Annotated in this window: 45 protein-coding genes, 1 pseudogene and 1 riboswitch; of the genes and pseudogenes, 24 read left to right on the forward strand and 22 right to left on the reverse strand. The window is 55.4% G+C overall.

The window, feature by feature from the left end; translation table 11 throughout:
• Nucleotides 1-237, forward strand: a 237-nt coding sequence (locus KO1_RS28625) for a hypothetical protein (RefSeq protein WP_218017405.1), incomplete at its 5' end; no start/stop codon positions are given.
• A 203-nt stretch (nucleotides 238-440) separates the two neighbouring features.
• Here KO1_RS28625 and KO1_RS25225 read toward each other — a convergent pair.
• The 5 genes from KO1_RS25225 to treZ form a co-directional block, all read right to left on the reverse strand.
• On the reverse strand, nucleotides 441-713 hold the full coding sequence (locus KO1_RS25225; RefSeq protein WP_004113093.1) for a YdgH/BhsA/McbA family protein: 273 nt from the start codon (nucleotides 711-713) through the stop codon (nucleotides 441-443).
• A 760-nt stretch (nucleotides 714-1,473) separates the two neighbouring features.
• Nucleotides 1,474-1,908 carry a nuclear transport factor 2 family protein gene (locus KO1_RS25230; RefSeq protein WP_024274173.1) on the reverse strand — a complete coding sequence of 145 codons (435 nt, stop codon included), beginning with the start codon at nucleotides 1,906-1,908 and terminating at the stop codon, nucleotides 1,474-1,476.
• 59 nt (nucleotides 1,909-1,967) lie between these two features.
• Nucleotides 1,968-4,043, reverse strand: a complete 2,076-nt coding sequence (gene glgX, locus KO1_RS25235; protein WP_017145885.1) for a glycogen debranching protein GlgX — start codon at nucleotides 4,041-4,043, stop codon at nucleotides 1,968-1,970.
• Between the two features lie 2 nt (nucleotides 4,044-4,045).
• Complete coding sequence (gene treY / locus KO1_RS25240) at nucleotides 4,046-6,586, reverse strand: malto-oligosyltrehalose synthase (RefSeq protein WP_024274172.1); 2,541 nt, start codon at nucleotides 6,584-6,586, stop codon at nucleotides 4,046-4,048.
• Nucleotides 6,583-8,370 (reverse strand): malto-oligosyltrehalose trehalohydrolase, encoded by a 1,788-nt coding sequence (gene treZ / locus KO1_RS25245; RefSeq protein WP_024274171.1) that lies wholly within the window; start codon nucleotides 8,368-8,370, stop codon nucleotides 6,583-6,585. The genes treY and treZ overlap by 4 nt, the downstream gene beginning before the upstream one ends.
• 144 nt (nucleotides 8,371-8,514) lie before the next feature.
• On the opposite strand from treZ, the gene KO1_RS25250 reads away from it, so the two are divergent.
• Together KO1_RS25250 and KO1_RS25255 are read left to right on the forward strand one after the other, a co-directional pair.
• On the forward strand, nucleotides 8,515-9,042 hold the full coding sequence (locus KO1_RS25250; RefSeq protein ID WP_004112983.1) for a GNAT family N-acetyltransferase: 528 nt from the start codon (nucleotides 8,515-8,517) through the stop codon (nucleotides 9,040-9,042).
• A gap of 114 nt (nucleotides 9,043-9,156) precedes the next feature.
• Nucleotides 9,157-10,041, forward strand: coding sequence for an SDR family oxidoreductase (locus KO1_RS25255; protein WP_004102064.1), 885 nt, complete (start codon nucleotides 9,157-9,159; stop codon nucleotides 10,039-10,041).
• An 82-nt stretch (nucleotides 10,042-10,123) separates the two neighbouring features.
• On the opposite strand, the gene KO1_RS25260 is transcribed toward KO1_RS25255, so the two are convergent.
• Nucleotides 10,124-10,351, reverse strand: coding sequence for a hypothetical protein (locus KO1_RS25260; RefSeq protein ID WP_016809020.1), 228 nt, complete (start codon nucleotides 10,349-10,351; stop codon nucleotides 10,124-10,126).
• Nucleotides 10,352-10,669: 318 nt separating this feature from the next.
• Here KO1_RS25260 and KO1_RS27755 point away from each other — a divergent pair, with 318 nt between their 5' ends.
• Nucleotides 10,670-10,831, forward strand: a complete 162-nt coding sequence (locus KO1_RS27755; protein WP_004102047.1) for a YqaE/Pmp3 family membrane protein — start codon at nucleotides 10,670-10,672, stop codon at nucleotides 10,829-10,831.
• A 75-nt stretch (nucleotides 10,832-10,906) separates the two neighbouring features.
• On the opposite strand, the gene KO1_RS25265 is transcribed toward KO1_RS27755, so the two are convergent.
• Complete coding sequence (locus KO1_RS25265) at nucleotides 10,907-11,452, reverse strand: YfaZ family outer membrane protein (protein ID WP_016809021.1); 546 nt, start codon at nucleotides 11,450-11,452, stop codon at nucleotides 10,907-10,909.
• 443 nt (nucleotides 11,453-11,895) lie between these two features.
• Between KO1_RS25265 and ivy the strand changes: the two genes are divergently transcribed.
• The gene (gene ivy / locus KO1_RS25270; RefSeq protein ID WP_004102042.1) at nucleotides 11,896-12,336 is read left to right on the forward strand and encodes an Ivy family C-type lysozyme inhibitor; all 441 of its coding nucleotides are present in this window, start codon (nucleotides 11,896-11,898) and stop codon (nucleotides 12,334-12,336) included.
• 152 nt (nucleotides 12,337-12,488) lie between these two features.
• Here the strand turns inward: ivy and nqrE are convergent, their stop codons facing one another.
• The gene (nqrE, locus tag KO1_RS25275; RefSeq protein ID WP_004102040.1) at nucleotides 12,489-13,088 is read right to left on the reverse strand and encodes an NADH:ubiquinone reductase (Na(+)-transporting) subunit E; all 600 of its coding nucleotides are present in this window, start codon (nucleotides 13,086-13,088) and stop codon (nucleotides 12,489-12,491) included.
• Nucleotides 13,089-13,224: 136 nt separating this feature from the next.
• A complete protein-coding gene (locus tag KO1_RS25280) occupies nucleotides 13,225-14,745 on the reverse strand; it encodes an EAL domain-containing protein (protein WP_024274169.1) in 1,521 nt (506 codons plus the stop codon).
• Nucleotides 14,746-15,013: 268 nt separating this feature from the next.
• Here KO1_RS25280 and KO1_RS25285 point away from each other — a divergent pair, with 268 nt between their 5' ends.
• From KO1_RS25285 to KO1_RS25305, 5 genes are all read left to right on the forward strand, one after another.
• Nucleotides 15,014-16,339 (forward strand): glycoside hydrolase family 10-like protein, encoded by a 1,326-nt coding sequence (locus KO1_RS25285; RefSeq protein WP_024274168.1) that lies wholly within the window; start codon nucleotides 15,014-15,016, stop codon nucleotides 16,337-16,339.
• A 51-nt stretch (nucleotides 16,340-16,390) separates the two neighbouring features.
• Complete coding sequence (locus KO1_RS25290) at nucleotides 16,391-16,843, forward strand: nuclear transport factor 2 family protein (RefSeq protein WP_004102035.1); 453 nt, start codon at nucleotides 16,391-16,393, stop codon at nucleotides 16,841-16,843.
• 127 nt (nucleotides 16,844-16,970) lie between these two features.
• A complete protein-coding gene (locus tag KO1_RS25295; protein ID WP_004112969.1) occupies nucleotides 16,971-17,393 on the forward strand; it encodes a hypothetical protein in 423 nt (140 codons plus the stop codon).
• A gap of 16 nt (nucleotides 17,394-17,409) precedes the next feature.
• On the forward strand, nucleotides 17,410-20,517 hold the full coding sequence (locus KO1_RS25300; RefSeq protein WP_024274167.1) for a multidrug efflux RND transporter permease subunit: 3,108 nt from the start codon (nucleotides 17,410-17,412) through the stop codon (nucleotides 20,515-20,517).
• 11 nt (nucleotides 20,518-20,528) lie between these two features.
• Nucleotides 20,529-21,146, forward strand: coding sequence for a TetR/AcrR family transcriptional regulator (locus KO1_RS25305; RefSeq protein ID WP_023329693.1), 618 nt, complete (start codon nucleotides 20,529-20,531; stop codon nucleotides 21,144-21,146).
• Between the two features lie 99 nt (nucleotides 21,147-21,245).
• On the opposite strand, the gene KO1_RS25310 is transcribed toward KO1_RS25305, so the two are convergent.
• Nucleotides 21,246-21,806, reverse strand: coding sequence for an RNA polymerase sigma factor (locus KO1_RS25310; RefSeq protein ID WP_004102026.1), 561 nt, complete (start codon nucleotides 21,804-21,806; stop codon nucleotides 21,246-21,248).
• Between the two features lie 5 nt (nucleotides 21,807-21,811).
• Nucleotides 21,812-22,237 carry a hypothetical protein gene (locus KO1_RS25315; RefSeq protein ID WP_004112965.1) on the reverse strand — a complete coding sequence of 142 codons (426 nt, stop codon included), beginning with the start codon at nucleotides 22,235-22,237 and terminating at the stop codon, nucleotides 21,812-21,814.
• Nucleotides 22,238-22,435: 198 nt separating this feature from the next.
• Between KO1_RS25315 and ykgR the strand changes: the two genes are divergently transcribed.
• Nucleotides 22,436-22,537 carry a small membrane protein YkgR gene (gene ykgR, locus KO1_RS28870; RefSeq protein WP_004102022.1) on the forward strand — a complete coding sequence of 34 codons (102 nt, stop codon included), beginning with the start codon at nucleotides 22,436-22,438 and terminating at the stop codon, nucleotides 22,535-22,537.
• 60 nt (nucleotides 22,538-22,597) lie between these two features.
• On the opposite strand, the gene KO1_RS25320 is transcribed toward ykgR, so the two are convergent.
• Nucleotides 22,598-23,740 carry an alpha/beta hydrolase gene (locus KO1_RS25320; protein ID WP_024274165.1) on the reverse strand — a complete coding sequence of 381 codons (1,143 nt, stop codon included), beginning with the start codon at nucleotides 23,738-23,740 and terminating at the stop codon, nucleotides 22,598-22,600.
• A 167-nt stretch (nucleotides 23,741-23,907) separates the two neighbouring features.
• Between KO1_RS25320 and KO1_RS25325 the strand changes: the two genes are divergently transcribed.
• From KO1_RS25325 to KO1_RS25365, 9 genes are all read left to right on the forward strand, one after another.
• Complete coding sequence (locus KO1_RS25325) at nucleotides 23,908-24,942, forward strand: LacI family DNA-binding transcriptional regulator (protein WP_024274164.1); 1,035 nt, start codon at nucleotides 23,908-23,910, stop codon at nucleotides 24,940-24,942.
• A gap of 184 nt (nucleotides 24,943-25,126) precedes the next feature.
• On the forward strand, nucleotides 25,127-26,050 hold the full coding sequence (locus KO1_RS25330) for a TIM barrel protein (protein ID WP_024274163.1): 924 nt from the start codon (nucleotides 25,127-25,129) through the stop codon (nucleotides 26,048-26,050).
• Nucleotides 26,051-26,064: 14 nt separating this feature from the next.
• The gene (locus KO1_RS25335) at nucleotides 26,065-27,237 is read left to right on the forward strand and encodes a Gfo/Idh/MocA family protein (RefSeq protein ID WP_016809030.1); all 1,173 of its coding nucleotides are present in this window, start codon (nucleotides 26,065-26,067) and stop codon (nucleotides 27,235-27,237) included.
• Between the two features lie 205 nt (nucleotides 27,238-27,442).
• Nucleotides 27,443-27,544, forward strand: a riboswitch (TPP riboswitch).
• Between the two features lie 69 nt (nucleotides 27,545-27,613).
• Complete coding sequence (locus KO1_RS25340) at nucleotides 27,614-28,309, forward strand: TenA family protein (protein ID WP_024274162.1); 696 nt, start codon at nucleotides 27,614-27,616, stop codon at nucleotides 28,307-28,309.
• Nucleotides 28,306-29,034 carry an ABC transporter ATP-binding protein gene (locus tag KO1_RS25345; RefSeq protein WP_024274161.1) on the forward strand — a complete coding sequence of 243 codons (729 nt, stop codon included), beginning with the start codon at nucleotides 28,306-28,308 and terminating at the stop codon, nucleotides 29,032-29,034. Before KO1_RS25340 ends, KO1_RS25345 begins: the two co-directional genes overlap by 4 nt.
• Entirely contained in the window at nucleotides 29,031-29,771 is a 741-nt protein-coding gene (locus KO1_RS25350; RefSeq protein WP_024274160.1) for an ABC transporter permease, read from the forward strand. The genes KO1_RS25345 and KO1_RS25350 overlap by 4 nt, the downstream gene beginning before the upstream one ends.
• 24 nt (nucleotides 29,772-29,795) lie before the next feature.
• A complete protein-coding gene (locus tag KO1_RS25355) occupies nucleotides 29,796-30,731 on the forward strand; it encodes an ABC transporter substrate-binding protein (RefSeq protein ID WP_024274159.1) in 936 nt (311 codons plus the stop codon).
• A 307-nt stretch (nucleotides 30,732-31,038) separates the two neighbouring features.
• Entirely contained in the window at nucleotides 31,039-32,424 is a 1,386-nt protein-coding gene (locus KO1_RS25360; protein ID WP_017145898.1) for a diaminobutyrate--2-oxoglutarate transaminase, read from the forward strand.
• Nucleotides 32,425-32,433: 9 nt separating this feature from the next.
• Nucleotides 32,434-33,915: a pyridoxal phosphate-dependent decarboxylase family protein gene (locus KO1_RS25365; protein WP_160886463.1), complete on the forward strand. Its 1,482-nt coding sequence runs from the start codon at nucleotides 32,434-32,436 to the stop codon at nucleotides 33,913-33,915.
• A gap of 305 nt (nucleotides 33,916-34,220) precedes the next feature.
• Here KO1_RS25365 and KO1_RS25370 read toward each other — a convergent pair whose 3' ends face one another.
• Nucleotides 34,221-35,003, reverse strand: coding sequence for an SDR family NAD(P)-dependent oxidoreductase (locus tag KO1_RS25370; RefSeq protein WP_004102005.1), 783 nt, complete (start codon nucleotides 35,001-35,003; stop codon nucleotides 34,221-34,223).
• 114 nt (nucleotides 35,004-35,117) lie between these two features.
• On the opposite strand from KO1_RS25370, the gene KO1_RS25375 reads away from it, so the two are divergent.
• Entirely contained in the window at nucleotides 35,118-35,666 is a 549-nt protein-coding gene (locus KO1_RS25375; protein WP_004102003.1) for a TetR/AcrR family transcriptional regulator, read from the forward strand.
• A gap of 2 nt (nucleotides 35,667-35,668) precedes the next feature.
• On the opposite strand, the gene KO1_RS25380 is transcribed toward KO1_RS25375, so the two are convergent.
• From KO1_RS25380 to KO1_RS25390, 3 genes are all read right to left on the reverse strand, one after another.
• Nucleotides 35,669-36,412, reverse strand: coding sequence for a glutamine amidotransferase (locus KO1_RS25380; protein ID WP_004102001.1), 744 nt, complete (start codon nucleotides 36,410-36,412; stop codon nucleotides 35,669-35,671).
• Nucleotides 36,413-36,516: 104 nt separating this feature from the next.
• A complete protein-coding gene (gene mrdA / locus KO1_RS25385) occupies nucleotides 36,517-38,436 on the reverse strand; it encodes a penicillin-binding protein 2 (protein WP_024274158.1) in 1,920 nt (639 codons plus the stop codon).
• A 186-nt stretch (nucleotides 38,437-38,622) separates the two neighbouring features.
• Nucleotides 38,623-39,225 (reverse strand): helix-turn-helix domain-containing protein, encoded by a 603-nt coding sequence (locus tag KO1_RS25390; RefSeq protein ID WP_004101997.1) that lies wholly within the window; start codon nucleotides 39,223-39,225, stop codon nucleotides 38,623-38,625.
• A gap of 43 nt (nucleotides 39,226-39,268) precedes the next feature.
• Here KO1_RS25390 and KO1_RS25395 point away from each other — a divergent pair, with 43 nt between their 5' ends.
• Complete coding sequence (locus KO1_RS25395; protein WP_004101996.1) at nucleotides 39,269-39,982, forward strand: B3/B4 domain-containing protein; 714 nt, start codon at nucleotides 39,269-39,271, stop codon at nucleotides 39,980-39,982.
• Nucleotides 39,983-40,013: 31 nt separating this feature from the next.
• Here KO1_RS25395 and KO1_RS25400 read toward each other — a convergent pair whose 3' ends face one another.
• Together KO1_RS25400 and KO1_RS25405 are read right to left on the reverse strand one after the other, a co-directional pair.
• On the reverse strand, nucleotides 40,014-40,478 hold the full coding sequence (locus tag KO1_RS25400; RefSeq protein ID WP_004101994.1) for a DMT family transporter: 465 nt from the start codon (nucleotides 40,476-40,478) through the stop codon (nucleotides 40,014-40,016).
• Between the two features lie 9 nt (nucleotides 40,479-40,487).
• Nucleotides 40,488-40,922, reverse strand: a complete 435-nt coding sequence (locus tag KO1_RS25405) for a DMT family transporter (protein WP_016809042.1) — start codon at nucleotides 40,920-40,922, stop codon at nucleotides 40,488-40,490.
• Between the two features lie 99 nt (nucleotides 40,923-41,021).
• On the opposite strand from KO1_RS25405, the gene KO1_RS25410 reads away from it, so the two are divergent.
• On the forward strand, nucleotides 41,022-41,954 hold the full coding sequence (locus tag KO1_RS25410; RefSeq protein ID WP_024274157.1) for a LysR family transcriptional regulator: 933 nt from the start codon (nucleotides 41,022-41,024) through the stop codon (nucleotides 41,952-41,954).
• Nucleotides 41,955-42,219: 265 nt separating this feature from the next.
• Nucleotides 42,220-44,403: a catalase/peroxidase HPI gene (gene katG, locus KO1_RS25415; RefSeq protein ID WP_024274156.1), complete on the forward strand. Its 2,184-nt coding sequence runs from the start codon at nucleotides 42,220-42,222 to the stop codon at nucleotides 44,401-44,403.
• 50 nt (nucleotides 44,404-44,453) lie between these two features.
• Here the strand turns inward: katG and mgtU are convergent, their stop codons facing one another.
• The 4 genes and pseudogenes from mgtU to KO1_RS25425 all read right to left on the reverse strand — a co-directional run.
• Nucleotides 44,454-44,540, reverse strand: coding sequence for a magnesium transporter protection protein MgtU (gene mgtU, locus KO1_RS28855; RefSeq protein ID WP_251009858.1), 87 nt, complete (start codon nucleotides 44,538-44,540; stop codon nucleotides 44,454-44,456).
• Nucleotides 44,541-44,551: 11 nt separating this feature from the next.
• Nucleotides 44,552-44,644: a protein MgtR gene (gene mgtR, locus KO1_RS28370; protein WP_004101989.1), complete on the reverse strand. Its 93-nt coding sequence runs from the start codon at nucleotides 44,642-44,644 to the stop codon at nucleotides 44,552-44,554.
• Nucleotides 44,645-44,662: 18 nt separating this feature from the next.
• The gene (mgtA, locus tag KO1_RS25420; RefSeq protein WP_004101988.1) at nucleotides 44,663-47,395 is read right to left on the reverse strand and encodes a magnesium-translocating P-type ATPase; all 2,733 of its coding nucleotides are present in this window, start codon (nucleotides 47,393-47,395) and stop codon (nucleotides 44,663-44,665) included.
• A gap of 155 nt (nucleotides 47,396-47,550) precedes the next feature.
• Nucleotides 47,551-47,968: pseudogene (locus tag KO1_RS25425) on the reverse strand (MgtC/SapB family protein); the annotation flags it as partial.

Raw genomic sequence — 47,968 nt, forward strand, 5'->3', positions numbered from 1 at the left:
GAGTACCCGGGAAAACATTCCCTGGCTATTTATGTGATTTCAGTCATCGCTTTTGATGTTCTGCTTTACTGTCATGTCTGGCACTCTTTATTTGTTGCAGTCTACACCTGGCTAATTCCGCGCAGTATTCCTCTCCAGGGAGCAACGTTGTTTTTTTCTGTGCTGTTTTCATCTGTTATATGTTTTACACCGTATCTGATACAAAAAACGATGTTTTTCGTTAAAAGAGCGATCTAAGCCGACTGACAACCCGGCCACACAACCTGATGTCTGCCTCTGTAATGGCGGAAACCCGGGAGCAGGGTGGTTACCCGATAAACTGATGAAAATGGGATTTACCGTAGCTGATAGAAAAATAAGCAAACAGCCTGTGCGAGGAGAAACAGGCTGTTAAATATAACAGATGCTATATTAAGCTCTGATGAAATTTATCAGGATCGTTATTTATAAACTTCAGCAGTTGCTTCAAAGTTTGGACCATGCTCACGAGCCGCGGTAATCACATAGAACTTGCCACCTTTTTCATCAGCTAATTTTGAAAGCTGATCGTGCAAGTCAGAGGGAGAAGAGAATTGACCGCCGGAAGGTCCTACAGAGATACTGCCTACATGGGTCAGTTTAAAATGGTCAACTTCTTGTTTCGTAATCAACTGAGAGGCTGAGGCGCCAAATGCAAACGCGGATAACGCTAATGCAGCTAATACCTTTTTCATTATCTAATCTCCTTTAAATAAAGCTCATCGAAAGCTTTTTCATTTTAAGTATAGTAGCCATTTTCAGTACCGCCAAAAAATGACGGTGAACACCGTGGCAATCCCAGGATTAATCCAGCGTTATCCTGATGGCAGGAATCAAGATAGCAAGACTTGCGGTGAAGCCAGGTGGTCATGTCTAAGAAATTCAGAAAGGATGTTGGCATGAGAGCACGGCAATATGCAGACGATACGTTTTCGTCTTTGTTGTCAGACGTTGGCTGAGAATATCCTGAGTGGTTCTGGTTCTTGAGCCGGTAAAAGAACAACACCGCTGCATATACCATCCGGGAGGCAGTAAGCGATAACATGTCGCAAGATCCCGGCAGCGGGAATGGAAACGCCGGGAGCATTAGCAGAATCCCTGGCGGGTTAACCTGAGTTCTGGTCACAACCGCATAATCTGGCTGACACCATATTTGTCAAAGCTAAGTTCAGAAGTCCAGGGCCGCGGTCGATGACATCATGAAGGATTTTTAGGCGGTTGATTTCTTTCACTGTGAACATCCCGGCGTCATGTATAGCCACAGAAAACTCCTCATCAGGAAAAGTGAAGTGAGTTGTTGACCAGCCATACAGGTCTGAGAACTATAGCCTGGACATTCCTGATTGATGATGGGCCACAAATAGGCATTAGCATTGAGCCGTTACATCATTGGTGCGCATAATGTATATTATGTTAAATGGACTTTTCGAAGCTTAACGCCTGTACACCTGGTTCTTAATTCGCCGTCTTGCTCGCCTGCTCTTCTTCCTGAACTTCTTTCACTGGCGTCCCCTGGTGAAATCTGAGCTGCCAGCATTCCTGATGATTTGCACAAATATGGCTCCTCTGCCAGATTGACGAACGAAGCGTTTTTTTAGCAGCGCGTCCGTCTGAATCGATAACCTCGCTGCGGTACGTAAGCAACGCGCAATCTTTGGTTAGTAAAGCCAACTGAAAGCTGTAAGCAGTGATGGCCTCCACGTCCTCGTTAATTAATGCTGCTACGGTCTGCGTTTTATCGTAACGTTCTCCGCTACGGCCTATCTCCAGAAATTCGTCATGCAACAACTGCTGCAAAAGCTGCGCGCTGCGGCGTGTTGATGCCTGATGCAGGCTAACTTCCAGGTGGCAAATTAACTCAAACAATTGCAGGTTTACGGGATCGAACATTATTACCTCTTTTTCAACATGACAAAAACCCGGCCATCTGCGCCGGGTTGTCTTGTAGGCTAAGGCCGTCTGAATAGCGCAATACTGCGCCCGGCGAGAACAAAATCAATCGTCTCGGTAATAATCGCGCCGTCTGTTTTTTCCTCTGCGGTCGACAGCTCGAGAACCCAGCCGCCTTCGCCAAACTGCGGGATCTGGAACGGAACATCGCCTTCAAAGGGATTGAACAGCATCAGCACGTCATGCCAGATGCCCTCCTCCTTCTCAAGATCGGGCCGACTGATGGCAAGGCCTAAGGTCGAACCCTCATCCCATTGCTCTGATTGCTGCAAACCGCCGCCGGCGTTAAACCAGCGTATTTCGAGCCCGTCGCGCCAGCTTTCACGACGTAAAAGCGGTTGCTCCGCGCGCAGTGCAATCAGATGCTGGGTGAAGTCTCGTAATGCACGATCCCGCTCAGACTGCGCTTCCCAGTTGAACCATGAAATCTCGCTGTCCTGGCAGTAGCCGTTATTATTGCCCTGCTGCGAACGACCAAACTCATCGCCGGCCAACAGCATCGGCGTACCGTGGGAGAAAAATAACGTTGCCAGAAAATTACGCTTCTGGCGTTCACGGACGGCAATAATATCCTGATTTTCCGTTGGGCCTTCTTCGCCATAGTTGCAGGAACGATTATCGTTGTGCCCGTCGTTATTGTCCTCACCGTTGGCTTCATTATGCTTCTCGTTATATGAAACCAGATCGTTCAACGTAAAGCCGTCATGGGCGGTAATAAAATTGACGCTGGACCACGGACGACGACCGCGTAAATCGTACAGATCGCCCGAGCCCAGTAAGCGGGCGGCAAAGTCGTTGGAGACGTTATCTCCCTTCCAGTATTCCCGCACCGTATCACGATATTTGTCGTTCCACTCGCCCCAGCCAGGCGGGAAACCGCCGACCTGATAGCCGCCGGGGCCAATATCCCACGGCTCACCAATCAGTTTAAGCTTCGATAAAACCGGATCCTGGGTTACCGCATCGAAAAAACCGCCTCGCGGATCGAAGCCTTCTGGCTCGCGTCCAAGAATAGTCCCGAGGTCGAAACGAAAGCCGTCAACGTGCATCGATTGCGCCCAGTACCGTAGCGAATCCATAACCATCTGCAGCACCCGGGGATGCGATGTATTCACCGTATTCCCGGTCCCGGTATCATTAATGTAATAACGATGCTGATCCGGCATCGTCCGGTAATAAGAGAAATTATCGATACCTTTAAATGAGAGCGTCGGGCCCAGCTCATTGCCTTCCGCGGTGTGGTTATACACCACGTCAAGGATCACTTCGATGCCGGCATCATGAAAAGCGCGCACCATGTTGCGAAAGCCCGCTATACCTTCAGGGCCATAATAGCGGGAAGCGGGAGCAAAGAAGCCTAGCGTATTGTAACCCCAGAAGTTTTTCAGCCCCCGATCGAGCAGATGCTGGTCATCGGGAAACCAGTGTATGGGGAGCAGTTCGACGGAAGTAATGCCCAGACTTTTAATATAATCGACGGAAGCCTGATGCCCAAGCCCCTCAAATGTGCCGCGCAGCTCCTGAGGAAGCGCCGGATTAAGCCGGGTAAAACCTTTGACATGGGTTTCGTAGATAACCGTCTTCGGCCAGGGTACATTGGGACGGTTTTCCCCCTGCCAGTCGAAGGCATCCGGGTCGATAACCTTACATTTTGGCGTATATGGCGCGCTATCGCGACTATCAAAGCTCAGGTCGCTCTCCTCATGGCCCAACTCGTAGCCGAAATGCGCATCGTTCCACTCAACATCGCCTTCCAGCTCCCGCGCGTAGGGATCGATAAGCAATTTATTGGGATTAAAGCGATGACCGTTTTCCGGATCGTAAGGTCCGTAAACCCGATAACCGTACAATGCGCCGGGCTGCAGATCGGGTACATAGCCGTGCCAGATCTCATCTGTATATTCAGGCAGTTCAAGCCGGGCTATTTCGGTTTTACCGGAAGGATCGAATAAGCACAGCTCAACGCGTTCAGCATGCGCTGAAAACAGTGCGAAGTTCACCCCCTTCCCGTCGAAATTAGCCCCCAACTGCTGGCCGTGGCCTGGCCGTATGATAAAAGCATTTTCCTTTGACATTGTTATTCCCCACGTTCCTTTTCACTAATAAGTGTCAATAACCACCCGGTTGCTGACGCCAGATCGAGCGTCTCTTCTACCAGACGGCTTTCACCGGTTAATGCATCGCAATAACGCCTTCCGGCCAGATCTTCCGGGAGCGATACTGCCGTCTCGCCCCACAGTTGCGCCGATGACTCGACCAACCCGTGCGCCGCCACGTCAAACACCAGCCGAGGAACCACCACGATGAGGGCTTCCTCGTCTTTGATACGCGCGTAGGCGATAAAATTATCTGCTCTTTCACCCGCGACTTTTAATGGTACCCAGTCACCATAATGAAAGAGCGCGGAATGCTGCTGCCTTAATCTGAGAAACGAAGCGGTGACGTATTGCTTCAACCGTCCGTCTCGCCATGCGCTTTCATGATGAAACAGTTCCGCGCTTCCGCTATCAAGATGTTGTGCCAGGGCGGCGAAGTCAGGTTCACGGCGGTTATCCGGATCGACGAGGCTAAAGTTCAGCGCCTCGCTCCCCTGATAAATATCCGGTACCCCGGGCGCAGTCAGTTTGATGACCGTCTGGCTAAGGCTGTTCACCAGACCGGCACGGACAAAAGGCTGCAGGGAGGTGTAAAAATCATTGAGAAACAGCGCGTTATCAGCAGAAAACAGCTGTTGAACATAGTTCAGTACGACGCTTTCATAGCTTTCATTGCTGTCGATCCAATCGGTTCTTTGCTTAGCCTCGCGCAGCGCTTTTTCCATAAAAGCGAGAAAACGTTCTTCGAGGGCTTTCAGCCCTGCGCTATCGTCAGGCAGCAACGTTGCAGGCCACACGCCGGCGAGCGCCTGATAGATCATCCACGTATCTGCCGCGTTCGGCGCCGTACCGTCGTTCAAAAAACGCACCTGGGTTTGATTCATCTGACGCCAGCGCGCAAGATTGGTCGCCCACAGTTGCGGAGCTTCCGTTAAGGTATACAGACGGGCGCGCGCATCCTCCCCGCGTTTAGTGTCGTGCGTCGAAGTGCCCAGCAGCGCGTCGGGCTGGCGAGCAAGGCGAATACGCATCTCCTGATGGAAACGAGAAAGCGAGAAAGCGCGCGGCGTGGGATCCGCGCCGACTTCATTCAGCGCCAGATCGAGGTTATGGCGGAAGAACAGCGTATCCTCGACCGATTTAGCCATTAACGGCCCTGTCAGCTGTTGAAAACGGGTCCTGAAAAGCGAGGCGGCATCGAGGCTACTTGTTTGTAAATTGCCGGTCAGGATAGCGATAATGACCTCAAGGGCCCTGGGATCGGGGCGGTTTTCCCGAGCGTTAACCCGATCGACGACCCGGTTTAATAGCGTAATATCCTCGGCGCTCATCCCCTCAGCGGTACCGTAGGTGCGATATACCGGAAAGGCCAGCAGCAGTTCACGTAATGCGTGGCGCAGCGCTTCGCTTTCAACCTCCATGCTATTACGCTGCGCCAGTTCGATGGCCAGCCTCAACAAAGTGGTAAATTCGCCCTCAAAGTTGCGATCCGCCATCAGCCCTTTCGCCTCACGCAGCGCCTGGTGACGATCTACCGCGCCGCCGAGCGCTTCGTCATGCACCTGCTGCAGCTGGTCGAGATTATTGTCATCCACCAGCACTTCAGCCAACGAAGCGATAAACTCATATCCGGTGGTGCCGGAGACGGGCCAATCAGCGGGAAGCTGCTCGCCTTTCGCAAGAATTTTTTCCACCGTAATGTAGCATTCTGGCCCGGCGGCCTGGCGCAGACGCTGCAAATACCCTAATGGGTCGGCAAGCCCATCGATATGATCGATGCGCAGACCATCGACGATACCGGCATGTACCAGTTCAAGGATAAGACGGTGGGTATCGTCGAATACCGCCTGTTCTTCGACCCTGACGCCAATCAGGCCCGTAATTTCGAAAAAGCGCCGCCAGGAGAGCTGTCTGGGCGCTTCCCGCCACGACATCAGCCGCCAGCTTTGCGCCTCGTGCAGCGCCACAATCGCGTCGCGATCCGGCGAGGTTAGTAGTTGCTCACCTGTTGCCAGACTTTCAGGATTCAGCGGCCAGGCCTGGTCGTAATAGACGAACGCCGGTTTCCCCGTTTCAGGATCGCGCTTAAGCTCAAGCGCCCCGCTCTCCAGTTCTGCCTCAAAGGTATCCCCCAGAAACGGCAGCGTAACGGGACGCGTCCAGTCAATATCGAAATAATTGGCCCAGGCGCTGTGCTTACCCTGTTCAATGACGTCTCGCCACCAGCGATTCTCCAGAGAGGTCGCCATATGGTTGGGGACAATATCCAGAATCAGGCCAATTTGTGCGCTCCGCAGCGCCTTTACCAGCCGGTCAAACCCTTCGCGCCCGCCAATAGCCGGGTCGATTTCGTTTGGATCGGTAATATCATAGCCATGGGTGGAGCCGGTGGTCGCCGTAAATATCGGCGACGCGTAAAGATGGCTAATACCCAGCGCTTTCAGATACGGGGCCAGCGCCGCCGCGCGATCGAAGGTCATACCATTACGGAATTGAATACGGTAGGTTGCGGAAGGGATCATGATGAAGCTTCTCCATGTGCAAAACGGACAACAATGCTGTTTGGCGTTAACGCTTCCTGCCGCTCCGGCCAGCTAAAAATGACCTCTCCCGGTATCTCCGGCATCGTCACGGGGTCCGCGCCGATATTCAGCGCCACGGAGAGCGTCCCGTCGGGGAAGCGCCAGCTCACCGCCAGCGCATGCGCCGCCGCGTGCAGGATCCTGCCTTCCACGGTGCCCCCTGCCGCGAGCAGCGGGACGATATAGCGATGGCGCAGTAAGATAAGGTTGCGGGTAAAGCGCAGCCAGGATTTCCCCTCCTCGCTTGCCGCCTTCTGCCAGTCGAGCTTAGAGCGGATAAAGGTTTGAGGATCGTTCGGATCCGGAACGGAGGCATCATGCCCTGCGTGTCCGGCAAACTCTTTTGCCCGCCCTTCTCTTACCGCTTTGGCGAGAGCACCCTGAAAATCGGTAAAAAATAGAAAAGGATGGGTTTCACCATACTCTTCGCCCATAAACAGTAAGGGAATGTGGGGAGAGAGAAGCAATGCGGCAAGCAGCACGCGCGTTTTCTCAGCGCCGGCCAGGGAAATAAGCCTTTCGCCATGGGCTCGGTTCCCGGTCTGATCGTGATTCTGAATAAAGTCGACAAAGAACTGCGGTGGCTGAACGGCGCAGGAGACGCCGCGAGGTTGCCCGGTTTGTGGAGAGACCTCCCCCTGATAGACAAATCCTTCCGCCAGCGCCCGAGCGACATTCTTTGCCGGCTGATGCGCAAAATCCTGATAATACGCATGGGTTTCACCGGTCGCGAAAACGTGCGCGGCATTATGGAAGTCATCATTCCATTCAGCGGTAAACAGCGGTGTGTGCCCGTTTTCATCGCGCGGGTGAAGGAAAATCACGTTACGGCTATCTTCCGTCGTCAGGTGAATATGGCGGTCGGGTATAGCCGCGCGGATATTCTCGGCTATTTCTATCAGCACGTGCCGGGCGGAGCGATCTTCAATCTGGTCAATAGCATCAAAGCGCAGCCCATCAAGTTGATACTCGGTAAGCCAGAACAGCGGCGCATCGGTAATATACTGACGCACGGCCTCGTTTTCATAGGCAATGGCATTACCCCAGGGGGTCATTCGGTCCTGATGAAAAAAGCCCGGCGACAGCAAAGAGAGATAGTTGCCTTCCGGACCAAAATGGTTCAGCACGATATCGAGAACCACCGAAAGCCCTAACCCGTGAGCGGCATCAATGAAGGCGTGAAAATCCGCCGGGGTACCATAAGCTGAGTGCGGGGCATAAAGTAGTACCCCGTCGTAGCCCCAGCCGCGCGAACCACCAAACTGAGACACCGGCATAACCTCTATCTGGGTGATCCCCAACTCTGCCAGCCAGGGAAGCTTTTCGATAGCGGCGACAAAGGTGCCTTCTGGCGTAAAGGTGCCCGGATGAAGTTCATATATCACGGTTTCTTCCCAGGGACGCCCTTTCCAGTCACGGTTAACCGGTTGATAGCGTCGGGGATCGATCACTACTGAGGGGCCATTGACATCATCGCGCTGCGCGCGGGTAGCCGGGTCGGGAATGAGGCGGCCGTCGGCTAAACGAAGCTGATATTCATCCCCGTGCTTAACGCCAGGGACATCGATCTGGAACCAGCCATTTCCCACGGCTTCCATCGCAATATCCCGGTGTCTCAGGCTAAGCGTCATCGACTTTTGACCTTCGGCCCAGACGCGAAAGCGGACAATATCCGCGGAAATGAATTCCGCCCCCCAATGCTTTTTAAACGATATGGATTCCATTCAATGTCCTCAAACGACCTGCAGGAAATGCAGCATGAAATATAAGATTAGCCCAGGTTTGGACGAATGCGCTGTTGATGACCTGACTGTTATTTTTAACGACGTTGTCTATCATTAATAAATCGCTAAAAAATAAGGAATGCTATGCAGATTCGTAAAGGATTAAATTCTGACCTTGCTCGCCTCGAATATTGTGATTTTTCCTTCACGGTCAGCCAGGTTGCCAGAGGCCCTTTCATCAATAATGATCTGAAAATTGAGACACTTCCCTGCGCTTATAATAAAACCTATGAGCTGGATATCCAGACGCTGGAAAACCACTGTATTAATCCGGATGCAATATTCCTGATTGCCGAAACCGAAGCGGGACAGGTGGCCGGTTTCATCACCGCATCCCTGAGCTGGAACAGGTTTATTTCCGTCGATTATATTGCCATTGAAAGCTCACATCGCAGAGCCGGCGCGGCCAACAAGCTCATGGCCGCCGCCCATATCTGGGCGCGCAGTATGAACGCTGCGGGATTAAAGCTTGAGACGCAGAACGTTAACGTGCCCGCCTGCCTCTTCTATCGAAATTATGGTTTTACTCTTGGAGGATACGATCGATATCTCTACAACGCTTTAGCGGAAAAAGATGAAATTGCGCTGTTCTGGTATTACATGTTGAACTAATTGTCAGGTAAATAATTCCTGGTTTTACAAAGTTAATTATTCCTGGTTTACGCTTTTTGCTCGCTCAATCACAACGATTGGCTAATCTTAAATTTCATTTATCAGGAGGCCGGTATGACAACAGGAAATAATTCATCGCTACATTATCCTCTTCCGCCGTTTGTTGAGCAGCCGCAGCAGGCTCCGGGGCTGGCATCTGAAATGAAGCCCCTTCCCGACCACGGTGAGACCAGCTATATCGGCTCCGGGAAACTCGCGGGAAAAAAAGCGCTTATTACCGGCGGTGATTCAGGTATTGGCCGCGCTGTCGCTATCGCCTATGCGCGTGAAGGCGCGGATGTCGCCATCGGCTACCTGCCGGAAGAAGAGTCGGACGCGGCTGCCGTTATCGCGCTGATTCAGGCCGAGGGACGAAAAGCCGTCGCCATTCCCGGCGATATTCGGGTTGAATCTTTTTGCGACACCCTGGTTGAAAAAGCGGTAGCCGAGCTGGGCGGGCTGGATATTCTGGTGAACAATGCCGGCAGACAGCAGTATTGCGAATCCATTGAACAGCTGAGCACCGCTGCGTTTGATGCCACCTTTAAAACCAACGTCTATGCGCCGTTCTGGATAACCAAAGCCGCCCTCCGTCACCTGTCTGCGGGGGCGGTTATCATCAATACCTCTTCCGTGCAGGCATTTAAACCCAGCGAGATTCTGCTGGATTACGCCCAGACCAAAGCCTGCAACGTGGCGTTTACTAAATCCCTGGCGCAGCAGCTTGGCCCGCGCGGTATTCGCGTTAACGCCGTTGCCCCTGGCCCTTACTGGACACCGTTGCAGTCGAGCGGCGGCCAGCCGCAGGAGAAGGTGCAAAAATTTGGTGAGGATACGCCGCTTGGCCGACCGGGACAGCCGGTTGAGATTGCGCCGCTTTACGTCCTTCTGGCTTCCGACGCCTGCTCCTACGCTTCGGGTCAGGTCTGGTGCTCAGATGGCGGTACCGGCGTAGCCTAAAAGAGCTGGCGCGCAACTCCTCCGGATACGTGCCTGGTCAGCAAAAGAGCCGCGGTAGCGGCTCTCTTTTCACCTGCCAGCGCTAGCGTAACAGAAAGGTGACCATCATTATCAGCAAATACCCGCCACAGGCGAATTGCAAGAGTCGCCATCCCCAACGCAAGTAGCGCCACTGATAGCGCTCCGCAGCGTTTGCCTGCGCAATAAGGGGATCGGGGTTCTGCTTTTTCTTTTTTCTTTTCAGAATATCCCAACCCCACCAAACCATCAGAAAGATGGCGATGACCTTTTGAAGAACGATGTTGTCCATGTAACCCCGCCGTCAATATCTTATCCCCTGGACGGGCAGTGTAGCGCAATTTACCCCACCCGGCAGGCTATCATTGCGCGTAATTCCCCCTCTTCCGTACAAATTTTCCACTGAGCTTTGAAGAACATAATTTAAGCAATAACCTGGAATAATCCCATATAGATATCTGGCATAAATTAGCGCTTTTAAATTTATTAAATATGTAGTATTTGAAACTCAGAAAAGTTAGCAGGCTTATGATTTAAAAAGCTAAAATTTGCAAAAATACCGTCAGCCACTAAAATAGTAATAAGTTAGCTAACAACACAGGGAGATATTATGGGTTTCTGGCGAATTGTCTTAACGATTATTCTACCCCCGCTGGGAGTATTGCTGGGAAAAGGGTTTGGCTGGGCGTTTATTCTCAATATTATTTTGACGATCCTCGGCTACATTCCAGGGCTCATTCACGCTTTTTGGGTACAGACCAAAAACAGCTAAGCATCTGAAAGCGCCTTTTGAGATTTTTCTCAGTGCTCAGTAATATGTCGGGAGCCCACGCTCCCGACCGTCATATCAGAAAGTCACGCCAGCGCCTACGTAAGCGCCATCAATGATGGTATGTCCCGGGCGGCCATCTTTTCCATCAACGCTCGCGTGACGATAGCCAGCCTTGATAGTCAGCGGCGTCAACGGCGTCCAGCTAATTCCGCCATTCGCTTCGACGTAATTTTTAACGCTGTTAGTTAACCCTTCCGGCGCGGAATATCCTTCGCCGTACAGATGGATACTGTCAGTCAGCGCCAGATCGATGCCGCCGCCAATCGGGAAGGCGACGCCGTTGTCCCCTTTCTTCGGCCCGAGATATACGGCTTTTGTGCCAATATTCGCCGTGAGCGGACCCAGCGCAAGATTGTAGCCAACGCCGACGCCGCCAAGCTGACTTCCGTCCTGAGTATTTTTAATCCAGTTACTTTCCGCATACAGGCCGGAAGAACTCTTACCGATTTCCATATTAAGATTGGTAAAGTTTTTCCCCTGCTCAGCGGTAAAGCCCATTGCCAGGGCAGAGCCTGAAGCCATAATTAAAGAACACGCGATAATGAATTGAGTCTTTTTCATCATACCCTCCTGAAAAGTGGCGCGAACTTTAACAAGCGCGATGCCGGCGATCAAATTTTCTTTTGCGAAATGACACCGTCAATAATTTACCGAAAAATAACAGCAGAATAGTCTGGATTCTATTATACGTTAGCGGTCAAGCGAATAAGCACCGTGATTGAGCCATTATTGACGCGTTATCTTAATGGTGATTCAACCAACGGCACGAAAATGTTGAATAAAAGCTCGCGATAGTAATAATCACTGCCGGTTTTATATGCTTTATAAGTAATTCGCATTCTATAGTGACATTCTTTTTTACAAAACCATAAGAAATGAAATCACCACTTTCCGACCATTTGCGGAATATAGAGAAGCCAGCTGAGCAAATTTGCATTCACCGCCAACCAGAGCCATGATTAACAGGCGTTAAACGGAATCGGAAAGATCACAGGAGTATTATTATGCTTAAAATGTTTACCGCGCTGGCTATTCTGGCGACGTCAGCAAACGCTATGGCACAGGACGATATTACGCTGAACAGCCTCGCCAAAAAGGAGCCCGCCGCGTTTAATCAGATGCTCAAAGGACATCACCTGCCCGGTTGGGTCAGTTCAGGCGGCACGACCACGCCCGCGCGTACGGTAAAGCTTGGCGAGGATGTTTATCAGGTGCTCAGCGTCTGCAAACCTCACGATTGCGCTGCGGAGAGGCTCGCGGTGCTGTGGTCGGAAAAATCCAGACAAATGTCCGGAGTTTTTTCCACCGTTGACGACAAGACATCCCAGGAAAAGCTGACCTGGCTTAACGTTAGCGATCCATTATCCATCGATGGGAAAACGGTACTCTTTGCAGCCCTGAGCGGCAGTCTGGAAAACCATCCAGAGGCTTTCAACTACCCCTGAAATCCGCCAGCAAGCCCGGTGCGATGAACCCGCGACGCGCGTTCATCGCCCGCCAGCGCCCTCTTCTGCCGTGCGCGCCCAAAGGTGTACGGCAGAATTTCGGTAAAACGTCGTCAGGCCAGACGCACTCTCTCATGGTTCCCGACTTCTGTTTACAGGGAAATACCGGCGAACGACATAAAGCCCAGCGACATGAGTCCGGCGGTAATGAACACGCTGCCTAATCCGCGTAACCCTTTCGGCATATTGGCATATTTCAGCTTTTCGCGAATGCCAGCCAGCGCCACAATCGCCAGCGTCCAGCCAATACCGCATCCGGTGCCATAAGTCAGCGACTCAAGGAAGCTGTATTCACGCTGCACCATAAATATGGTCGCGCCAAAAATGGCGCAGTGGATGGTCAACAGCGGCAGAAACGGCCCTAAAGCATGGTTTAACGCATGGAAATATTTGTCGATCACCATCTCCAGGATCTGCACCAGCGCCGCAAGGACGCCGATAAACGTGATGAAATCGAGAAAACTGAGATCCACGCCTTCAATCAGAGCATTTTCTTTCAGTAGGTGATGATAAATCAGGTTGTTAATCGGCGTCGCAATGGCTAGCAGAGCCGTCACGGTGATCCCGAGCCGAAATGCGACATCGATCTTTTTGGAAATAGCGAGAAAAGTACACATGCCAAGGAAAAAATTGAGCGCCATATTTTCAACGAAAACCGCGCGGATAAAAATATTCAGGTGAGATTCGAACAAGACAACCTCCGTGTTGTTGAGTTGTTCCTCAATGATGACAAATTTTCAGGTGAAACAGGAAATTACGATTCGGTTTTGCCGAGTCGATCACCTTTTAATTTCCTGTTTGTGATCGAACAAACCAGCCCTTTCCTGACTAGCGAAATGAACGTGGCAGCATTTTGATAAACTCGCCAACCGGCACCGGTTGTGAGAAGTAGTAGCCCTGGTAAATAGCGATGCCCATATTCCTGAGCATTGTAAGCTGCTCCTTATCCTCCACGCCTTCGGCGATAATCTGACAGTTAAACTTCTTCGCCAGATTCACCATATTCTTGACCACCAGCGCGGAAGCATTATTGGTGATGATATTGAAGGTAAACACCTTATCGATTTTTATAATCTCAGGATTAAACTGCTGGATGTAGCTGTAGTTTGCGTAGCCGGTACCGAAATCATCCAACGAAAACTGAATCCCGATGCGCCGCAGCTTATCCGTCACCTCCGAGGTTTGCAGCGTATTTTCAATCGACTCCCGCTCGGTTATCTCAAGGACGAGCCGAACTTCCGCCTCTTTCAGCTCCTGGATAAACGTCTGGCAGAGTTGGACTATTTCGTCATCCTGAAAGTTAACCGAGCTGGTGTTAAAGCAAATAAAGAGTCCTTTAGGGAGCAGGGACTGCTGGCGACGGAGCTGTCGGCTTACTTCCGCAAAGCAAATCGCCGTCACGTCTTTAATCAAACCGGTCTGTTCCGCAACGGAGATAAATTTATCCGGCGCAATAAATCCCTGTTTGGGATGTTCCCAGCGTACCAGCACCTCGCCGCCGATAATGGCGCCGTCCTCATCGTTAATTATCGGCTGAATATACGGTTTGAGCTGCTTCAGCTCGATCGCCTTCCTCAGCTGGTACTCAATCGTCTGCCGATAGCGGAGATAGTTTCTGAACAAAAAGGCGAGCAGCAAGGAAGCGAGAAGAATGGCGATGAGGGTATGCTGTTCATAGCGGATAAATGCGACTGCGCCGGAGGCAAAGCCGCGATCGGCAATGACCGAATAATTAAATTGCTCAGAGGTCAGACGCACGGGAATTTTGATCTTCGGCGTCGTGGTGACTTCCCCTTTGCGGTTCATTACTCGATTACCAACCTGAAGATACAGATGAGCATCGCCATCCAGAACGGATAAAATATTGTATAAATAATAGCCATCAATACCTATCAGCGTGGTATTCCCCCGGTCGTCCTGTTCGCTATACACCATTAACGGATGAGACGGCGTAATATCGTTCCCCTGGAATAACTGCAACGACCCTTGGGTATATTGAGTACTATCAAACTGAAATTTGCGTCCGCCAAAAACCGAAGTGCAGTAGATCTCGTTATCCCGCCCTAAATTTACCGAGCGCACGTCGGGAATGGTCGCCACCAGCGTGCGCAGCTCCGTCAGGACGTTCTCATTGCAGTTTTTTCCCATAAAAGGTTCCGCCAGGTCGGCGGCCTGTTCGGCGTGGGAAACGGTCACATCAAGGCTGGCTATCGCCTGCTGCAGCCGTGACTGGATATCCTTATCCACCTTTTTTTGCATCTGCCAGTAGCAAAGACCGGTGCCAAGACTGATTAATGCCATGAGAAATAGGATTATCCACAGACGATGGCGTGACGATGAGTAGTTCATTATGCTAATCCAGTTAGACTCGCCATCGGGGGCCGGCGGTCAATTGTTTGGCCAGATTTTAACAAATCCTTTTTAAACTCGCCCTGAACCGATCAAGTTTTAATGCATATCAATGATATATCATGGCCAGCCGTTGCGTGATGGCGCAGACGACTGGCTGCGAAATTTGCTGAGGCAAAAGCGGCGCTGTCTATGGCTAAATTATTGACTTAAAGTAGAATAATACGAAAATGACTTCTTTGTGCGCTGACCAGAAATGCTGGCAAATATGACGATTCACTCCCGTAATAGCATCCTGAAAAAAGTAAAAGCATCCGCCGTAGCTATCGCTGCAGCGCTGCTGCTGTCGCACTGCGGCAGTAAACCGCCCGTTTCTCTTGTCACGCCGCTGCCGCCCGCGACAAAGCAGCCGACGTTACCCAAAAACCACGAGCCGGTGCGCGGCGTCTGGCTGACAACCGTCTCGCGCCTCGACTGGCCGCCGCTGGAATCCGTGAACGGCGGCATTACCGCCGATCGCCGCATCGCCCTGCAGCAGCAGGCGCTGATTGCCAAGCTGGATAATTTAAAAAGCCTCGGTATCAATACCGTTTTTTTCCAGGTGAAACCTGATGGCACCGCGCTCTGGCCGTCGAAGATCCTGCCGTGGTCCGATATGCTGACCGGTAAAATCGGCGAGGACCCGGGCTACGATCCGTTAAAGTTTATGCTGGATGAAGCCCATAAGCGCGGCATGCGCGTTCATGCATGGTTCAACCCCTATCGCGTCTCGGTCAATACTCGCCCCAAAACCGTCACCGAGCTTAACAGTACCCTTTCGCAGTTTCCCGCCAGCGTCTATGTCCTGCATCCGGAGTGGATCCGTACCTCCGGAGACCGTTTCGTTCTCGACCCGGGGATCCCGGAAGTGCGCGACTGGATCACCAGCATCGTGGCAGAGGTCGTAGAGCGCTATCCGGTAGACGGCGTCCAGTTCGATGATTACTTCTATACCGAAACGCCGGGGTCGAAGCTGAACGACAATCGGACGTTCCAGCAGTATGGCCAGGGCTTTGCTGCCAAAGCGGACTGGCGGCGGCACAATACCCAGCTGCTGATTGAGCAGGTTTCCCGCACTATCAAGCAGCTGAACCCCGCCGTAGAATTTGGCGTCAGCCCGGCGGGCGTCTGGCGCAATCGCTCTCACGATCCGTCCGGGTCCGATACCCGCGGCGCGGCGGCCTACGATGAGTCTTACGCGGATACCCGCCTGTGGGTTCAGCAGGGATGGCTGGACTATATCGCGCCGCAAATTTACTGGCCCTTCGCCCGCGACGCCGCGCGCTACGATGTGCTGGCAAAGTGGTGGGCTGAGGTGGTGAAGCCTACCCACACCCGGCTTTATATCGGCGTGGCGCTGTACAAAGTTGGCGAACCGTCAAAGAGCGAGCCTGACTGGATGATTAGCGGCGGCGTGCCGGAGCTGAAAAAGCAGCTTGATCTGAATGAATCCATGCCGCAAATTCAGGGCACTATTCTGTTCAGAGAGAATTACCTTAATCAGCCGCAGACCCAGCAGGCCGTTAACTACCTCAAAGGCCGCTGGGGAGGCTGATTCCCCCTGACAGGCCAGATGCCTGTTACTACAATCACCGCCGGAGGATGTATGTTGAAAAAATCGCTCATCGCCTTTTCCCTGTTTTGCGCCCTGTCGCCCGCTGTTTTTGCGGGCAACAGTGAAAGCGAACAGCTGAATAAGAAGAACGTCATTGATTTTTATAACAAAGCGTTAAATGACAAGGACTTTGCCGCCGCCAGGCCCTATCTCGGAGACCGCTACATACAGCATAACCCGATGGCGAAAGACGGCGTTGAAGGCTTTCAGCAGTTTATCGCCTTCCTGAAGAGTAAATATCCCGACTCGCGCAGCGTTATCAAGCAGGCCTTTGTCGACGGCGATCATGTGATCCTCCACGTGGAGGTAACCGGTCGCGAGCCGGGAGTGACGCGGGCGATTATCGATATCTTCCGCGTTGATGAACAGCATAAAATCGTTGAGCACTGGGACGTGACCCAGAACGTTCCGCAGAAAACCGCCAGCGGCAACGGCATGTTCTGAGCCTGAGCAGAGCTCCTCTGCTCATCATTCCCTCCGCTTTACCCATTTTCGCTTCGTACAGATGGGCACTTGTTTAAACAGTTTATTTACTTTACTGTAAAGTAAATAAACTGACGGGGTAAGGCGGATGTTCAACGAAGGAAAATGGGCAAAGCTGTTTTGTTTCATTGGATTATCATTTCTTCCCTGCGTAGCGAAGGCCTCACTGCTGAGTCTGGCTACGCAGGATCAGCAGATTCAGGCGGCATGTTCACGTGTAGATGAGCCGGCTCAGGCCAGGCTATGTCACGCCCTGCTCGTTAGCCAGCAGGCGGAGCAGCGCCAACGCTATCTGCATTTTTTACTGCAGCAGAATATTTTCAGCATTCAGACCTATGACTTTCTGTGGGGTGAATACCAGCGTACGACTGCATGTTCTGAAATCAGCCGCTTTTTTCTGTCGAGGGCGCTGGATGCGGCGCTACCGGCTCCACCCACGCCGGCACTTCCCCCATCCCCCGGGCTAAGCGAACCGCCGGCCGTGTTTGCGCTACAAGAATCCCTCAACTGACCGTAGGTGCATAACGATGCTGGCTCGCTTTTTTGTGTTTCGCCCGGTTTTTGCCGCCGTCATCGCTATCTGTATTATGGCGACCGGCGCTTTCGCCCTGCTGACCCTGCCCGTCGAACAATATCCGGATATTGCTCCTCCCGGCGTCAACGTCACCGCCAACTACCCCGGCGCCTCGGCTGAAACCGTTGAAGACAGCGTGACCCAGGTGCTGGAGCAGCAGATTAAAGGCATCGACGGCCTGCTCTATTTTTCCTCCAGCAGCAGTTCAGCAGGCCAGGCGCGTATTAGTCTCAGTTTCGATCAACGCATTGATCCCGATATGGCGCAGGTGCAGGTACAAAATGCCGTTAATCAGGCCATTACGCGTTTGCCTCAAGAGGTGCAGCAGCAAGGCCTTACGGTAACCAAGTCACAGGGTGACAGCCTGATGGTGGTGGCCCTGTACGATCAAACGCGAACGCTAACCAGCCTTGATATCAGCGACTTTCTCGTTAGCTCCCTGCAGGAGCCGCTGAGCCGGGTGGAAGGCGTGGGGGAAACGACCGTTTTCGGCGCCCAGTACGCAATGCGCATCTGGCTCAATCCGCTGCAGCTGAACGGCTACGGTTTGATGCCCTCCGACGTGCAGGCCGCCGTCGAGGCGCAGAATTCTCAGGTCACCAGCGGCGAAATTGGTTCACTGCCTACGCTGGAGGGGCAGTATCTGAACGCGACGGTCACCGCGCAGTCCCGCCTTGAGCATCCCGAACAGTTTGAAAACATTATTCTGCGCACCAACAGAGACGGCTCGGTGGTCTATCTGCGCGATGTCGCCCGGGTGGAGATCGGCGCGGAAAACTATCAAAACCAAACCACGCTCAACGGTTTCCCCTCAGCCGGAATCTCAATTCAGCTGGCCTCCGGGGCCAACGCGCTGGAGACGGCGGAGAAGATCCGGACAGAAGTCGAACGCCTGACGCCCCGCTTTCCGCAGGGCGTTGTCGCCGCTTATCCGCGCGACAGCACGCCGTTCGTGACGGTCTCTATCGAAAGCGTAGTGCGCACGCTGATTGAGGCGATTCTTTTTGTGGTGGCGGTCATGTATCTCTTTCTCCAGAGCTGGCGGGCAACGCTGATCCCGACCCTCACGGTGCCGGTCGTCCTGCTCGGTACCTTCGGCATCCTTAGCCTGCTGGGCTACAGCATCAATACGCTCACCCTCTTCGCGATGGTTCTGGCAATCGGTCTGCTGGTTGATGACGCTATCGTGGTGGTGGAGAACGTTGAACGCCTGATGGTGGAAGAGGATCTTACCCCGCTTGAAGCCACGCTGCGCTCGATGAATGAGATAACCGGCGCGCTGATTGGCATCGCGCTGGTACTCTCGGCGGTTTTTATCCCGATGGCGTTTTTCGGCGGCTCGGTGGGGATTATCTACCGGCAGTTCAGCGTGACCATCGTTTCGGCGATGGTGCTTTCCGCGCTGGTCGCACTGACCCTGACGCCGACGCTGTGCGCCCATCTGCTCAAACCCGGCCATCTTAAAAAAGGGCCGTTCTTCTCCGGTTTCAACCGCGGCGTCGCCGCCACTCAGAATCGTTACCTGGCGATTCTCCGGCGGATAGCGGTCCGCCCCTTCCGCTTTGTATTGCTGGCCCTGGCGCTGACGTTTTTGATGCTCTGGCAGTATCAGAAACTGGCTGGCGGCTTTCTGCCGGAAGAGGATCAGGGCGCGGTGATGGTTCAGTTTACGCTTCCCTCCGGCTCGCCGATGTCGATGACCGAAGAGGTCGGCGCGGAAATTAGCCGCTATTTCATGAGCGAGGAAGAGAATAACCTCAACGTCATCTTTATGGTTACCGGCAGAAATAACGCCGGCAGCGGGCAGAACGTCGGCATGGCCTTCGCCGAACTCAAGCACTGGGATGCGCGTCCCGGAGAACAGAACAGCGCTCAGGCGATCATTGCCCGGGCGAACCAGTACTTTGTTAAAACCTCCCGGCTGGCCAGCATCAGCGTGATGTCGCCACCCACCGTGCGCGGGCTCGGGCAGTCGAGCGGCTTTGAACTCTGGCTACAGGATAGCGCGCAAAACGGCAGCCCGTCGCTCATCGAGGCGCAAAACACCCTGCTCGCTGCCGCCAGACAACAGCCAGAACTGGATGCGGTGCGCATTAACAGCCTGGAGGAGAAGGCGCAGCTGCAGGTCGATGTTGACAGACAGAAAGCGCAGGCCCAGGGGTTGGATCAGGCCGCGATAAACAGCACTCTCTCTGCGGCCTGGGGCGGCGTGTACATTAACGACTTTATCGATCGCGGGCGCGTCAAGCGCGTGTACATGCAGGGAGACGCAGCCTGGCGTTCGACGCCGGAAAATTTATCCGCCTGGTTTGTCCGCGGCGACAGCAACAACATGGCCTCCTTCGACAGCTTCTCATCCTGGCGCTGGACCACCGGGCCGCAGATGCTTCAGCGTTTTAACGGACTGTCAGCCGTGCAGTTCCAGGGCAATGCGGCATCGGGCGTCAGCTCCGGTTCGGCGATGGCGGAAATGGCCGAACTGGTGGGCACGCTGAGTGGGTTTGATCTGCAATGGAGCGGTTTGTCCTGGCAGGAGCAGGCCTCTTCAGTGCAAACGCTATGGGTATATCTGGCCTCGCTGGCCTTTATGTTTTTGTGTCTGGCCGCCTTGTATGAAAGCTGGTCGATTCCGGTCGCCGTACTGCTGATCGTGCCGTTGGGGATTCTGGGGGCCGTGAGCGCGTCGCTGCTCGCCGGATATGAAAACGATATCTACTTCCAGGTCGGTATGCTGACGACCATGGGGCTTTCCGCCAAAAATGCGATTCTGATCGTTGAATTTGCGCTGGCGCAGTTTCAGCAAGGAAAAACCTTATCCGACGCGGCGCTGGAGGGCGCTCGTCTGCGCTTACGCCCCATCATTATGACCTCACTTGCATTTGTTGTCGGCGTTATCCCTCTGGTACTCTCTACCGGTGCCGGCGCTTCCAGCCAACGAGAGATTGGCACCGCGGTGATCGGCGGTATGCTCACCGGGACGCTGCTGACCTTGCTCTTCGTTCCACTCTTTTTCCTGCTGGTACAGCAAGGAATGATGCGCCTTAAAGGGCGCAAACGGTAAGGACTCAATTGATGGGAAATCAACGCGGGCGGCCAATGAAAGCCCGCCCACGCATTTTACAAACCGCCCGCGAGCTGTTTCTCAGGCACGGGCTTGATGTGTCGCTGGATACGATTGCCGCCGAAGCGGGAACCTCGCGGCCGACGCTCTACAGTCATTTCCCCGGCGGTAAAGACGCGCTGCTGCTGGAGACATTTGCGTTTCTCAATGACACCATGCAGCCGCCTCTGCGCCAGCTTTTGCAGGAGCGTCAGCAGGATTTTCCCGCGCTGCTGCGCGGGTTTGCGAAAGTGGTGCAAGCGCACTTTTATGCGCCGGAGAATATTCACTTTCAACGCCTGCTGATCCAGGTGCTGGTGCAAAAGCCCGAACTCTACGTCACGCTCGAACAGCGCCCCTCAGGGCGCGTTTTGCAGGCACTGAGCGAGATACTGGCGCAGAAAAAAAACGAAGGTTTGCTGACCATCAGCGATCCGGAGCTCGAAGCAACGGCGTTTCTCGGCGCGATTATGGGCTATCCGCTGCCGGGGGCCTTAATTGCGCAAAAAGCGGTGGAGCCAGAGAAGCTGGAACAGCTCGCGGAATGCGCGATTACCGTCTTTCTCAAGGCCTGGGGCTACCGGCCATAATCCAGGTTTACGCAGCCACTTTCAGGCCTGTCGCCGCCCTTATTCTGCTAAGCGGATAAAGACCAGGTCTTCGGCCCCGCGCCAGAGGCCGAAGAAAGACTAATCGGCGAGCAGATCGTCATACAGCGCGCGCAGGCGGGTTCGCAGGTAGAGTACCGCTTTATGCTTACGCGACAGCAGCGCCTGCTCGCTTGCGCCGGTCTCTTCGGCCAACTCCCGATAGCTGTAGCCCTGCAGTTCGGTTTTCTCAAATGCTTCGCGCTGGGCGGGCGGCAGTTCCGCGAGCGCCTGGTTTACCGCCTCCCAGAGCAGCGTTTTCAGATACGCCTCCTCCGGCGTTTGCGCAACGCCAAACAGCGTCTCGGCCAGCTCATCCTCGGGAAAGCCACCCTCTTCTTCCTCGCTGAAATCGCCAGCCAGCGGCAGCTCACGCTTTTTTCTCGCCCTGTCGGTCATCTCGTTTCGCGCGGCCCGGAACAGCCAGGCGGCAATATTCTCCACCGGTTGCTCGACGCGGATCAGCTGATAAGTCACTTCCTGCAGGATATCGTCCGCCTCATCCCTTTGCGGGATCCGGGCGCGAATAAACGCCTTCAGCTTCGTCCGGCAGGCGTCGAGAGCGGAAATCAGCCGCGATGGCGTCGCGATGCCGTTTTTCATTGCGCTCACTCGGGATCCGTATTTTTCACCGCAGGCTCCTGCTGCGGCGCATTTTCGCTACGACGATCGCGCCAGCCGCAGTGGCCACGATGCCCGCGATGACCAAAGCGCTGTACAAACTCATCGCGCTGCTCGGGACTCATCTTCATCCAGCGTTCATGCATTCGACGCCGCGCGTGTCCCATACCGAACATTCCCGGGCGAAAACCGAGACCGCCAAACAGGATCCGCGACAGCGCCAGAAGACCTAACGCCTGCCAGAAGCCGATGCTCTTTACCCCAAGGATAGCGGGCAGTAGCGCATTCCATAGCGACATGACCAGCAGCCCGAGAACGATGATTAATGCCGCGCCGATGAGAAGCGGTTTTGCCATTCTGTGGTCACCAAAACGGTGCTGATGGCGCTGCTCGCGCCTGTCGAAATCTCTCATGCTTTGTTTACCTCATAACGCTTGTGAATAGTAACCTGTGCAGAGGTAGACGAATGAGCGGACAAAATATTGCTAACAATATTTAAAAATCGACACACTTTATTTGTACGACAAATGTTATTGTGTGATCTTCATCACCTTTCGGTGCGGGCGGCGGCGGTAACGTTACCCGGTGATTCATCGAAAAAAGAGGAACTTATGAAGGCAGTAAAATCATTAAAAGCAGACTGGGCAATTATTACGCTGATGATTGTTGTCGCGGTCGTTATGTATGGCTATCTGATCCCCAAATACTGGTAATCGACGTCATACCTGCGCTGAACCGCCCCATCGCTCAGGGCGGCTCATCGACCCTCGCCATTACCGCTTATCGTTGAGCGTCTTAATCAAAAACGGCACCGAGTCGCGCAATGACGGGTTAACCGTTCCGCTATGATCCAGCCCCTCATAAATATGCACGTCCGCCCGGGTTCCCGCGCTTTTGACCGCATCCGCAAAGCGTTTTTGCATCGCCGTCGGTACGTTGATATCGACGCTGCCTATACCGATAAATACCGGATGATCGATTTTTAGCGTCGGGTAGAGCATGGTTTCTACGCTGGCGTTTAACAGCGAATCCACCCCCGGCTTGAGAGAATTCGCCGCATTGAGACCGGCCTTCATCACCTCATCGTTAAGCGGCGTAATGCATAAATGGTTCGCCTCTTTCAGCAGCGGTAGCGCTTTGTCCTGGAAATAGTCGGCGGGATTGAGCTGCGGGTTGCTGTCGGCAGCTGAAAGATAAATATAGAAAATATACGGAATTTTCGGATCGCCGCCGCTCGGCGCTTTGCCGCCTGCCGGCGGAAGAATGTCGGCTGCGGTGGTCCCTTTTTCAAAATAAGGCGTACCGGTCAGCACCGTTGCGCGAATATTAAGCTCGGGTGCATATTGCGGCTGATAGCCGGCGCTGGCGAAGGCGGCATGCGCCCCCTGCGACTGTCCAACCAGAATAAGTTCATTTTTGAGCGGAAACTGTTTCAGGGCGGCGCGAACGCTGTCAAGTACGCTCCACGCTTCACCGCGGGCGTTCAGATAGTGGTGCAGCCCGGACGAGCCCAGACCGGCATAATCCGGCGCGACCACCGCATAGCCCAGCGACAGCCAGGTGTTCAGATACTGCTTATCGCGATCGCTGCGCGGGTTTAACGACGGCGCGCAGTGATTCGCCACGCCAACGGTACCATGAGCCCAGACCACCACCGGCCATCCCCCTTCCGGCGTGGCGCCAAAGGGAATAAAGACCGCCGCGGTATCTTCACGCGCGGTTTTACCGTCCACGCCGCTGTGGGAAGGATAACGCAGAAGATATTGCTTAGCCGCTTCGCTTAACCCGTTCTTCGCGCTGAGCGGAGAGACGGCATCGGTGCTGTCAGTAGCGGCGCTAGCCGGAACAGCGCTCATGGAAAGCAATAGCAGCGCAGAGGTGGCGGTAAGGAATTTTTTTGAGAGGGAATAAGTCATGACATCCTGTTCCATAATGGGGATGCACTTAGTGTAGACCCTGGCGCCTGAATACCAGCTCAATGAAGCGGGTCATTTTGCTGATTTGCATAAACCCTGAGTGGCTTCGCTTTTTATCCGGCACAATAATGATAGATTTTTATCAATCACCTCACAGGAAGAGAACAATGTCAGCGAAAAAAGTCACCATGAAGGATATAGCCAGAGACGCCAGAGTCGGTATCGCGACGGTGGACAGAGTGTTGAATAAACGAACTCCCGTGAAAGAGAGCACCGAACGTAAAGTGCTTGAGTCCGCCAGGCGCTTAGGCTTTGCGCTCGAACAATCGCAGTATCGGCTGGCAGCCGGTCAGTCGGCGATCCCGCTGAGAATGGGGTTCATCCTGCTGCAGGAGTCGCACTCGTTTTACCATCAGCTTGCGCAGGCGCTTGAGCAGGCGGCATTGCCCTGGCATAGTCCGGCACAGGCGCCGGTGTTTCTGCATTATGACATTAACGCCATTGACGATATGGTTGCCGCAATCGCCCGCCTCAGCGAAGAGGTTGACGCAATCGGTATTGTGGCGCTGGATAATCCGCTTATCCGCCATGCCGTTGCTCAGGCCGTTGATAAAGGCGTGCGCGTCTTTACCCTGCTCTCCGATATGAGCATCCCGCAACGCACCGGCTACATTGGGCTGGATAATCAGAAAGCGGGCCGCACCGCCGGTTGGGCGGTGGACAGACTGTGTCATGGAAGCGGCAAAATCGGCATTATCGTCGGCGATAACCGATTTATTTGTCAGGAAAGCTGCGAGATAAGTTTCCGTTCCTACCTGCGCGAACATGGCAAAGGCGACCGGGTGCTGGAGCCTGTACGCAGCCACGAACGCGCCGATATCGCCCGCCGGGTGACGGAGGAGATGCTGCAGCGTTATCCCGATCTGGAGGCCATCTACGCGCCCTGCGGCGGCGTGGAAGGGATTATCGCCGCGCTGCATGCGCATCAGCGTCAGCATCAGGTCACGCTGATTTGTCATGGCCCGGTAGACCACGGCGAGCTGGCGCTAATCGACGGGACAATCGATCTCATGCTGGCTCATCGGCTTGCCGAATTCGCCTCAGCGACCGTCGATGCCTTTGTCCAGTGCGCTCACCAGCCGCAGGCGACGTTTATTAACGCCCTGCAGCCTTTTGATTTACTCACCAAAGAAAACCTCTGATCGGCGAAAGCGCGGGTATATTCTCCGCGCTCCGCTTCAGCGCTACATTTGATAAAAAACTATCAATTAAGACATCAAAATAAACCTTGAATTCCATCAAAGAATTTAAATTTCATGATTGTTGAAGATGAAATTTTCATTCAATACTGGTCATGTTTTCTCCTCATCTGAAAAGGAAGCCATCATGACCATACATATTGCCAACGCGCCGTGCAGCTGGGGCGTCGATGATCCCAAAAATCCTTACCTGCCGCCGTGGACCAAGGTGCTGGAAGAGGCGGCGACGGCCGGTTATAAAAGTATTGAACTGGGGCCGTGGAGCTATCTGCCGACCCGAGCCGATGAACTCAGCGCCGCGCTGAATAAGCAGGGGCTGTCGCTGGTGGCCGGAACGATCTTTGACGATCTGGTCAGCGAAGAGAACTTTGCGAACATTGTCGCACTGACGCATAACATTTGCCGCAACCTGTCGCAGGTTCCTTCGGCGGAAAAGACGCCGGGCAACCCCTTCCAGCCGCCTTATCTGGTGATTATTGATTTCGGCAATCCGCTGCGGGCGAAATACGCCGGACACAGCGAACTGGCGCCCCGCCTCTCTCCCGACGACTGGCAGCGGATGATCGGCCATATTATTACCATCAGCCAACTGGCGTGGCAGGAGTACGGCGTTCGCCCGGTTATCCATCCTCACGCCGGCGGCTGCATCGAGTTTGCCGACGAAATCGACCTGCTCGCGGCGCAAATCCCCCATGATGTTGCCGGATTGTGTCTCGACACCGGCCATCTCTTCTATTCGGGTATGGACCCCATCAGCTGGCTGGATCGCCATTTTGATCGCCTTGACTACCTGCACTTTAAAGATGTCGATCCGCAGGTATTCAGGCGCGTGATTTCCCGCGGCATCGACTTCTTCTCTGCCTGCGCGGAGGGCGTGATGTGTCCGCTCGGCAGCGGCGCCATTGATTATCCGGCGGTGCGCGCCTTTCTCGACAAACGCGGCTATCAAGGCTGGATCACCATTGAGCAAGAGCGCGACCCGCGCAACGTCGAGGGCAGCCTTAAGGCGGTCACGGAAAGCCTGCGCTACCTGCATTCGGTTGGTTTTTAATCGGGAGATGAAACATGATTAACGGTATTAAACCTGTTGGCCGGTCGTTACGCTGGGGTATGGTGGGCGGCGGCGGAAGCAGCCAGATTGGCTATATTCACCGCTCCGCGGCGCTGCGCGACGGCACGTTTACCCTGCTGGCCGGGGCCTTCGATATTGACGCTCAGCGCGGGCGTGAGTTTGGCCAGCAGCTGGGCGTGGAGGCCGGGCGCTGTTACCCCGACTACGAAACGCTGTTTCGCGAAGAGGCCGCGCGGGAGGACGGTATTGAAGCGGTTTCCATCGCTACGCCGAACAATACCCACTACGCCATTTGCCGCGCGGCGCTGGAGGCCGGATTGCATGTGGTCTGCGAAAAACCGCTCTGTTTTACCGGCGAAGAGGCCGATGCGCTGGTGGCCCTGAGCGAAAAACAGCGCAAAATCATCGGCGTGACTTACGGCTACGCCGGTCATCAGCTGATTCTGCAGGCGCGGCAGATGATTGAGCAGGGGCTGCTGGGCGAGATACGCATTATCAATATGCAGTTCGCCCACGGTTTTCATAACCAGCCTGTGGAGCAGGAAAACCCCAGTACCCGCTGGCGAGTGGACCCGAAGTTTGTTGGTCCCAGCTACGTTCTGGGCGATCTCGCCACTCACCCGCTGTTTCTGGCGGAGACCATGGCGCCGAAGCTCAATATCACTCGCCTGATGTGCTCCCGCCAGAGCTTTGTCAAAAGCCGCGCGCCGCTGGAGGATAACGCGCATGTGCTGATGGAGTACGACAACGGCGCCGTGGGTTCGATGTGGTGCTCGGCGGTCAACAGCGGCTCAATGCACGGGCAGAAAGTCCGTATCGTCGGAGAAAAAGCCAGCCTTGAGTGGTGGGATGAACAGCCGAATCAGCTGCGCTATGAGATTCAGGGCGAGCCGGTGCGCATTCTCGAACGCGGTATGCCCTATCTGGACCCGCTGGCTCTGCAGGATGACCGGATCGGCGGCGGCCATCCCGAAGGGCTGTTTGAGGCCTGGTCGAATTTGTACCGCCGCTTCGCCATCGCCATGGATGCTACCGATCGTCGCGACGCTGCTTTGCTGGAAAACTTCTGGTACCCGGATGCCAAAGCCGGTGCTCTCGGCGTGCATTGGGTTGAGAACTGCGTACGTTCAGCAGACAGTGGCGCCAGCTGGGTCGATTTCCATTAATCCATAAATAATATTTGCCGGGCGGCGGCTGACGCCTTGCCCGGCCAAAGAGAATCGGGCCGTTCTGCGCCCGGCAAGACGCCAGCCGCCACCGGGCCAAAATGATGCACAACGGCCATTTATCGCAGTGTCTTAACGTGACAGTGTCACCAACTCTCAGCAAATTCACAGCATTGTAATCAAAAAGCGAATGTCGTATAACAGGTGCCAAACCGAGGGGTGTCCCGTGAGGGCTGAGATGGCGTAAGCCGAACCCTTTGAACCTGATCTGGGTCATGCCAGCGAAGGGACGGGTCGGCATTTCCGCCAGTTTTGCGCCATTGCCTGTTCACACTTCTTTTAGCACGCCCGGATCTCCCTATTATCAGGAGGTCCTGTGATTCTTCCCGCATTTACTCAGGGTATTTATGGTCGTCTGCGCCTGCAGGCCGGTGCTGACTGGCAGCGCTACGTCGCCCATCCCTTCCTGCGCCAGCTTGCCGACGGCACCCTTCCCGAACCCGCTTTCCGTCGCTATCTGACGCAGGACTACCTGTTCCTGATCCACTTTGCACGCAGCTACGCGCTGCTGGTGAGCAAGCTGCGTACCCTCGCGGAAATGCGCGTTGCCGCCGCGTCCATGAACGCCATTCTCGACGAACTGCCGCTGCACGTCGGCTACTGTACGGGATGGGGGTTGGATGAAGCGACGATGGCGGCTGAAGAGGAAGCCGCTGAAACGGTAAATTATACCCGCTACGTACTGGACATTGGCCACGCCGGCGATGCGCTGGATCTACTGGCGGCGCTGATGCCCTGCGTGGCCGGCTATGCGGAAATCGGCCTCGGTCTGCTGCACGACCCGGCGACCCGGCTGACTGCCAACCCGTATGCCTCGTGGATCCGCAACTATGGTGATGAGGGCTACCTTAACGGCGTCAATGCAGCCTTAAACCTGCTGGAAACCCTCTGGCAGCAGCGCGGCGGCGAAGCACGTTTTGCCGAACTCAGCGCCATTTTTACGACCGCTACGCGCCTGGAGGCTAACTTCTGGCAAATGGGCCTTAACGCCCTCGCGGAGCGCCAGGCGTGATGGCTCCCGGCATCGAAGTACGCGGACTGAGCCTGCGCTTTGGTTTACGACCGATCTTCGACAATTTGACGTTCTCTATTCCTGGCGGCCAGTGGAGCTCGCTGCTGGGGGCCAGCGGCGCCGGTAAAACCAGCCTCCTGCGCATCATCGCCGGGCTGGCGAAAGCCTCTGGGGGCGAAGTTCGCGCCAGCGATGGCCTGGCGATTGCCGGACGCCTGGCGTGGATGGGGCAAAAAGATCTGCTTTACCCGTGGCTAAGCGTGCGCGACAACGTCTCGCTGGGGGCGCGCCTGCGCGGGGAGCGCATCGATCACCTGCGCGTGACCACGCTGCTACAGCAGGTTGGGCTTGAACACTGCGCCGATGACCGCCCGGCCGCTCTCTCCGGCGGCATGCGTCAGCGTGCGGCGCTGGCGCGTACGCTCTACGAAGACCGGCCCATCGTGCTGATGGACGAGCCCTTTTCCGCGCTCGACACGATCACCCGCACGCGTATTCAGTCCCTGGCCGCCCGGCTGTTGGTGAACCGGACCGTTGTACTGATCACCCACGATCCGATGGAAGCCTGCCGTCTGAGCCACCGTCTGCTCGTCCTTTCCCCGGCCCCCGGCGGGATTGACGACACGCATCGCTTGTCCGGCATACCGCCGCGCGCGCCGGACGATCCGGCGCTATTAGCCGGTCAGGCGGAGTTGCTGCAACAGCTGATAAGGGCTAACGAATGAGCGCAAAACTGTTTCGCGCCGCCGTGGTGTTCTGCGGCCTGCTCCTGATTTGGTGGCTGGTGACCCGCAGCGGCATTCCCGCCTTTCTGCTGCCTTCGCCTTCGGCAGTGGCAAGCGCCCTGTGGGTCAACCGCGCCTACCTCGGTGGGCACACGCTGATCACATTAAGCGAGATCCTCAGCGGTCTCGCGCTCGGCGTTCTGCTCGGCGTGATACTGGCGCTGTGCATGATTGTTTCGCCGCGCCTTCAGCGTTGGCTGATGCCGTTGGTGCTGACCAGCCAGGCGATCCCGGTCTTTACCCTTGCCCCGCTGCTGGTGCTGTGGTTCGGCTTCGGGATGAGCGCCAAGGTTATGATGGCGGTGCTGGTGATCTTCTTTCCCGTCACCTCGGCGTTTTTTGACGGCCTGCGCCGGGTTAACCAGGACTATCTTGACCTCGCGCGCACCATGGGCGCCTCTTTTGGCGCGCAGCTGCGCCACGTCCGCATGATGGCTGCCCTTCCGGCCCTCGGTTCCGGTCTGCGGATGGCGGCCGCCGTTGCGCCCATCGGGGCGATTATCGGCGAATGGGTCGGTTCAGCCGAAGGACTGGGCTACGTCATGCTTAACGCCAATGCCCGTCTGCAAACCGATATCTGCTTTGCAGCCCTGTTTATTCTGGTGCTACTGACCGTCCTGCTGTGGCTGGCGGTGGATGCTTTTTTACACCGGCTGATTAACTGGACGCCGGAATGACGCTCTTAAATAAAAGGACTAACCATGCGTAAACGTGTTTATGCCGGTATAACGCTTGCCGCGCTGTTCAGCGGTCAGGCGCTGGCCAATGAAAAACTCACCCTGGTGCTGGACTGGTATATCAATCCCGACCACGCGCCGATCGTGGTGGCTGAACAGATTGGCGCCTTTAAAGAGGCGGGTCTGGACGTTAAAATTGTGCCACCGTCCGACCCGGCGCTGCCGCCGCGATTAGTCGCCGCCCGCCAGGCGGACCTGGCGATTACCTACCAGCCGCAGGTGCATTTTTTTGCCGATGAAGGTCTGCCGCTGGTCCGCGTCGGCACGCTGATTAATTCGCCGCTGAACACGGTGATCGCGCTGGATAAAAGCATCAAATCTCCCGCCGATCTGCAGGGCAAAAAAGTGGGGTATTCGGTAAGCGGAATCGAACAAGCGACGCTGGCCACTATGGCACAGCACGCGAAAATCGATCCCAAAAGCATCAAGCTCATCAATGTTAACTTTCAGCTGACCAGCGCCCTGCTGGCCGGACAGGTCGATGCGGTGATTGGCGGCTATCGTAATATCGAAGCGCTGGAACTGCAGCTTCAGGGGAAAGATCCGCAGGTGATGAACGTCGAGGATTACGGCGTCCCGGCCTACGATGAGCTGGTGATTGTCGCCAACCGGGACGACGTCAACGCGCCGAAAATCAGGACGTTCCTGCAAGCGCTGCAAAAAGGCGTTGCTTACCTTCGCGCTCATCCGCAGGAAACCTGGCAGGCGTTTGCCGACGCGCATCCTGAACTTAACACGGAGCTGAACAAGCAGGCCTGGCTGAAAACTCTTCCTCTGTTTGCCAGCGATCCGGCAGCGCTGGATAAACCTCGTTATGAAGCTTATGAACAGTTTTTATATAACAACAAGTTGGTGAAAAAAGTCACACCTTTAACGAATTATGCGGTTGAACTGCACTAAGTCATACCATTGCTGGCGGAAATCTTTCGCCAGCAATAGCCAGGCGGCAGTAATAAAAATTGCGAGAATCCCTCACTAATAATTACAATTTTAAAGGTCTTTCATCCTTTAAAACACTTCTTTTTTATCAATGCGTTATGCGTTAATTTTGCAGTGTAAAAATAACGTAAATATAGCTTAATCAATAAAACGTTGAACGCGGTTCTAAAAAGCCATATATTGTGCCCGCTTTAATGCATGGCGATTCATTTTCTTACACCATTTTATTCAACCAGCGCTCAACCGTAACGCTGGTTGTGGGAGTGATATGATGACGGATAAAGTCCGTATTGATACTTTAGGCGCAGATTTATTAGATGCAAACAACGATACCTTTTTGGCCCGTCAGGCTGAATTCGAATCGAATGTCAGGAGCTACCCGCGCAAGCTGCCCCTTGCGATTACTAAAGCGGAAGGCGTCTGGCTGACCGATGCGGATAACAAACAGTATCTCGACTGCCTTGCCGGCGCAGGTACTCTGGCTCTCGGTCACAACCACCCTGATGTGCTGCAGAGCATCCAAAGTGTCATTACCAGCGGCTTGCCGTTACATACTCTCGATCTCACCACTCCGTTAAAAGATCGCTTCTCTGAATACCTGCTTTCCCTGCTGCCGGGCGAAGGTAAAGAATACTGCCTGCAGTTCACCGGTCCCTCCGGCGCTGACGCCGTAGAAGCGGCGCTGAAGCTGGCGAAAAAATACACCGGCCGTACTTCCGTAATCAGCTTCTCCGGCGGTTACCACGGGATGACCCACGGCGCGCTGTCCGTCACCGGTAACCTGTCGCCCAAAGCGGCGGTTAACGGCATGATGCCGGAAGTGCAGTTTATGCCTTACCCGCACCAGTACCGCTGCCCGCTGGGTATCGGCGGTGAGGCCGGCGTAAAAGCGCTGACCTACTACTTCGAAAACCTGATTAACGACGTCGAAAGCGGCGTGCGTAAACCGGCGGCGGTGATCCTTGAAGCCGTTCAGGGTGAAGGCGGCGTGAACCCGGCTCCGGTCGAGTGGCTGCAGCGCATCCGTAAAGTGACTCAGGAACACGGCATTCTGCTGATCGTCGATGAAGTTCAGGCGGGCTTTGCGCGTACCGGTAAATTCTTCGCCTTCGAACACGCGGGCATCGAGCCGGACATTATCGTGATGTCGAAAGCCGTCGGCGGCGGTCTGCCGCTGGCCGTTCTCGGTATCAAAAAGCAGTTCGACGCCTGGGAACCGGGTCACCACACCGGCACCTTCCGCGGCAACCAGCTGGCGATGGCGACCGGCCTGACCACCCTGCGCCACCTGAAAGACAATAACATTGCGGATAAAACCGCCGCTCAGGGCGAATGGCTGAAGGGCAAGCTGGCCGAGATGCAGAAACGCTATCCGGTGATTGGCCACGTTCGCGGTCTGGGCCTGATGATCGGTATTGAGATCGTTAAACCGAACGAAGCGCCGGATCACATGGGCTGCTACCCGGCGGACGGCGAACTCTCCGCCCTGCTGCAGAAGAAATGCTTCGAAGCGGGCGTGATCCTCGAGCGCGGCGGTCGCCACGGCTGCGTGCTGCGTCTGCTGCCGTCCCTGCTGATCAGCAACGCTGAGCTGGAAATTTTCTTCGACAAATTTGAACAGGCCCTGCTGGCCGCCGGCGTAAAACCGGTCTGAGTGGAGTAAGTGACCGCAATGTCCAAGTTGAATCCGATTCTTGCTGGTTCCGCACAGAGTATTGATGCCTATCAGCAAGCGATCGCCCAGACCAGCCAGGCTGTCGCGCAGTGGTTGCAGCAGCCTGAAATGTATCAGGGGAAAAGCGTTGACGAACTGCGTGAGCGCATCACCCTTGATTTCAACGAACAGGGTCTGGGCAACCAGGCGGCGATTGAACGTGCGATCGAGTACTTCCTGAAAGACAGCCTGTCGGTACATCACCCGCAGTGCGTGGCGCATCTACACTGCCCGAGCCTGGTGATTAGCCAGGCGGCGGAAGTGCTGATTAACGCCACCAACCAGAGCATGGATTCCTGGGATCAAAGCCCGTCAGCCACCATCATTGAGATCAAGCTGATTGAATGGCTGCGTGCGCAGGTCGGCTACGGCGCTGGCGATGCGGGCGTGTTCACCAGCGGCGGTACCCAGAGCAACATGATGGGGCTGATGCTGGCGCGCGATGCCTTCTTTGCCCGCCAGGGCCACTCCATCCAGCAGGATGGTCTGCCGGGCGATGTTCGTCGCTACAAAGTACTGTGTTCTGAAAATGCCCACTTCTCGGTGCAGAAGAACATGGCGCTGATGGGCCTCGGCTACCGTTCCGTGACGCTGGTGAAAACCGACCAATTCGCGCGGATGGACGTGGCGGACCTGAAAGCGAAAATCGCCGAGGCTCAGGCTAACGGCGAGCAGATTATGGCGATTGTCGCTACCGCTGGCACTACCGACGCGGGGGCCATTGACCCGCTGCGAGAAATCGCGGCTGTCGCGGCAGAGCATCAGATCTGGCTGCACGTTGACGCAGCCTGGGGCGGCGCGCTGCTGATGTCTGAGAAGTATCGCGATCGTCTGGACGGCATTGACTTAGTGGATTCCATCACTCTGGATTTCCATAAGCAGTTCTTCCAGACCATCAGCTGCGGCGCGTTTCTGTTAAAAGAAGCCCGTCACTACGAGCTGATGCGCTATCAGGCGGCCTATCTGAACTCTGAGTTCGATGAAGAGCATGGCGTACCGAACCTGGTGTCCAAATCGCTGCAGACCACCCGCCGCTTCGACGCGCTGAAGCTGTGGATGGGTCTTGAGGCGCTGGGCCAGAAGCAGTACGCGGAAATCATCGATCACGGCGTGACGATGGCGCTGAACGTAGCGGATTATGTCGAAACGCAGCCGACGCTGGAACTGGTGATGCAGCCGCAGCTGGCGAGCGTGCTGTTCCGTTCCCGTCCGCAGCAGATGGCGGGCAGCGACGACGCCGCCATCGCCCTGCTCAACCAGCGGGTTGGCGATGCGCTGCTGGCTTCCGGCCGCGCTAACGTCGGGGTGACCGAGCACAACGGCGTTACCTGCCTGAAGCTAACCTTGCTGAACCCGATCGTTACGTTAGATGACGTGAAGGTGCTGCTGAGCCTGGTCGACCGCACCGCCCAGGAGCTGCTGGCGCAGTAAGCTTTTCGCATTGACCACGAAAGCCGATAACTTACCTTATCGGCTTTTTTATTGGGTTTCGCCCTGAGCTTGTGACGTTGTCACGCCATTTCCCGGGGGCGGCGCAAAGCGTCTGCCCAGGCTACAGTCCTGCAGACTGCTGAGGACGCGTAGCCCGGACAGATAAGCAGCATCGCCTCCGGGAAATTCTGCCACTTCGGGCGCTTTCCCCGAGGCGTTATATCTGCGCCGGACGTGCGATGGCGCGATGTTGTCGCACCGTGTATCGACTCTCCTTTCCGATACACGGTGAGACAAACAAACGATCAGGCGAGATAACGTGCCGCTGGCTCAGATTGCACGAAAGCGGGCAGCATAGCCTGACGCATCGCGTTAAGCATTTGCCACTGCGTTTCGTCCTGCAGCGGCGGTATGGTGACCAATTCGCGGCGGTCAAAACCGACCAGGGCGGCATCCACCAGTTTCTCCACCTCCATAACGCCGGGAATGGCGTTGACATCTTTACCGCTATGCTGCCAGATTTCGGTACGGGTGGCCGCAGGCAGGACCGCCTGCACGTATACGCCCTTCGCGCTTAGCTCAACGTCGAGCCCCTGCGAAAGAAACAGCACAAACGCTTTTGTCGCGCCGTATACGGTCAGGCCCATTTCCGGGCCCAGCCCAACCACCGATGCAATATTGACGATGGCCCCTGCTCCGGCCCGGGTTAGACGCGGTGCGATAGCGTTTGCCAGGCGGGTCACGGCAGTAACGTTGAGGGTAATCAGCCGAGTGATATCGGCGCTGCTCTGGTTAAGAAAATCGCCTGGTATCGACGTGCCGGCATTGTTAATCAGAATCCCAATTTGTGCGTCTTCCCGCAGCCGCTGCTCGACTGCGGTAATGTCGCTATCCTGAGTTAAGTCGGCCTGCAGGATGTCGACCTGAACGCCGGTTTCACCGCGCAGCCGCTCGGCCAGCGCCGTCAGCCGCTCGAGATGACGCGCAACGAGCACCAGGTCATGACCGCGGCGAGCAAAACGTTCGGCATAGACTGCGCCAATACCTGTCGATGCCCCGGTCACCAGTACTGCTGATTGACTGCTCATAACGACACTCCTGAATTATACATGATGGCCGCCATGTATAATGGCACGAGCTGGGTAAGCTGTAAATATTGTTATATGATGGTCATCATAAATAATTTATCGCAGGAACGCGCCATGAGAGTGAGCAGAAAACAGGTTGAAGAGAATAAGCAGACAATCCTGACCGCCGCCGGCCGGTTGTTTCGTGAGCGCGGTTTTGACGCGGTCACGGTCACTGATATTATGAAATCAGCCGGTCTGACCCACGGCGGATTTTACGGCTACTTTAAATCGAAGGATGACCTGATCGCACAAACCCTTGCTGAACTGAAGATAGAGAGCGAAGCGGCGGATAACGACGTCGAATTGCTTATCGCACGTTATCTCTCACCCGAGCACCGGGATAATTTTGCCAGCGGTTGCCCGCTGGCAGCGCTGGCGGCGGAGACCATCCGCCAGTCTGAATCCGCACGCGATGAAATGACCGCGCGACTGCAGCAGCAGATAGCTTATCTCAGCGAAGCGATTAATGAGAAAAACCCGGAAAAGAGCCGTCGTGCGGCGATTGGCAACTGGTCTGCCATGGTCGGGGCGTTGATTCTGGCGCGAATGACCGCTGATTCGGCGTTTTCAGATGAAATCCTGCGAGAAACAGCGGCCTGGCTTGAGGAAAACCAGCGCTAACGTTACGCCGTTTCCCGATCCGGCGGCAGATAGCCGGCAACAAAGCGGGTCAAAATCGCCGAGGCCACCGGGCTTTCCTCAACCTCAAGGCTCAGATTATCCGGGTCAATACCCTCGTTGCGCAGTGCCGCCTGACGGTACGCGATCAGCGAGCGGGCAATCGCCGGCGTGATTTCCGGGTGGAACTGGGTGGAGACGGCATGGGCGCCGTAGCGCACAATCTGGTGCGGATCGTGCTGCGACGAGGCCAGCACCTTCGCCCCCGGCGGTAATCGGGTGACCGTTTGCATATGAGTCAGATGCGCGCTGAACGGCGCCGGATGATCGGCCAGAAGACGATCCGCCCGCCCGCTTTCTGACAGCGAAATAGTTTTGCTTCCGGCCTCGCGCCCGGCAGGATGGTAATCCACCTCGCCGCCCAGCGCATGCGCCATCAGCTGATGCCCGTAACAGACGCCAAACAGCGGCATCTCTATTGCCATTGCCTCGCGGATCCAGGCCGCGGTCATTTCGCTCCACGGCAGGCGTTCGGTCACCATATCCCATGAGCCGGTAATCACCGCGACGGTCGCGTTATCCGGGGCGGGAAGCGTCTCCCCGGCAAACACTCGCGCCACGCTGATTTTATTGCGCCACGGCGCCAGTAAATGAGCAAACCAGGAGGGAAGATCGCCGTGGTCGGAGGCGATTTCATCCGGCGGGGTGCCGGTCTGCACAATAAGAAGCGTATTTCGGCTTAACGACATCGGAGGGCCTTTTTTCACAACAACACAGAGCCCTACTATGAGCAAAAGCGCCAGCGGGGGCAAATAACCTATCCGCTAACGCTTATGCTCCGGGCGAATAACGTCTACTGCGCGTCCGCGCTCTCCACCTGCGGCACCGCAGCCGCAGCACCCTGTTCAGCCGGCGCGTTGGCCGGGTCAAAGATATGGTCGAGGATGGCGCGTGCCGTCGGTCCTGCCACTACGCCATCGCCGCCGCCGTTCTCCAGAATCAGCGCCATCGCCACCTTCGGATGCTGATACGGCGCAAACAGGGTGTAGAAGATATGGTCGCGCAGGCGCACCGGGATCATCTTCGCGTTGTAGGTCTGATTCTCCTTCAGGCTGAAGACCTGGGACGTCCCCGATTTTGCCGCGATCTGGTACGGCGCGGTATGGAACAGCTTATACCCGGTGCCGTTTGGCAGGTTCGCCATGCCGTACATACCGTTGCGCACTACGTCCCAGTATGGCGAATGCGGATCGCCAATCTGCGGCAGATTCTGCGGTGGCTGATAGCGCTCGACCCTATTCCCCTGCTTCATGGAGTAAAGCAGATGCGGATTTTGCACTTTGCCGTTATTTATCAGGGTCGTCAGCGCTTTAACCATCTGGATCGGCGTGGCAATCCAGTAGCCCTGGCCGATGCCGACGGAAATGGTATCCCCCTGATACCACGGTTTTTTATGCACCCGCTGTTTCCACTCCCGGCTCGGTAGCACCCCGGCATACTCTTCGTTAAGATCGATACCGGTAGACTGACCGTAACCGAACTTGCTCAGCCACTCGTGAATACGGTCGATCCCCATCTCAAACGCCACCTGATAGAAAAACGTATCCGCCGACTCTTCGATCGCTTTGGTGACGTTAAGCATGCCGTGGCCGCTCTTCAGCCAGTCGCGGTAGCGGCGCTGGGTTCCCGGCAGCGTCCACGTCGGCGCGCCGAAGAAGGAGGTGGTTGGCGTGATTACGCCCGCCGATAGCGCCGACAGCGCCATGTAGGGCTTCACCGTCGACGCGGGCGGATAGAGCCCCTGGGTGACACGGTTAATCAGCGGACGGTCGGGGTTTTCGAGCAGCGAACGATAGGCCTGGTAGCCAATGCCTCTGACAAAGGGATTCGGGTCATAGCTGGGGCTGGAAACCATCGCCAGCACGCCGCCGTCGCGCGGATCGACGGCGACCACCGCCGCGCGCTGCCCCTTCAGCACCGACTCGATATACTGCTGCAGATGCAAATCCAGCGTCAGGTAGATGTTCTTCCCAGCCACCGGTGGCACCTCTTTTAGCAGACGCACCACCCGCCCGTGGTTATCCACCTCAACCTCCTGATAACCGGTGGTGCCGTGCAGCGCTTTCTCATAGTAGCCTTCGATGCCCTGCTTACCGATATTATGGTCGGCGGCGTAGTTCTCTTCTTCGCCGGCTTTGGCCAGCTTTTGCAAATCGCTGTCGTTGATCTTCGAGACATAGCCAACCACGTGCGCCAGCTCGGCGCCGTAGGGATAAGCGCGCTGCTGGTAGCTCTCTACGGTAACGCCGGGAAAATGGAACTCATTGACGGCAAAACGCGCCACCTCAATATCGCTCAGGTCCGATTTTAAGGTCACCTCTTTGTAGCGGCTGGTGTGGTGCATATCGTCGCGGAAGTCGGCGATATCCTGCGGGGTTAAATCAACAATCGGCGTCAGCTGCTGCAGCAGCGCCGTCATATCGGCGATTTTGCTCGGGATCACCTGTAAACGGTAGAGGGTAATATTTTGTACCAGCGGGATGCCGTTGCGGTCGAAAATCAGCCCGCGGCTCGGCGCGATGGGCAGCATTTTAATGTCGTTCTGGTTTGAACGGGTCTGATAAAAGTCGTGCTGCTCTACCTGCAGGCGGTAGAGGTTAACAATCAGGACAGCAAAGCAGACCACCACCAGTAGAAACGCAATGACAGCACGGCGGATAAATAACATCTCTTCCGCTGAATGGTCGCGAATTTCATCTCTCATAAGGGACATTAGCGGTCATTTACCTGGGTTACAAAGGGCCTGAAAAAGGAAAAGCGGGGAAGAATAGCGTTATCGCAGCGGGAGCCCTACCGAAATGTTGCTAATGATTTGGCAGAAATGTATCAGCATGTTAGAGATTTAAAGTGACACTGTCACTGAAATAACCTCCATCGTAAGATCGACGGAGGCGAATGGCTAGCGCGCTTTTTCACTGACCGTCATGGTGAATCGCGTCACCGTTTCGCCGGCGTTAGCGTAGCTATGCGGAGCGTCGGTACGTGCGACGGCTGAATCACCGGCGGGAATCAAATAGAGGCTGTCGTTCACCGTTAATGTCAGGGCACCCTCGGTCACAAAAAGCAGCTCCGTGGTCCCTTCTCCGTGGCCCGGAGAAGTAAAAATTTCGCCCGGATAAAGACTCCACTGCCAGAGTTCCACCATATCTGGACCGCTGGTTCCGGCCAGCAGTCGCGCGTGGCCGCCCTGTTCACCCTGCCACAGCGTGGGGATATCGCCTGCGGCGATCGCCTTTACCGGCGGCGCGGAGGCAACATTGACGAAATCGGCCACCGCAACGCCCATGGCTGACGCCAGACGGCATAACAGCGCAATGCTCGGGTTAGCCCGGCAGGCTTCAATGTCTACCAGCATCCCTTTGCTGACGCCCGCGCGCCTTGATAGCTCGTCGAGGGAGATCTTCTTTTCCGCCCGATAGCGCTTAATGCGCGCCGCAACGGCTTCATTGATGCTGGCGGCATCAGCGCCCGCCCCGGTCGTTATATTGACTTTTTTGGTCATCGGTCGATATCATGCTTTAAAATAGTCGTTAAAGGATTATCCAATGAATAACGTATTACCGTCAATCAGCCCACAGGTGTCGGCGCTGGCTCCCGGCTTTCGCGCCCTGAGCATTGATGTTATCTCTGCTCCCGTACGCGCGCCGCAGGTTGGTGCAGAAGCGCTCCATTCCGCCTGCCGTGCGGTTATCGCCGGTGAGCCGCAGTGGGCGGAAGCACATTTGCAGGCCTGGAACGAGGTATTCCGCGCCTTTGGCGCAAAGCCTAAGCGCACGCCCTGCTCGGCGGAAGCCTTGCGCAGGCGGGTGCTGCGCGATGGCGAAATGGCAGCGCTCGATCCGATCGTCGATCTCTATAATGCGGTGAGCCTGCGCTACGCCGTGCCGGTCGGTGGGGAAAACCTGGCGGCTTACGTTGGCGTCCCGCAACTGAAGATCGCCGACGGCAGCGAGCCGTTCGATACCGTCAAAGAGGGAAAGATCGTCTTCGAAAACCCCGACGCGGGTGAAGTGGTCTGGTGCGATGACGCAGGGGTGACCTGCCGACGCTGGAACTGGCGACAGGGAGTACGCACTCGCCTGAGCGTAGAGAGTCCGCGGATGTGGTTTATTCTTGAAAGTCTGCCGGAAATGCCGCTTAGCGCGCTTCATGAGGCAGGAGAAATGCTGATGGCCGGTCTACTGTCGATGATGCCCGAAGCGAAAATGTATTCGCAGCTGATAACGGCCGACGTCTGGCTGACAGGGGGCGCCCGGTAGCGTATCGCTACCGGGCAAAACAGATGTCTCTCTACTGCTTATCTTCCGCTGCGGCCACTGAACTGGAGCGATAAATAAAGAACAACGCCAGCCCCAGACAGACGATCGCCCCCAGCCTGCCCGGGGAGAAAGCGATGGCGTCATTTCCCAGCCAGCCGAAATTATCAATCAGCAGGCTCATGGCCAGTTGGCCAAAAATCACCGCTACCGTGGCCGTCGCGGTGCCGATACGCTGAACCGCCAGCACCATAATCACGATATAGGGTACACCGCAAAACGCCCCCAGCAGCTGCCATTTCGGCACATCGAGCAGCGTCATCGTCTGGTGAGGCTCGAAATACAAAATCAGCAGCGCGGTGATCAATCCTCCCACGGCGAAGGTGAGAAATGCGCTACGAAACACGCCAACCTGACTGCCTAAACGGCCGTTGATCGCCGCCTGCATACTCAGCATCGCGCCGCCGACCAGCGCCAACAAAATCATTATGCTACTCATTTTACAACCTCAGCTTGTGGCAATCAGAACCAGGGCGACAACGATTAACAGCAGAGCAATAAGCCGCCGCCCATCGATTTTACGTTTTGGCGAACCGAACAGACCGTAATGGTCGATCAGCAGGCTTTTACAGACCTGGCCGGCAAGAATGCCGATCATCGTCATAGCGATACCGATCACCGGTACGGCAACGGTTAAAATGACGACGTAAATGGGTCCCAGCACGCCTCCGGTGAGCTGCCAGCCGGGTAAAGAGAAAAATGAGGGGCTCTGGCGCGGGCCAAACAGCAGCATCAGCAAAAACGTGAGGGCGCTCCCGACGCCAAATATACTGAACGTCGCCCATAAATCCCCTACCTGACCGGCCAGCGGTCCCAGTAGCCCGGCTTCGACGGACAGACCCATGCCGCCGGCAATCACCAGAAAAATCAGTAATAACTGCATCATTAAATTCCGCTTATTAATCAAGCGGCAGAGCATAAAACAGCGAAGTAGTGTGAAAAACGGTACAATCAGGAAAACACTTTTGCGGATATTGCATAAATGAGCGATGCGGGTAATGTGAATTTTCGGGCGCTACAGCTATTCATCGCCGTGTACGACAGCCAGAGCTTTTCCGTGGTGGCGCGACGGGAAGGCGTTTCCCCGTCCATGGTGTCGCGCGTCATTCATCAGCTTGAAGACTCCCTCGGCCAACAGCTGTTTTATCGTAATACCCGCGCAGTGGTGCCCACCGAAGCCGGACGTCTTTTTGCCGAACATGCCAGAGGCATCAGCGAACAGTTCAGCGCCGCCAGACGCGACCTGCAGGATCGGAGCCTTGAGCCTGGGGGGCTGGTGCGAATCAACGCCCCGGTCTACTTTGGCCAGCGCCATATTGCGCCATGGCTACCGGGTCTGAGCGAACGTTATCCACAAATGCAAATTGAGCTGGCGCTGACCGATGATTTTATCGATCCGCATCGGGAGGCGACCGATGTTATTTTCCGCATCGGTAGCCTGCCCGACTCCAGCGTTCATGCCAGAGTGCTGGGGATGCAGCATCACTATCTGGTTGCCGCCCCGCGCTATCTGCAGCGTCGCGGTGTTCCGCAGCGGCCGGAAGATCTTCGCCAGCACAGTACGCTGGTGTACAGCGGTTCAAACGGGCCTAACCGCTGGTTATTTCGCCTCGCGGAAGGCGAATGGGTTCACTATCCGCAAACCCCGCAGCTGGCATCCAATAACGCCGATGCGTTGCTGACCGCCGCGCTGGGCGGCATGGGGGTAATACTTTTTCCCGACTGGATGGTCAACGAAGCCATTGGCGCGGGAAGACTGATTCATTTGATGCCTCATTTCACCGCCGCGATTAGCAGCACGCCTTCGCCAGTGTCGGCGATTTATCCTCACGCTCGCCACCCTTCGCTAAACGTACGGACGGTAATTGACTATTTTGTCGACGTTTTTGGTACGCCTTTATACTGGCAGCGCTAAGCTTTTTTACGCATGAAAATTGTCGTAACGCAAACAATGCGTCTTCCCCGGCGCTGAAGCGGTTTTAACGATTCCTTTACCCTGAGGTTCCTATTATTGTGTTCGCGTTAATACCGAAAACTAATCATTCAACAATGACATATGTTCGGTTTTTACAAGAGCAATTGAACGGAATTATCTATTAAATCCGTAGTTTTATTCACATATCGTTTACTCGAAGCAGTGTATATCGTAATGGCATTCACAAAAGCAAACGGAGCCTGATATGAGCACGTCAAACGATCCATCGAACACCCCATCCGCAGGGAAATGCCCTTTTCACGCCGAAACGCCAACGCCAACGCAGAGCGCGGGCGGTGGTACCGGCAACCGCGACTGGTGGCCCAATCAGCTACGCGTCGATTTGCTGAACCAGCACTCCAATCGCTCTAACCCGCTGGGGGAGAACTTTAACTATCGGGAAGAGTTTAAAAAGCTCGACTATTCAGCGCTGAAAGCCGACCTGCATGCCCTGCTCAATGACTCGCAGGAGTGGTGGCCAGCGGACTGGGGCAGCTATATCGGGCTGTTTATTCGTATGGCATGGCACGGCGCCGGTACCTACCGCACCGTTGACGGTCGCGGCGGCGCCGGACGCGGTCAGCAGCGTTTCGCTCCGCTCAACTCCTGGCCGGATAACGTCAGCCTCGATAAGGCCCGTCGCCTGCTGTGGCCGATAAAACAGAAATACGGTCAGAAAATCTCCTGGGCCGACCTCTATATGCTGGCGGGCAACGTGGCGCTGGAAAATTCCGGCTTCCGTACTTTTGGCTTCGGGGCTGGCCGCGAAGACGTTTGGGAACCGGATCTGGATGTTGACTGGGGTAATGAAACCGAATGGCTGGCTCACCGCCATCCGGAAAGCCTGAATCAGCAGGCCATTGGCGCCACTGAAATGGGTCTGATTTACGTTAACCCGGAAGGCCCCAACGCCAGCGGCGACCCGCTCTCCGCAGCCGCAGCGATTCGCGCTACCTTCGGTAATATGGCGATGAATGATGAAGAGATCGTCGCGCTGATCGCCGGTGGCCATACGCTGGGTAAAACGCACGGTGCTGCGGTGACCACCCACGTAGGCGCAGAGCCGGAAGCGGCGCCGATTGAAGCGCAGGGTCTCGGTTGGGCGAACAGCTACAATAGCGGCGCAGGCGCGGATGCCATCACCTCTGGTCTTGAGGTTGTCTGGACGCAAACGCCGACTCAGTGGAGCAACTACTTCTTAGAAAACCTGTACAAATATGAATGGGTACAAACCCGTAGCCCGGCAGGCGCGATTCAGTTCGAAGCGAAAGACGGCCCCGAAATTATCCCTGATCCTTTTAATCCAGAGATAAAACGTAAGCCGACCATGCTGGTGACTGACCTGACGCTGCGCTTTGACCCGGAATTCGATAAAATTTGCCGTCGCTTCCTTAACGATCCGCAGGCCTTTAACGAGGCTTTCGCCCGCGCGTGGTTTAAACTGATCCATCGCGATATGGGGCCGAAATCCCGCTATATGGGTCCGGAAGTACCGAAAGAAGATTTGATCTGGCAAGACCCGTTACCGGCAGCGATCCACAATCCGGGCGCAGAAGACATCGCCGCGCTGAAAACCGCTATTGCCGATGCTGGTCTGTCGGTCAGCGAGCTGGTTTCCGTGGCATGGGCGTCGGCTTCCACCTTCCGCGGTGGCGATAAACGCGGCGGCGCTAACGGCGCACGTCTGGCGCTGGAACCGCAGAATGCCTGGCCGGTGAACGCTATCGCAACCCGCGTGCTGCCGACCCTGCAGGCGATTCAGCAGGCGTCCGGTAAAGCTTCGCTGGCCGATATTATCGTTCTGGCTGGCGTAGTGGGCATTGAGCAGGCTGCCGTTGCGGCGGGCGTTCAGGTTAGCGTCCCCTTTGCTCCAGGCCGCGTCGATGCGCGCCAGGATCAGACCGATGTCGAAGCGATGGATCTGCTGCAGCCGCTGGCCGATGGTTTCCGCAACTATCGCCGCATTGGCGGCGGCATTTCCACCGAAACGCTGCTGATTGATAAGGCGCAGCAGTTAACGCTGACGGCGCCGGAAATGACGGTACTAGTGGGCGGCCTGCGCGTGCTGGGCGCTAACTTCGACGGCAGCCGTCACGGCGTGTTTACCGACCGCGTGGGCGTATTGAGCAATGATTTCTTCGTCAATCTGCTCGATATGGGCACCGTCTGGAAAGCCGCTGATGAGCACGCTGAGCTGTTTATCGGTCGCGACCGTAAGAGCGGCGAAGAGAAATACACCGCGACCCGCGTTGACCTGGTCTTTGGATCTAACTCCGTCCTGCGTGCGCTGGCAGAAGTGTATGCCTGCAGCGATGCGCGGCAAAAGTTCGTTAGTGACTTTGTCGCCGCATGGACCAAAGTGATGAACCTCGACCGCTTCGATCTGTAACATCTTTACCGGCAGAAATGCACATCCCGGGCCACTGGCCCGGGATCCTCTTATCTAATCCAGATTGTCAGCAGAATAATGATGGCCGCAATAATCGCCACCTGAATAAAGACTTTATCCAGCGATCCTCTGCGCATCGCGCCCCCTTTCAGAACAGGATTTGCCAGATTGCTAACAGCAGCACCAGCAAACCCATCAGGAAAAATATCAGCGCGATGATGGTGTCCGGAGAACGATTCATCTCTGCGCCTCCTTATCATCAGAACCACTGACCGAAACGTTTGATATAGAAACGCTTCATGCCCTGCGCTACCAGGCAATAGCTGAGCAGCGTCGCGACCAGCCATGGGAAGTAGCTCAGCGGTAGCGGCTCCAGTCCGACCATCGCTCCCAGCGGCGAGAACGGAATGTAGATCCCGATAGCCATAATCACCGCGGTGGTGAGCAGCACCGGCAAGGTCGCCCGGCTCTGGATAAACGGAATTTTCTGCGTTCTCAGCATATGCACCACCAGCGTTTGCGACAGCAGTCCTTCAATAAACCACCCGGACTGGAACAGCGCCTGGGCTTCGACGTGATTTGCTGCAAACACGTACCACATCAGCGCGAAGGTGGTGATATCAAAAATGGACGAGGTTGGGCCAATCCACAGCATAAAACGGCCGATATTCTTCGCATCCCACTTACGCGGCTTGCGCAGAAACTCTTTGTCCATTTTGTCCCACGGCAGCGAGAGCTGGGAGAGATCGTACATCAGGTTCTGAATCAGCAGATGAATCGCCAGCATCGGCAGGAACGGAATAAACGCGCTGGCCACCAGTACCGAGAAGACGTTGCCGAAGTTAGAACTGGCAGTCATATTCAGGTACTTAATGATATTGCCGAACGTCTCACGTCCTTTGATCACCCCTTCTTCCAGCACCATCAGATCCTTTTCCAGCAGGATGATATCCGATGCCTCTTTGGCGATATCCGCCGCGCTGTCAACCGAAATGCCGACGTCCGCATCGCGCAGGGCTGGCGCATCGTTGATGCCGTCGCCGAGAAAGCCGACGGTGTGGCCGTTTTTCTGCAGCGTTTTCAGGATGCGCGACTTCTGCAGCGGCGTCAGCTTCGCGAATACCGAGCGCGTTTCCACTTCTCGCTCCAGGTCGCGATCCGTCATCGCTTCAATCTGGGCGCCGGTCAGAATACCGTGGGCATCGATGCCCACTTCCAGGCAAATACGCGCCGTAACCACCGGGTTATCGCCGGTCAGCACTTTCACCGCCACGCCGTTATCGCGCAGCGCGGTAATGGCTTTTCCCGCGCTCTCTTTCGGCGGATCGAGGAAAGTCAGCATCCCTTCAACCGTCAATCCCTGCTCATCGGCGGTGCATAGCGGCGTGGTCAGCGCGGAGTCATCCAGCTTGCGGGTTGCGACCAGCAGCACGCGGAAGCCCTGGGCGTTATAGTCCTTCGTTTTGGCTAACAGCAGATCGCGTCGGGTTTCATCCAGCGCCACAACGTTATCGCCTTCACGAAGATGCGTGGCGACCATCAGCATCTCTTCGACCGCGCCTTTGCAGATCAGGCTTTTGTCACCGTGGCGGACATCTTCCACCGACACCGAGACCCGACGGCGGACAAAATCAAACGGCAGTTCATCAAGTTTGACAAAACGCTCTTTGGTCGCTGGCGCAATCCGCCCCTCGCCAAAGCGCAGCACCGCCCGGTCCATCAGGTTGCGCGCCCCGCTCTGGCTGCTACTGTTAAGCCAGGCCAGCGTCAGCACCCGGTCGCTCTCATGACCGCTGACATCAAGGTGATGCTCAAGGATGATATTGTCCTGAGTTAACGTACCGGTTTTATCGGTACACAGCACGTCCATAGCGCCAAAGTTCTGGATGGCGTTCAGCCGCTTGACGATCACTTTGCGCCGCGACATGGCGATAGCGCCTTTCGCCAGGTTGGAGCTGACGATCATCGGCAGCATTTCCGGCGTCAGGCCAACCGCTACCGCCAGGGCGAACAGCGAGGCTTCAACCCAATCACCTTTGCTGAAGCCGTTAATCAGCAGCACAATCGGTACCATCACCAGCATAAAGCGGATCAGCAGCCAGCTAACGCTGTTTACCCCGCGGTCGAACGCCGTCTGAGTACGCGTGCCGACGATGGATTTCGCCAGCGAACCAAACCAGGTACGGTTTCCGGTGGCCACCACCACCGCCTGTGCCCTGCCGCTGGTCACGTTAGTGCCCATCAGACAGATATTGCCCATCTCCAGCAGGCTTTTATCTTTGTTCGGCTCGGGAAGCCTGTCGCATCCTTTACCGGAAACGCTGGCCAGAACGTCATACTTTTCAACCGGCAGCGACTCGCCGCTGAGTATCGACTGGCTGACAAACAGGTCCCGGGATTCCAGCAGGCGGACGTCTGCCGGAACCAGATCCCCCGCCGCCAGGAAGATGATATCCCCGGGCACCAGCTCCTCAATGGCAATTTCTTCCTGCACCGGCCCCATATTCCCGGGACCGCGACGCAGCACCGTCGCCGTGGTGCGGACCATGGATTTCAGCGCCTGCGCCGCTTTATTGGTGCGAAACTCCTGCCAGAAACGCAATAACCCGCTCAGGCTAACCATCGTGACGATAATGATGATCCCGGTCAGATCGGTCTCTTCGCCGTTACGCAGCGGTAGCCAGTAATCGGTCACGAAGCTGACGGCGGCCAGCGCCATCAGGACATAGATAAACGGGTTATTGAATGCCTGCAAAAGCTGGATCAACGCCGGCGGCGCCTGCTCATGCGCCACTTCATTGCGGCCGTATTCATCCAGTCGTTCAAGGGCATCTTCGGTGGTGAGCCCGTGGCGACTGCTGTTTAACCGCGCCAGCGTATGATCCGGACTGTTAAATGCCTCGGTTTCAATGGCGAAGCTTTTTTTATGCTGCTTATCATTTTCTGACGCAGACCGGTTTATTTTCCGGTTTTCTATTTTCATGTCAGTCATGATTAATCCTCAAATTTAAGACGTCGTTATCCCTGCATAAATGACTTATGCATAATTCATTTTTACGTTATTAAACGCTTATTACTTTAATCGCCTGGGAATATCCATCATTCCCTCCTTAGACAAATGATTGTCAGAGTGAAATAGTCACGAGGTTAACTCCCCTCGACGCACCAGCGGACTGACGTAATGTTTTCGTCCCCGCCAATTCTTGTCATAATGAGATCTCGCGCTTTTCGACAGTCGGTATTTCCCACCAGTTCGATGCGGATTTCTTTATGCCCTTGTTCTTTTGCTGCTGTCGACACCAGTCCCTGAAGGCTGAGCGTCATCTCTTTACTGATATTAAGCAATAGCTGACGAATCGCGTTTTCATATTCGCTTTGACAGACAATATTCAGAACGTAGCATTTCTCTTCTTCTGTCGCGCCGGGGATCTGATTAATTCTCTGCGCCGCTTCGCGCAGTAGAATATTGGCGCAGAGGATTATCAGCGTTGCCGCCGCTGCTTGCCAGAACTGGCCTAAACCGCAGAGTACACCAATCGCCGCAGAGCACCACAGGGTTGCGGCG

Origin of the sequence: Klebsiella oxytoca NBRC 105695, assembly GCF_001598695.1 — a bacterium.
GTDB lineage: Bacteria > Pseudomonadota > Gammaproteobacteria > Enterobacterales > Enterobacteriaceae > Klebsiella > Klebsiella oxytoca.

Bases quoted from the DNA above. Each gene is read 5' to 3' on its own strand.
- KO1_RS25335 (WP_016809030.1), top strand. From the start codon at position 26,065: ATGATTAACGGTATTAAACCTGTTGGCCGGTCGTTACGCTGGGGTATG.
- KO1_RS25375 (WP_004102003.1), top strand. From the start codon at position 35,118: ATGAGAGTGAGCAGAAAACAGGTTGAAGAGAATAAGCAGACAATCCTG.
- KO1_RS25230 (WP_024274173.1), bottom strand. From the start codon at position 1,908: ATGTTCGATCCCGTAAACCTGCAATTGTTTGAGTTAATTTGCCACCTG.
- KO1_RS25320 (WP_024274165.1), bottom strand. From the start codon at position 23,740: ATGACTTATTCCCTCTCAAAAAAATTCCTTACCGCCACCTCTGCGCTG.
- treZ (WP_024274171.1), bottom strand. From the start codon at position 8,370: ATGGAATCCATATCGTTTAAAAAGCATTGGGGGGCGGAATTCATTTCC.
- glgX (WP_017145885.1), bottom strand. From the start codon at position 4,043: ATGTCAAAGGAAAATGCTTTTATCATACGGCCAGGCCACGGCCAGCAG.
- KO1_RS25250 (WP_004112983.1), top strand. From the start codon at position 8,515: ATGCAGATTCGTAAAGGATTAAATTCTGACCTTGCTCGCCTCGAATAT.
- KO1_RS25305 (WP_023329693.1), top strand. From the start codon at position 20,529: ATGGGAAATCAACGCGGGCGGCCAATGAAAGCCCGCCCACGCATTTTA.
- mgtA (WP_004101988.1), bottom strand. From the start codon at position 47,395: ATGACTGACATGAAAATAGAAAACCGGAAAATAAACCGGTCTGCGTCA.
- treY (WP_024274172.1), bottom strand. From the start codon at position 6,586: ATGATCCCTTCCGCAACCTACCGTATTCAATTCCGTAATGGTATGACC.
- ykgR (WP_004102022.1), top strand. From the start codon at position 22,436: ATGAAGGCAGTAAAATCATTAAAAGCAGACTGGGCAATTATTACGCTG.
- KO1_RS25290 (WP_004102035.1), top strand. From the start codon at position 16,391: ATGTTGAAAAAATCGCTCATCGCCTTTTCCCTGTTTTGCGCCCTGTCG.
- KO1_RS25265 (WP_016809021.1), bottom strand. From the start codon at position 11,452: ATGAAAAAGACTCAATTCATTATCGCGTGTTCTTTAATTATGGCTTCA.
- KO1_RS25225 (WP_004113093.1), bottom strand. From the start codon at position 713: ATGAAAAAGGTATTAGCTGCATTAGCGTTATCCGCGTTTGCATTTGGC.
- KO1_RS25325 (WP_024274164.1), top strand. From the start codon at position 23,908: ATGTCAGCGAAAAAAGTCACCATGAAGGATATAGCCAGAGACGCCAGA.
- ivy (WP_004102042.1), top strand. From the start codon at position 11,896: ATGCTTAAAATGTTTACCGCGCTGGCTATTCTGGCGACGTCAGCAAAC.
- KO1_RS25410 (WP_024274157.1), top strand. From the start codon at position 41,022: ATGAGCGATGCGGGTAATGTGAATTTTCGGGCGCTACAGCTATTCATC.
- KO1_RS27755 (WP_004102047.1), top strand. From the start codon at position 10,670: ATGGGTTTCTGGCGAATTGTCTTAACGATTATTCTACCCCCGCTGGGA.
- KO1_RS25315 (WP_004112965.1), bottom strand. From the start codon at position 22,237: ATGAGAGATTTCGACAGGCGCGAGCAGCGCCATCAGCACCGTTTTGGT.
- mgtU (WP_251009858.1), bottom strand. From the start codon at position 44,540: ATGCGCAGAGGATCGCTGGATAAAGTCTTTATTCAGGTGGCGATTATT.
- mgtR (WP_004101989.1), bottom strand. From the start codon at position 44,644: ATGAATCGTTCTCCGGACACCATCATCGCGCTGATATTTTTCCTGATG.
- KO1_RS25390 (WP_004101997.1), bottom strand. From the start codon at position 39,225: ATGACCAAAAAAGTCAATATAACGACCGGGGCGGGCGCTGATGCCGCC.
- KO1_RS25380 (WP_004102001.1), bottom strand. From the start codon at position 36,412: ATGTCGTTAAGCCGAAATACGCTTCTTATTGTGCAGACCGGCACCCCG.
- KO1_RS25400 (WP_004101994.1), bottom strand. From the start codon at position 40,478: ATGAGTAGCATAATGATTTTGTTGGCGCTGGTCGGCGGCGCGATGCTG.
- KO1_RS25260 (WP_016809020.1), bottom strand. From the start codon at position 10,351: ATGGACAACATCGTTCTTCAAAAGGTCATCGCCATCTTTCTGATGGTT.
- KO1_RS25370 (WP_004102005.1), bottom strand. From the start codon at position 35,003: ATGAGCAGTCAATCAGCAGTACTGGTGACCGGGGCATCGACAGGTATT.
- KO1_RS25405 (WP_016809042.1), bottom strand. From the start codon at position 40,922: ATGCAGTTATTACTGATTTTTCTGGTGATTGCCGGCGGCATGGGTCTG.
- KO1_RS25300 (WP_024274167.1), top strand. From the start codon at position 17,410: ATGCTGGCTCGCTTTTTTGTGTTTCGCCCGGTTTTTGCCGCCGTCATC.
- KO1_RS25310 (WP_004102026.1), bottom strand. From the start codon at position 21,806: ATGAAAAACGGCATCGCGACGCCATCGCGGCTGATTTCCGCTCTCGAC.
- KO1_RS25330 (WP_024274163.1), top strand. From the start codon at position 25,127: ATGACCATACATATTGCCAACGCGCCGTGCAGCTGGGGCGTCGATGAT.
- KO1_RS25395 (WP_004101996.1), top strand. From the start codon at position 39,269: ATGAATAACGTATTACCGTCAATCAGCCCACAGGTGTCGGCGCTGGCT.
- KO1_RS25350 (WP_024274160.1), top strand. From the start codon at position 29,031: ATGAGCGCAAAACTGTTTCGCGCCGCCGTGGTGTTCTGCGGCCTGCTC.
- KO1_RS25355 (WP_024274159.1), top strand. From the start codon at position 29,796: ATGCGTAAACGTGTTTATGCCGGTATAACGCTTGCCGCGCTGTTCAGC.
- KO1_RS25280 (WP_024274169.1), bottom strand. From the start codon at position 14,745: ATGAACTACTCATCGTCACGCCATCGTCTGTGGATAATCCTATTTCTC.
- KO1_RS25285 (WP_024274168.1), top strand. From the start codon at position 15,014: ATGACGATTCACTCCCGTAATAGCATCCTGAAAAAAGTAAAAGCATCC.
- KO1_RS25295 (WP_004112969.1), top strand. From the start codon at position 16,971: ATGTTCAACGAAGGAAAATGGGCAAAGCTGTTTTGTTTCATTGGATTA.
- KO1_RS25360 (WP_017145898.1), top strand. From the start codon at position 31,039: ATGATGACGGATAAAGTCCGTATTGATACTTTAGGCGCAGATTTATTA.
- KO1_RS25255 (WP_004102064.1), top strand. From the start codon at position 9,157: ATGACAACAGGAAATAATTCATCGCTACATTATCCTCTTCCGCCGTTT.
- mrdA (WP_024274158.1), bottom strand. From the start codon at position 38,436: ATGTCCCTTATGAGAGATGAAATTCGCGACCATTCAGCGGAAGAGATG.
- katG (WP_024274156.1), top strand. From the start codon at position 42,220: ATGAGCACGTCAAACGATCCATCGAACACCCCATCCGCAGGGAAATGC.